General features: G+C 73.8%; 36 protein-coding genes, 1 tRNA gene and 3 pseudogenes. 22 read left to right on the plus strand and 18 right to left on the minus strand.

Going from position 1 to position 48,011, the window contains the following annotated elements; genetic code table 11:
* The 10 genes from J7E94_RS23020 to J7E94_RS23065 form a co-directional block, all read left to right on the plus strand.
* A partial coding sequence (locus tag J7E94_RS23020; protein ID WP_215018427.1) for an SDR family NAD(P)-dependent oxidoreductase occupies positions 1–1,959 on the plus strand: 1,959 nt, incomplete at its 5' end.
* Entirely contained in the window at positions 1,952–6,805 is a 4,854-nt protein-coding gene (locus J7E94_RS23025; RefSeq protein ID WP_215018439.1) for a type I polyketide synthase, read from the plus strand. The genes J7E94_RS23020 and J7E94_RS23025, both read left to right, overlap by 8 nt.
* Entirely contained in the window at positions 6,795–7,139 is a 345-nt protein-coding gene (locus J7E94_RS23030; protein WP_215018441.1) for an acyl carrier protein, read from the plus strand. Before J7E94_RS23025 ends, J7E94_RS23030 begins: the two co-directional genes overlap by 11 nt.
* A gap of 7 nt (positions 7,140–7,146) precedes the next feature.
* On the plus strand, positions 7,147–8,022 hold the full coding sequence (locus J7E94_RS23035; RefSeq protein WP_215018443.1) for an alpha/beta fold hydrolase: 876 nt from the start codon (positions 7,147–7,149) through the stop codon (positions 8,020–8,022).
* Entirely contained in the window at positions 8,019–9,221 is a 1,203-nt protein-coding gene (locus J7E94_RS23040) for a glycosyltransferase (RefSeq protein ID WP_215018445.1), read from the plus strand. The genes J7E94_RS23035 and J7E94_RS23040 overlap by 4 nt, the downstream gene beginning before the upstream one ends.
* Positions 9,218–11,101: a class I SAM-dependent methyltransferase gene (locus J7E94_RS23045; RefSeq protein ID WP_215018448.1), complete on the plus strand. Its 1,884-nt coding sequence runs from the start codon at positions 9,218–9,220 to the stop codon at positions 11,099–11,101. The genes J7E94_RS23040 and J7E94_RS23045 overlap by 4 nt, the downstream gene beginning before the upstream one ends.
* Complete coding sequence (locus tag J7E94_RS34820) at positions 11,098–12,570, plus strand: hypothetical protein (RefSeq protein WP_251057092.1); 1,473 nt, start codon at positions 11,098–11,100, stop codon at positions 12,568–12,570. The genes J7E94_RS23045 and J7E94_RS34820 overlap by 4 nt, the downstream gene beginning before the upstream one ends.
* Positions 12,571–12,633: 63 nt before the next feature.
* Positions 12,634–13,896, plus strand: coding sequence for an alkaline phosphatase family protein (locus J7E94_RS23055; protein ID WP_308345424.1), 1,263 nt, complete (start codon positions 12,634–12,636; stop codon positions 13,894–13,896).
* 15 nt (positions 13,897–13,911) lie between these two features.
* The gene (locus tag J7E94_RS23060; protein WP_215018452.1) at positions 13,912–15,156 is read left to right on the plus strand and encodes an MFS transporter; all 1,245 of its coding nucleotides are present in this window, start codon (positions 13,912–13,914) and stop codon (positions 15,154–15,156) included.
* Positions 15,157–15,206: 50 nt separating this feature from the next.
* On the plus strand, positions 15,207–16,121 hold the full coding sequence (locus tag J7E94_RS23065) for an SDR family oxidoreductase (RefSeq protein ID WP_215018454.1): 915 nt from the start codon (positions 15,207–15,209) through the stop codon (positions 16,119–16,121).
* A gap of 16 nt (positions 16,122–16,137) precedes the next feature.
* Here the strand turns inward: J7E94_RS23065 and J7E94_RS23070 are convergent, their stop codons facing one another.
* Together J7E94_RS23070 and J7E94_RS23075 are read right to left on the minus strand one after the other, a co-directional pair.
* Complete coding sequence (locus J7E94_RS23070) at positions 16,138–16,731, minus strand: RDD family protein (protein ID WP_215018456.1); 594 nt, start codon at positions 16,729–16,731, stop codon at positions 16,138–16,140.
* Positions 16,732–16,981: 250 nt separating this feature from the next.
* Positions 16,982–18,052, minus strand: a complete 1,071-nt coding sequence (locus J7E94_RS23075) for an enoyl-CoA hydratase/isomerase family protein (protein WP_308345425.1) — start codon at positions 18,050–18,052, stop codon at positions 16,982–16,984.
* A 112-nt stretch (positions 18,053–18,164) separates the two neighbouring features.
* On the opposite strand from J7E94_RS23075, the gene J7E94_RS23080 reads away from it, so the two are divergent.
* Positions 18,165–18,740: a dihydrofolate reductase family protein gene (locus J7E94_RS23080; RefSeq protein ID WP_215018459.1), complete on the plus strand. Its 576-nt coding sequence runs from the start codon at positions 18,165–18,167 to the stop codon at positions 18,738–18,740.
* Here the strand turns inward: J7E94_RS23080 and J7E94_RS23085 are convergent.
* Complete coding sequence (locus J7E94_RS23085; RefSeq protein ID WP_215018461.1) at positions 18,725–19,489, minus strand: helix-turn-helix transcriptional regulator; 765 nt, start codon at positions 19,487–19,489, stop codon at positions 18,725–18,727. The genes J7E94_RS23080 and J7E94_RS23085 overlap by 16 nt on opposite strands.
* A gap of 27 nt (positions 19,490–19,516) precedes the next feature.
* Between J7E94_RS23085 and J7E94_RS23090 the strand changes: the two genes are divergently transcribed.
* From J7E94_RS23090 to J7E94_RS23100, 3 genes are all read left to right on the plus strand, one after another.
* Positions 19,517–20,764: an MFS transporter gene (locus J7E94_RS23090; RefSeq protein WP_215018463.1), complete on the plus strand. Its 1,248-nt coding sequence runs from the start codon at positions 19,517–19,519 to the stop codon at positions 20,762–20,764.
* Positions 20,765–20,829: 65 nt separating this feature from the next.
* Positions 20,830–21,234 (plus strand): MarR family transcriptional regulator, encoded by a 405-nt coding sequence (locus J7E94_RS23095; RefSeq protein ID WP_215018465.1) that lies wholly within the window; start codon positions 20,830–20,832, stop codon positions 21,232–21,234.
* A gap of 59 nt (positions 21,235–21,293) precedes the next feature.
* Positions 21,294–21,887 carry a hydrolase gene (locus J7E94_RS23100; RefSeq protein WP_374224485.1) on the plus strand — a complete coding sequence of 198 codons (594 nt, stop codon included), beginning with the start codon at positions 21,294–21,296 and terminating at the stop codon, positions 21,885–21,887.
* Here J7E94_RS23100 and J7E94_RS23105 read toward each other — a convergent pair.
* Together J7E94_RS23105 and J7E94_RS23110 are read right to left on the minus strand one after the other, a co-directional pair.
* On the minus strand, positions 21,865–22,308 hold the full coding sequence (locus J7E94_RS23105; RefSeq protein ID WP_215018467.1) for an ATP-binding protein: 444 nt from the start codon (positions 22,306–22,308) through the stop codon (positions 21,865–21,867). The two genes, J7E94_RS23100 and J7E94_RS23105, sit on opposite strands and share 23 nt — an antisense overlap.
* A 28-nt stretch (positions 22,309–22,336) precedes the next feature.
* Positions 22,337–22,708, minus strand: a complete 372-nt coding sequence (locus J7E94_RS23110; RefSeq protein WP_215018469.1) for an STAS domain-containing protein — start codon at positions 22,706–22,708, stop codon at positions 22,337–22,339.
* A gap of 762 nt (positions 22,709–23,470) precedes the next feature.
* Between J7E94_RS23110 and J7E94_RS36010 the strand changes: the two are divergent.
* Positions 23,471–23,646: pseudogene (locus J7E94_RS36010) on the plus strand (IS5/IS1182 family transposase); the annotation flags it as partial.
* Positions 23,647–23,776: 130 nt separating this feature from the next.
* Here the strand turns inward: J7E94_RS36010 and J7E94_RS23120 are convergent.
* From J7E94_RS23120 to J7E94_RS36015, 6 genes and pseudogenes are all read right to left on the minus strand, one after another.
* Positions 23,777–25,438 carry a hypothetical protein gene (locus J7E94_RS23120; RefSeq protein WP_215018471.1) on the minus strand — a complete coding sequence of 554 codons (1,662 nt, stop codon included), beginning with the start codon at positions 25,436–25,438 and terminating at the stop codon, positions 23,777–23,779.
* Between the two features lie 26 nt (positions 25,439–25,464).
* Positions 25,465–29,073 carry a hypothetical protein gene (locus tag J7E94_RS23125; RefSeq protein WP_215018473.1) on the minus strand — a complete coding sequence of 1,203 codons (3,609 nt, stop codon included), beginning with the start codon at positions 29,071–29,073 and terminating at the stop codon, positions 25,465–25,467.
* The gene (locus J7E94_RS23130) at positions 29,070–30,353 is read right to left on the minus strand and encodes a hypothetical protein (protein ID WP_215018475.1); all 1,284 of its coding nucleotides are present in this window, start codon (positions 30,351–30,353) and stop codon (positions 29,070–29,072) included. The genes J7E94_RS23125 and J7E94_RS23130 overlap by 4 nt, the downstream gene beginning before the upstream one ends.
* A 47-nt stretch (positions 30,354–30,400) precedes the next feature.
* A complete protein-coding gene (locus J7E94_RS23135; RefSeq protein WP_215018477.1) occupies positions 30,401–31,315 on the minus strand; it encodes a hypothetical protein in 915 nt (304 codons plus the stop codon).
* Positions 31,312–32,559: a DUF6603 domain-containing protein gene (locus J7E94_RS23140; RefSeq protein ID WP_215018479.1), complete on the minus strand. Its 1,248-nt coding sequence runs from the start codon at positions 32,557–32,559 to the stop codon at positions 31,312–31,314. The genes J7E94_RS23135 and J7E94_RS23140 overlap by 4 nt, the downstream gene beginning before the upstream one ends.
* Positions 32,560–32,626: 67 nt before the next feature.
* A pseudogene (locus J7E94_RS36015) lies at positions 32,627–33,781 on the minus strand (DUF6603 domain-containing protein); the annotation flags it as partial.
* A 205-nt stretch (positions 33,782–33,986) separates the two neighbouring features.
* Between J7E94_RS36015 and J7E94_RS23150 the strand changes: the two are divergent.
* From J7E94_RS23150 to J7E94_RS23165, 4 genes are all read left to right on the plus strand, one after another.
* Complete coding sequence (locus J7E94_RS23150; protein WP_215018483.1) at positions 33,987–34,487, plus strand: hypothetical protein; 501 nt, start codon at positions 33,987–33,989, stop codon at positions 34,485–34,487.
* A gap of 1,040 nt (positions 34,488–35,527) precedes the next feature.
* Positions 35,528–38,344, plus strand: coding sequence for a DNRLRE domain-containing protein (locus J7E94_RS23155; protein ID WP_215018485.1), 2,817 nt, complete (start codon positions 35,528–35,530; stop codon positions 38,342–38,344).
* A 38-nt stretch (positions 38,345–38,382) separates the two neighbouring features.
* Positions 38,383–38,919, plus strand: coding sequence for a hypothetical protein (locus tag J7E94_RS23160; RefSeq protein ID WP_215018486.1), 537 nt, complete (start codon positions 38,383–38,385; stop codon positions 38,917–38,919).
* A gap of 178 nt (positions 38,920–39,097) precedes the next feature.
* Positions 39,098–39,670 (plus strand): DM13 domain-containing protein, encoded by a 573-nt coding sequence (locus J7E94_RS23165; protein WP_308345427.1) that lies wholly within the window; start codon positions 39,098–39,100, stop codon positions 39,668–39,670.
* Between the two features lie 538 nt (positions 39,671–40,208).
* On the opposite strand, the gene J7E94_RS23170 is transcribed toward J7E94_RS23165, so the two are convergent.
* Positions 40,209–40,282, minus strand: a tRNA-Pro gene (locus tag J7E94_RS23170).
* 108 nt (positions 40,283–40,390) lie between these two features.
* Between J7E94_RS23170 and J7E94_RS23175 the strand changes: the two genes are divergently transcribed.
* Positions 40,391–40,870, plus strand: coding sequence for a DUF309 domain-containing protein (locus tag J7E94_RS23175; protein WP_215018488.1), 480 nt, complete (start codon positions 40,391–40,393; stop codon positions 40,868–40,870).
* Positions 40,871–40,911: 41 nt separating this feature from the next.
* Here the strand turns inward: J7E94_RS23175 and J7E94_RS23180 are convergent.
* The 4 genes and pseudogenes from J7E94_RS23180 to J7E94_RS23195 all read right to left on the minus strand — a co-directional run bounded on the left by J7E94_RS23180 (position 40,912) and on the right by J7E94_RS23195 (position 44,294).
* Positions 40,912–41,330, minus strand: a pseudogene (locus tag J7E94_RS23180) (VOC family protein).
* A 5-nt stretch (positions 41,331–41,335) separates the two neighbouring features.
* Complete coding sequence (locus J7E94_RS23185) at positions 41,336–42,058, minus strand: lactate utilization protein C (protein ID WP_374224486.1); 723 nt, start codon at positions 42,056–42,058, stop codon at positions 41,336–41,338.
* Positions 42,055–43,542, minus strand: a complete 1,488-nt coding sequence (locus J7E94_RS23190; RefSeq protein ID WP_215018489.1) for a lactate utilization protein B — start codon at positions 43,540–43,542, stop codon at positions 42,055–42,057. The genes J7E94_RS23185 and J7E94_RS23190 overlap by 4 nt, the downstream gene beginning before the upstream one ends.
* Positions 43,539–44,294 carry a (Fe-S)-binding protein gene (locus J7E94_RS23195; protein WP_215018490.1) on the minus strand — a complete coding sequence of 252 codons (756 nt, stop codon included), beginning with the start codon at positions 44,292–44,294 and terminating at the stop codon, positions 43,539–43,541. The genes J7E94_RS23190 and J7E94_RS23195 overlap by 4 nt, the downstream gene beginning before the upstream one ends.
* A gap of 18 nt (positions 44,295–44,312) precedes the next feature.
* On the opposite strand from J7E94_RS23195, the gene cobF reads away from it, so the two are divergent.
* Positions 44,313–45,065 carry a precorrin-6A synthase (deacetylating) gene (gene cobF / locus J7E94_RS23200; protein ID WP_215018491.1) on the plus strand — a complete coding sequence of 251 codons (753 nt, stop codon included), beginning with the start codon at positions 44,313–44,315 and terminating at the stop codon, positions 45,063–45,065.
* A gap of 40 nt (positions 45,066–45,105) precedes the next feature.
* Here cobF and J7E94_RS23205 read toward each other — a convergent pair whose 3' ends face one another.
* Both J7E94_RS23205 and J7E94_RS23210 read right to left on the minus strand, forming a co-directional pair.
* Entirely contained in the window at positions 45,106–46,347 is a 1,242-nt protein-coding gene (locus tag J7E94_RS23205) for an aminotransferase class V-fold PLP-dependent enzyme (protein WP_251057093.1), read from the minus strand.
* A complete protein-coding gene (locus J7E94_RS23210) occupies positions 46,344–47,291 on the minus strand; it encodes a LysR family transcriptional regulator (RefSeq protein WP_215018492.1) in 948 nt (315 codons plus the stop codon). Before J7E94_RS23210 ends, J7E94_RS23205 begins: the two co-directional genes overlap by 4 nt.
* 116 nt (positions 47,292–47,407) lie before the next feature.
* On the opposite strand from J7E94_RS23210, the gene J7E94_RS23215 reads away from it, so the two are divergent.
* Positions 47,408–47,797, plus strand: coding sequence for a nuclear transport factor 2 family protein (locus J7E94_RS23215; protein WP_215018493.1), 390 nt, complete (start codon positions 47,408–47,410; stop codon positions 47,795–47,797).
* Positions 47,798–48,011 lie beyond the last annotated feature (214 nt).

Genomic DNA, 48,011 nt, shown 5'->3' on the forward strand with positions numbered 1-48,011 from the left:
GCCGGGGCGTCCCCGCAGGGCGCCGAACACAGTGCCGCACCCCTCTCCGCCCCCTGGCCACGTTCGGTGCCCGAGGAGACGCCCCGGCACGCGCCCGGCCCCGCCCGAACCGGGCCACCGGCCGACCGGTCCGCCGAGTCGGTCATGGAGGCCGTCCTGGAGATCGTCCACACCCGGACCGGCTACCCCCGGGACATGCTCGACCCCGAGCTGGACCTGGAGGCGGACCTGTCCATCGACTCCATCAAGCGGGTCGAGATCATCGGCGCCCTCGCCGACCGGATCGGCCTCCCCCAAGACCCCGGCGGCTCCGCCGAGTCGGCCGTCGAGGAGCTGTCCCGCATCAAGACCCTGCGCGGAATCGTGGACTGGGTGGTGACCCACGCACCGGGCGCCCCCGCCGCAGAACCGGCAGCCGCTTCCGCAGCGGCACCCGCATCCGCATCCGCACCCGCAGCGCTTCCCGGCACAACCCCGATGACCCGCCTCCGCATCGACCTCCTGCCCGCACCGGCCCCGGCCGCCGACGCGGCGGCCGCCCCGACCCTCCTGCGCAACCTCCGGATCGGGATCGTCGAGGATGCCCAGGGCGTGGCATCCACACTGGCCGAAGCCCTGCGGGACCTGGGCTCAGAGGTGCAGCTCCTGCCCGCGGCAGAGCCCGGCTTCGACGGGGTGATCGACCTGTCCGCGCTGCGCCCGGCAGCCGAACCCGTATTGCCCGAAGCCTTCCCAGCCCTGCAACGCGCCCTGACCGCCGGCCTGCCCAGGCTGCTCCTGGTCACCGCACCCGGCACCCCCGGCGCCGGTCTGCACGGCTTCGCCCGCAGCGCCGCCCTCGAATTCCCCGGCACGCTGATCCGCGCGGTGGAGGTCCACCCCAAGGAGGACCCGGAGCGCATCACGACCCAGCTCCTCACCGAACTGAGCTGCGCCGCAGGCGGCGAGGCAGGCGGCGAGGCAGGCGGCGCCGCACGCGCCGACGGCGGCGATGCCACAGGCACCGCCGCCCCGGCCTCCGTCGGCTACGCCCTCGACGGCACCCGGTTCACCCGCCACCCCGTCCCCGCTCCCCTCCGCGCGACCGGCGGCGCCCCGCCCCTCGACCCGGGCTCCGTGATCCTGCTCACCGGCGGCGCCCGCGGGATCACCGCCCGCACCGCCCTCGCACTGGCCCGCGCCACCGGATGCCACGTCGAGCTGATCGGGCGCACGCCCGAACCCGAGGGCGACGCGGATGAGTTCGCACAGGCCCACGACCGGGTCGCGCTCCGCGCCGCGCTGATCGCCGCAGGGCTCCGTACGCCCGCCGAGATCGAGGCGGCGGCCTCGCGGATCCTCGCCGAGCGCGAGGTACGGGCCGCCCTGGCCGCCCTCGCCTCGGTGGCGGCCTCCGTGCGCTACCACTGCGCGGACGTCACGGACGAGCAGGCCGTACGGGCCGTCGTGGCCGACGTCCGGGCGCGCCACGGCCGGCTCGACGGGATCGTGCACGGTGCCGGGATCCTGCGCGACGGACTGCTGCGCGACAAGCAACCAGCGGACTTCGCCGCGGTGTTCACCACCAAGGTGGCCGGTGCCCGCCACCTGGCCGCCGCGGCCGCCGAGCACGGGGCATGCCCCGCTCCGCGCTTCCTGGCCCTGTTCGGCAGTGTCGCCGGGGTGTACGGCAACCGCGGCCAGAGCGACTACGCCGCGGCCAACGACGCCCTCGACGGCCTGGCCCACACCTGGGCGGAGTCCTTCCCCGGCCGGATGCTGGCCGTGGACTGGGGCCCCTGGGCGGCGGAGGCGGGCGGGATGGTGACCCCCGAGCTGGAGCGCGCGTACGCCCGGCGCGAGATCCCGCTGATCGCCCCGGAGGCGGGGACCGCCGCGTTCCTCGACGAACTGGCGTACGGGAGCGACGTACAGGTGGTCCTGATGGCCGCTGCGGAGGAGGGCAGCGGCGATGAGTGAGCGGCAGCGGCGCGGCCCGCGCCCCACCGACGCGGCGATCGTCGGGATGGGCGCGGTGTTCCCGGGCGCCGCCGACCTGGCCTCCTACCGGCGCAACCTCCTCTCCGGTACGGACTCCATCGGCGACGTCCCGCCCGGGCGCTGGGACCCCGAGGTGTACTACGACCCGGACGGCGCCACCGGACCGGCGGCCGGCGACCGGTTCTACTGCCGGCGCGGCGGCTTCGTCGACGGGCTGGCCGCCTTCGACCCGACCCGGTTCGGGATCATGCCGGCCGCCGTGGAGGGCGCCGAGCCGGATCAGATGCTGGCCCTGCACGCGACGGCCGAGGCGATCGCGGACGCGGGCGGCGAGGACCGGCTGCCGGCCGACCGCTCCCGGATCGGGGTGGTGCTGGGGCGCGGCGGGTTCATGGGCGTGGCCACGGCCCGTCTGGACCAACGGGTGCGTACCGCACACCAGTTGGCGCAGACCTTGCGGGAGCTCGCGCCGGAGCTGGGCGAGCGGCGGATCGCGCAGGTGCGGTCGGCCTTCCAGGACGCGCTGGGTCCGGAGCGCCCGGACGCGTCGATCGGACTGGTGCCCAGTTTCACCGCCGCCCGGACCGCAAACCGGCTGGACTTCCGCGGCCCTGCCTACACCCTCGACGCGGCCTGCGCCTCTTCCCTGCTGGCCGTGGACCAGGCGGTGGGGCTGCTGGCGGGCGGGCGCTGCGACGCGGTGGTCGCCGGGGCCGTGCACCACTGCCACATCGCCACGCTGTGGAGCGTGTTCACGCAGCTGCGGGCGCTGAGCCCGAGCGAGCGGATCCGCCCCTTCGACCGCAGGGCCGACGGAACTCTGCTGTCCGAGGGCACGGGAGTGGTGCTGCTGAAGCGGCTGGCGGACGCGGAGCGCGACGGCGACCGCGTCTACGCGGTGATCCGCGGCACCGGGGTGGCCGGGGACGGCCGGGCGGCGAGCCTGATGAGTCCGCTCATCGCGGGCCAGGTACGGGCGCTGGAGCGGGCCTGGCGGGAGGCCGGCCTGGATCCGCGGGCGCCCGGCGCGCTGGGGCTGCTGGAGGCGCACGGTACGGGGACGCCGGTCGGGGACGCGGCCGAACTGGACACCCTGGCAGAGGTGTTCGGCCCGCCGGGGCGGAGCGGAGGCGGTGTCAGCACCGGCAGCGGCCCCGACACCGGCATCGGCTTCGGCTCGGTGAAGTCGATGCTCGGCCACACCATGCAGGCCTCCGGCATGGCCGGGCTGATCAAGGCAGCCCTGGCGGTGCACGAGGGGGTGCTGCCGCCGACGCTGCACCTGGAGGAACCGCACCCGGGCCTGGCCCGGACCCGGATGCGGCCGGTGACGGCCGCCGAGCCGTGGGAGCGCGGGCCGCTGCCCCGCCGGGCGGGGGTCAACGCGTTCGGCTTCGGCGGGATCAACGCGCACGTGGTGCTGGAGGAGGCGCCGGCGGCAGCCGCCCGGCCGGCCGGCCCGGTCCGCAGGTTCCTCCCGCTGGGGGGCTCGGCCGCCCCGGTCGGCGGCGCCGCGCGAGGTGACGTACTGCTGCTGGCGGCGGACAGTACGGCGGAGCTGGCGGCGCGGCTGGCGTCCGCGTCCCTGGCAGCCGGAGCCGCGGATTCCGGCGCCGCGGATCACGCCTCCCCGGCAGCCGGGGCCCCGGCATCCGGCGTCCCGGCGCCCGTGGGCGACGGGTCCTGCCGGGTGGCGGTGCTCGGGCCGACGCCCCAGCGCCTCGCGCTGGCCGCGAAGGTCGTGGCGCGCGGCCGGCCCTGGCGGGGCAGGGGGGACGTGTGGTTCACGCCGGAGCCGCTGGGTGGCCGGGTGGCGTTCCTGTTCCCCGGCCTGGAGCCGGAGTTCGCCCCCGTGCTGGACGATGTGGCGGATCTGCTCCGGCTCCCCCGGCCCCGCCTCACCCGGGGTGAGTCGCTGGTGGAACGGGCCCTGGACGCCCTCGCGACGGGCCGCTTCTTCGCCCGGGTCCTGCCCGGTCTCGGCATCGAAGCCGATGTCCTGGCGGGCCACAGCCTGGGCGAGTGGGCGGCCATGGTGGCCGCCGGCCTGTACCCGCAGGAGGCGGCCGACACGTTCCTCGACTCGCTGCGCCCGGGCTCGCTGAAGGTCCCGGACCTCGTGTACGCGGCGCTGGGCTGCGGTGCGGCGCGGGCGGAGGCGGCGCTCCACGGCCTGGACCGGGTGGCCGTCAGCCACGACAACTGCCCCCACCAGTCGGTGATATGCGGGGACCCGGACCAAGTGGCGGCCGCTGTCGCGCGGTTGCGCGGCGAGGGGGTGATCGGGCAGGAACTGCCGTTCCGCTCGGGGTTCCACACCCCGATGTGGGAGCCGTACCTCGGCCAGGTCCGCGCCGCCTTCGCGCGGCTGCCGCTGCGGCCCGGAGCCCTCCCGGTCTGGTCGGCGACCACGTGCGCACCGTTCCCCGCCGCCCCGCAGGAGGTGCGGGACCTCGTGGTGCGCCACCTGCTGGAGCCGGTCCGCTTCCGCGAGCTGACCCGGAGCCTGTACGAGGAGGAGGGCGTACGGAGCTTCGTCACGCTGGGCCCCGGCAGCCTGCCGGGCTTCGTCGAGGACACCCTGCGCGAGCGGCCCCACCTCTCGGTGTCCACCTCCTCCCCCCGCCTCACCGGCCTGGCGGCCCTGAGCCGCACGTGCGCCGCGCTGTGGGTCGAGGGTCACGCGCCGCGCTGGGAACGGCTGTTCCCCGCCGGGCGGATGACGGACACGGATTCCGGGCCGATGCCTGAGGGCGCTGCGGATCCTGCGGATCCTGCGGGTCCTGCGGGTCCTGCGGGTCCTGCGGGTCCTGCGGGTCCTGCGGGTCCTGCGGGTCCTGCGGGTCCTGCGGGGGCAGTGCGGCGCGCCGAGGCGGGCAGCACGGACACCCGGCCCCTGAAGGCCGCCCCGGCCACACCGGGGCGTGCCGTCCTCTTGGACCTCGGTTCGCCGCTGGTCCGGCTCGGCGAGGCGGCCCGGACCGCGCTCGGGGGCCTCCTGCCGCCGGCGCCGACCGGCCCGGCGGCCGACCCGCCGGCCGTCCCGGCCGCTGCCCAGGCCGGGCCCGCCGGCCCCCGACCGGTCCTGTTGTCCGCCCTCGACGCGGTCCTCGACGACACCCGTTCGGCCGTCCTGAGCGTCAGCGAGGCCTGGTCGGCTTCCGTGCGGCCGCCGGAGTCGGCAGGCCCGGCGGCAGGACCCGGTACAGGGCCCGGCCCCGCAGGTGCGGGAAGGGCCGCGGGGAACCACACCCTCCACCTCTCCCTGGCCGCACTGCCCTGCGTACGGGACCACTGCGTGTACCTCCAGCCCGACGGCTGGGCGGAGGACTCCGACCGGTTCCCCGTCGTGCCCATGACCACCATGCTGGAGCTGGCGGCCGACGCCGCCCGCCGGTACGCCCCGCCCGGCCTCGCCGTCCTCGGCTACGAGGACGTACGGGCCCTGCGCTGGCTCCCCGTGGAACCGGCCGTCGACGTCGAGGTCGCCGTCCGCGGCGACGGGCCCGGCCGGTACCGCGTCGGCCTCGGGGAGTACGCCTCGGTGGTCGTCCTGCTCGGCGAGCGGTACGGGCGGCCCCCCGCGCCCGACACCACACCCCTGCGCGACCCGCAGCCGGCCCCCGTCAGCGCCGGGGCGCTCTACCGGGACCGGTGGATGTTCCACGGCCCCCGCTTCGCCGCCGTGCACGAGGTGCGGACGGTCGGGTCGGACGGCATCCAGGGGGTCCTGCGGGCGCTCCCCGACCCGGGGGCCCTCCTCGACGCCGCCGGCCAGCTGTTCGGACACTGGATGCAGCTGCGGCTCCCGGTGGACCGGCTGGTGTTCCCGGCCACCGTGGACCGCATCCGGTACGCCGGGCCCCAACCCGCCCCGCACGAGCTCGTCTCGGCCACCGCCCGGATCCGCGAGGTGCACGACGTCACCGTGCGCGGCGACGTCGAGCTGTGCCGCGCCGACGGCGGGGTGTGGGCGCGGGTCGAGGGGTGGACGTACCGCCGGTTCGGCGCGGACGAGCGGGTGTGGCCGATGAAGTTCACCCCGGAGGTGTGCGGCATCGGCGAACCCCAGCCCGCCGGCTGGTGCCTGGCCCGGCGCCGCTGGTCCGATCCCGCCTCTCAGGAGCTCGTGATGCGCCGCTACCTGGGCGCCGCCGAACGGGCGGCCTACGAGCGGCTGTCGCCGCGCGCCCGGGCGCCCTGGCTGCTGGGCCGGATCGCGGCCAAGGACGCGCTGCGCCAACTGCTGTGGGACGGCGGCGCCGGACCGGTGTTCCCGGCTGAGGTGCCGATCGGCAACGACCCCGCCGGCCGGCCCCTCGCCGAGGGCCCGCTCGCCCGCGGCCACCGGCTGTCGATCGCCCACAAGGACCGGATCGCAGTGGCTCTCGCCCACCCCGACCGGGCCGTCGGGATCGACGTGGAGCCGGTGACCGCGGACCCGGACGCGCTGATCCGCATCGCGCTCGCGCCGGACGAGCTCCGCGTGGCCGAGATGCTGTCCGCCCGTGAGGGCACCGGCCTGCCGGCCGCGCTCACCGCGCTGTGGTGCGCCAAGGAGGCCGCCGCCAAGGCGGAGGGCAGCGGGCTGGGCGGCCGGCCGCGGGACTGGCGGGTCTCCTGTGACCCGGACTCCGCCGGCCTGCTGGTGCGGTCCCCCGGCGGGGACCCGTACCCCATCGACACCACCCTGCTCGGCTCGACCCTGCTCGGCTCGACCCTGCTCGGCTCCGCGCCGCTCGACCACGTCGTCGCCTGGACCGCCCACGGCACGGCGGCGTCCCCCGTCCCCTTCCACCTCACGGAGACACGTCATGGCACCTGACATCCTCGCCGAGATCACCGGCATGCTGGTGGAGATCGTCGGCGACGAATACCTCCTCGCGGAGGAGGTCACGATGAAGACGACGTTCAACGAGGATCTCGCCCTGGAGAGCATCGAATTCGTCGCCCTCGCCGAGCTGCTCCACCACCGCTACGGCGCCGAGGTGGACCTGATGGGCTTCCTGGCGGAGAAGGACATGGACGCCATCCTCGCCATGTCCGTCGGTGAACTCGTCACCCACATCGGCCGGATCACCCACGCCTCCCTCGCCCGGGCGGCCGCCGGCCCGACCACCGCCACCACCACCGCGGCCACCGCCGCCGCGGCCGGCTGAGCCCGCCATGGCCTTCGTCCTCGCGGAGTCCCTCCGCGTCCACGTCCAGCGGCTCCCGGCCGACGCCGGAACCGGCACCGGCACCGGCACCGGCACCGGCACCGAGCGCCCCGACCGCCCAGTTGTGGTCTTCCTGCACGGACTGGTCGTCGACAACCTGTCCTCCTTCTACTGCCCCCTGGCCGTCCCGGTGGCCCGCGCCGGGCACGAGGTCGTCCTCTACGACCTGCGCGGCCACGGCCGCACCGAGCGCCCCGCCGCCGGCTACGACAGCCGCACCGCCGTACGGGACCTCTTCGCACTGCTCGGCGCGCTGGACCTCGGCCGGCGCCCGGTCCACCTGGTCGGCAACAGCTACGGCGGAACCCTCGCCCTGCACGCCGCCCTGGCCCGGCCCGACGTCGTCGCGGGACTCACCCTGCTCGAACCGCCGCTGGGCGGGGCGTGGGTGGAGAACATGGTGGACACCCTGTCGGCCGCCGCGCTCAGCCTGGAGGACAGCCCCGTACCCGCGGAGCTGCTCACCCTGCGCCTGCGCAAGGCCGCCCATCTCACGGCCATCGCCGACGATCTCCTCAACCGCACCACCCTGATCGACGACATCGCCGGAAGCCGCACCTTCACCCCGGCCGACTACGCCCGGCTCCACTGCCCGGTGCTGGTCGTCTGCGGTGAGCACTCCGAACTGGTGCCGGGCGCCCGGGAACTGGTCCGGCACGCGGCGCTGGTCAGCCTGCGGATCCTGCCGGGGCTGGGGCACGACGTCCTCAAGGAGAGCAGCGGGGCGCTACGGGAAACCGTGCTCTCCCATCTCGACGCGACGGCCGTCCGCGCGGCCCCGGTGGCGGCGGCGCGGCCGCGGGCGGGAGCGCTGGTCCCATGAGGGTGCTCTTCACGGTGCCGCCCCTGGCGGGGCACGTCAATCCGACCGTGGCCGTCGGGGCCGAACTGGCCGCCCGGGGACATGAGATCGCCTGGACCGGGCCCGCTTCGGCGCTGTCCGGGCTGCTGCCCCCCTCGGCCCGGATCCTGCCGGCCGGGGAGGAGGCGGGCTGCGGCTACTCGGCCCTGCACGAACGCTGGCGCGATCTGCGCGGGGTCGGGGCACTGCGGTTCCTGTGGGAGGAGGCGCTGGTACCGCTGGCCCGGGCGATGGTGCCGGGCGTGACGCGGGCGGTCCGCGCCTTCGAGCCGGACGTGATGGTCGCCGACCAGCAGGCCCTTGCCGGGCCGCTGGTCGCCCGGCGGCTCGGCGTCCCGTGGGCGACGTCCGCCAGCACCTCGGCCGAACTCACCCGCCCCTTCGCCGGCTTCCCGAAGGTCGGCCAGTGGGTGACGGACCAGATCGCGGGCCTGCTCCGGGAATTCGGGGCGGACGGTCAGAACGCAGGCGGGAAGGGGGAGGGAGCCGAGGGGTGCCAGGACTGGGATCCGCGCTTCTCCGACCGGCTGGTCCTGGTCTTCTCGACGCCCGAACTCGTGAGCCCCGAGGCCGGGTTCCCGCCCCACTACGCCTTCGTCGGCCCGGCCTTCGGGGCCCGGCCCGCGGCCCACGGCTTTCCCTGGCAGCGGCTGGACCCGGCCCGGCGGCGGGTGCTGGTCTCCCTGGGCACCCTCAACCAGGAAGCGGGCGGCCGCTTCTACGGGGCGGTGCTGGGCGCGGCCGAACGGCTGGCCGCCGAGGTGCAGCTGGTGCTGGCGGCGCCTGCCGCACTGGTGGGGACCGCGCCGCAGCACCTACTGCTCCAGGAGCGCGTCCCGCAGCTGGAGTTGCTGCCGCACCTGGACGCGGTGGTCTGCCACGGCGGCCACAACACCGTCTGCGAGGCCCTCGCGCACGGGCTGCCGCTGGTGGTCGCGCCGATCCGCGACGACCAGCCGATCGTGGCCCAGCAGGTCGTCCGGGCCGGGGCCGGGGTCCGGGTGCGGTTCGGGCGGACTCGGGCCGAGGAACTGCGCGACGCGCTCACGGCCGTGCTGGACGAGCCCGGCCCCCGCCGGTCCGCCCGGCGGATCCAGGCCTCCTTCGCCGCGGCGGGCGGGGCCGCCGCCGCGGCCGACCGGTTGGAGAAGCTGCTATGACGCCACTCCCCTTCCGCCGTGACCGGGGCCGGGCCCCGGTCCGGGTCCGGTGGACCTCCGCGGTGCTGCTGGCCGCGCTCGGCGCGGGCACGTTACGGGCCGGCCGCCGGCTCCGCGCGATCCCGGTGCTGCCGGTCGTCCCGCCCACGGCGGCCGGGGTGCCGCGGGCCGCCGGGTGGCGGCTGCTCACCGCCAGGGGGCTCGAGCCCGACGCGGCCACCTTCCTCGCCGCCTGCGCGTACGCCGAACGGGAGGGCCTGCGGGTGCTCGACCTGCTGCCCGGGGATCTGGCCGCCGAGCGGGCGCTGGGGCTGCTGCGCCTGGTCGATCCCGCCCGGTACCGGCAGGACCGGCTCGGCGAGGGGCGGGGGGCCGGCTTCGCGGTGCTCGTCGCCGACGAGGTGCTCGAACGGGCCGGGGTGGACCCGGGCGGACCACGCCCCGGTCCGGCGGAACTCCTGGCGCTCACCCGCCGTTTGAAGGAGTACGCGGCCGGGGCGGCGGGACTGGTCATCGCGCCGGCGCTGAGCTGCGGGCCGGAGGCGAAGGCCGCCGGGCCCGCGCGCGCCGCGGAGCTGCGGGCCCAGGGGCTGCCCCCGGGCGCGCTGGCCGCCGCGCAGTTGTCCGGGCTGGCGCTGCTCGCGGGGGTCGCCGTACGCCAGGGCCGGTGGGGGGCCGCCGCGGCCGGGCTGTACTGGCTCCAGCCGTACCTCGCCCTCGGCGGGCCCGGCTCCCCGCTGCGCCCCGCCGATCTGGCCCGGGCCACCGCGGCCCGGCCGGTTCGCTCCCTCGGCGCTGCCCTGCGTACGGCCGCGGCCGCCGACCGGACCCGGTCCGGCGGTCCGGAGGCCGGCCGGGCCGCCGCCTACCGGGCCGACCTGGCCGCCGGGACCGACCGGTTCTTCGAACCGCGCCGCCCGGACTGCCCGTGGTGCGGCTCCGACCGGCTGTCCGTCCGGGTCCGGATGCCCGACCAGCTCCAGGGCAAGCCGGGCCGGTTCACGCTGGAGCAGTGCGGGGACTGCGGGCATGTCTTCCAGAACCCCCGACTGACGCTGGACGGGCTGGAGTTCTACTACCGGGACTTCTACGACGGGCGGGGCGGCGAGGGCGCGGGCACGGTCTTCGGCCGGCTCGGCGCCGCCTACCGGGGGCGCGCCGAGATGCTCCTGCCCCACGCCGACCCGGAGTCCTGGCTCGATGTCGGCACCGGGCATGGGCACTTCTGCAACGCGGCACGGGCCGTCTGGCCGCGGACCCGTTTCGACGGGCTCGACATGGGCGACGGGGTCCGCGAGGCGGAACGGCGCGGCTGGGTCGAGACCGGATTCCAGGGCCAGTTCCCGGAATTCGCATCCAAGCTGGCGGGCCGGTACGAGGTGGTCAGCATGTACCACTACCTGGAGCACACCCGGGATCCCTTCGCCGAACTGGACACGGCGGCGGCCGTGCTCGCCCCCGGCGGGCACCTGGCCATCGAACTCCCCGACCCGGAGTCGCGGATGGCCCGGCTCCTCGGGCCGGCGTGGCTGCCGTGGTTCCAGCCGCAGCACCAGCACCTGATCCCGGCCGCGAACCTGCGCGAGGCGTTGGCCGACCGGGGGTTCACCGTCCTCGCGGAGGAGCACGGCCCGGCCCACCAGGGCAACGACTTCTTCGGCGCGGTGGCCCTGACGGCGACCCGCCTGGCCCCGGACCCGGACCGCCCCTGGGGCCCCCCGCCCACCCCCCGCACCCGCGCCCTCACCGCCGCGGTACGCGCATCCACCCTCCCCCTGTTCGCCGGCGCAGCGATCCTGGACGCCCTCCGCACAGCGGCAGCCCACCACACAGACGGCGGCAACGCCTACCGCCTCCTGGCCCGCAAGGCCCCCCGATGACCCCCGCCCCGGACCCGTCCACCCGGGCCCCACACCCACCCGCGCCTCTCCGCGTCGCGGACCCCGTCACCCATGTCGAGCGCGTCGAACCGGGTCCGCGGCCAGAGGGCCCGTACCGCGTTGCAGACACCGCCCACCCCACCGGCCCAGCCAAGCCGGACACCCACCCCGTCAAAGCCGACCCGGCCGACCCCGCCGCAGGCGACCCCGCCGCGAACGCCCCAGCCGCAGACGGACCGGCCGTACGCCTGACCATGACCGAAGCGGCCATCCCCGCCGAAGGCGGACCGGCCCGAGGCAACCCTGCCAGGAACGCCCCCGCCGGAGACGACCCGGCCGCAGGCCGACCGGACCGAAGGGCCACACGCCGAGCGGCCGACCCCGCCACAGGCGGACCGGCGCAGGGCAACGCCGCCAGGAACGCCCCCGCCGGAGACGACCCCGCCGGAGACGCCCCGGCCGGAGGCGGGCCGGCCGGAGGGAGACTGTCCGGAGACGGGCTGTCCGGAGATGGGCTGGCCGGAGGCGGGCCGGGCCGCGGGGCCACCACCGGAACAGCCGACCTCGCCGGAGGCGACCTGGCTCGGAGGGCTACCGCCGATCCCCTCTTCCGGCTCGTCGCCTACGCCCTCGAGGCCGCGCACGGGCGGCCCCCGGCCGCCGTGTGGAGCGCCCCCTACACCTTCCACCTCGGCTCGCCCGGGCTCGTCGCCGCCGCCGGGTGGCCCACGGCCGCCGCCGCGGCACCCCGTGCCGACGGCATGGTGCGGCTCAGCTCCCTGTCCCACCCCGCCGACAGCTGCGATCTACCGCTGACCCTGTCCGGGCCGCCGCCCGCCGCCCCCGCCTGGGCCGCCCGCCCGTACGCCGTGCTGCGCGCCATGGCCCGGGCCGGCTACGGCCGCGGCGGGACCGATCTGCACGTGCAGGGCTCGCTCACGGCCGCCGCCGGGCTGGCCACCGCGGAACCGGCCGACTGCGCGGTGGCGCTGGCCGTGGCCGACGCCCACACACCGCCGGCGGGCGGGCCGCCGGACCGCGCCCACCTGGCCCGGCTGCTCGCCGAAGCCGTGCCGGACGGCGACGACACCCTGCGCCGGGCGGCGCTCTTCGCCCGGCCCGGCACGGCGCTCCTGCTCGCCGCGGAGCCCCCACCGCACCGGTACGTCACCTTCGACCCGGCCGCCTCGGGCGCACGGCTGGTGCTCGTCGCCGTGCGCGGCGAACCGGCCGACCGGCCGGCCGACCTGGCCCGGGCCGTGGCCTGCGCGCGCCGCGCGGGGGCCCTGAGCGCCTGGCCGCCCGGCCCGGCCGCCGCACGGCCGGGGCGGAGCGTGCTGGTGCTGCTGCCCGAGGCCCGACTGGCGGCGGTGCGGGCCGCGGTCGGGGAGGACTTCCGCGGCCGGGCGCGGCCCGTACCGCGGTTCCTGAACATCGCCGTGGCCGGTGCGGCCCGGCGCGAGGAATGACACGAGAAGGAGGAACCACCCATGCCAACCCCCTCACCAACACCCACACCCCCACCAAGGGCGGTGGCACGCACCAGACGCGGCGCCCGCCGGTCCGCCATCGTGGCCGCGCTCGGCGCACTCGGCCTGCTCGGCGCCTTCACCGTCGCCAACTCCCAGGCGGCCGAGAGCGGTTCCACCCCCATGACCCCAGCAGCCGCTGCCGCGCTGCCGACGTACGACCACGTCGTGGTCGTCGTGTACGAGAACAAGCAGTACGGCGAGATCATCGGCAGCGCGAACGCCCCCTACATCAACCAGCTGGCGAACGGCGGCGCCAGCCTGACCGGCATGAAGGCGCTGACCCACCCCAGCCAGCCCAACTACTTCAACCTCTTCTCCGGCGCCACCCAGGGCATCACGGGGGACAGCTGCTACACCCCCCAGTCGATGACCGCGCCGAACCTCGGCCAGGAACTGATCGCGGCCGGCAAGACCTTCGCCACGTACAACGAGGACCTGCCGGCCGAGGGTTCCACGGCCTGCACGAACGGCCAGTACGCCCAGAAGCACAATCCGTGGTTCGCCTTCAAGAACGTGCCCCTGAACACCGGCAAGACCTGGGCGCAGTTCCCGCAGAACAACTTCGCCGCCCTGCCGGACCTGTCCTTCGTCATTCCCAACCAGTGCAACGACATGCACTCGTGCTCGGTGGCCACGGGCGACACCTGGACGAAGAACAACATCGACGCCTACGCGCAGTGGGCGAAGGCCAACAACAGCCTGCTGGTGCTGACATGGGACGAGGACAACTACCTCGGGTCGAACCAGATCGCCACCGTCTTCTACGGAGCGGACGTCAAGGCGGGCAAGTACACCACCGCCTTCAACCACCACCATCTGCTGCGCACCTTCGAGGACCTGTTCGGCACGGCCTCGCACGCGGGCAACGCGGCCAACGTCCAGCCGGTCAGCGAGGTGTTCGCCGACTCCACACCGACGCCGACGCCGACGCCGACGCCGACCCCCACGCCGACACCGACCCCCACGCCGACCCCGACTCCCACCCCCACCGCCACCCCCGGTGACCTGAAACTGGCCAACCCCGGCCCGCAGACCTGCAAGTTCAACCAGTCCTGCACCATCCAGCTCACCGCCACCGGCGGCACGTCCCCCCTCCGCTACGCGGCCACCGGCCTGCCCTGGGGCCTGACCGTCGACGCCGCCACCGGCCGGATCAGCGGAAAGCCGTGGGGCAGCGGCACCATCCAGATCACCGCGACCGTCACCGACTCCACGGGCGCCACCGTCACGGCCGCGTTCCCGCTCACCGTCAACTGGTTCTGAGGGAGGGAGGCATCCGTGTACCTGTCGACCAGCCGGGCCGCCGACACGGCCCGGGGGCAGCGCACCCCGGCCCCGAGAGGCCCGCTGCGGGCCGTCCCCGCCGCCGTGTTCGCGCTCGGCCTGGTCAGTCTGGTCACGGATGTCTCGGCCGAGATGGTCAGCTCCGTCCTGCCTCTGTACCTGATGGCCGGACTCGGCATGTCCCCGCTCGCGTTCGGCGCCCTGGACGGGCTCCACCAGGGCGCCACCGCGCTGCTGCGCCTCGCGGGCGGCCGGATCGCGGACCGCACCCGCCGCCGCAAGCTGGTGGCGGGCGCCGGCTACGCGCTCTCCGCCGCCTGCAAGGCTGCCCTGCTCGCCGCCACCACCCCCTGGTCGGTGGCGGCGGTACTCGCCGCCGACCGGACGGGCAAGGGCCTGCGCACCGCCCCGCGCGACGCGCTGATCTCGCTGTCCTGCCCGCCGGAGGAACAGGGCCGCGCCTTCGGGGTGCACCGCGCCCTGGACACCGCGGGCGCGCTGCTGGGCCCGCTGGCCGCGTTCGGAGTGCTGTGGGTGGCGGTGGACGGATACGAGGCCGTCTTCGCCGTGAGCTGCTGCGTCGCGGTGCTGGGCGTGGTGGTGCTGGCCCTGTTCGTACGGGAGGCCCCCGCGCCCGCCACCCGCACCGCCCTTCCCCCCGTACGCACCCTCGTACGGATCCCCGGCCTGCGCCGCCTCTGCGCGACCGCTGCCGCACTGGGCCTGTTCACCGTCGGCGACGCGTTCCTCTACCTCCTGCTCCAGCGCCGGCTCGACCTGCCGGCCGCGGACTTTCCGCTGCTGCCCGTCGGTACGGCGGCCGTGTTCCTGCCGGCCGCGCTGCCCCTGGGGCGGTTCGCCGACCGGCTGGGCCGGCGCCGGGTGTTCCTCGCCGGGCACGTGCCGCTGCTCGGCGCCTGCCTGCTGCTCCTGGCTCCGGTACCGGCCGGTGCTCCGCTCGTCCTCGGCGTGCTCGCCCTCCTCGGCCTGTTCTACGCGGCCACCGACGGGGTCCTGATGGCCGCCGCCGGACCGCTGCTCCCGGCCGAACTGCGCACCACCGGGCTCGCGGTGCTCCAGACCGCGCAGGCCCTGGCCCGGTTCGCGGGCTCCCTCCTCTTCGGGGCCGCCTGGACCCTGTGGGGGCCGGACACCGCCCTGGGGGCCGCGGCGGGCGCACTGGCCGCCGTCCTGGCCGCCGTCTGCCTGCTCGGGAGAAGGCGGGAGCAGCGGGACTGAAAAAGGCGTCGATCCGGCCGCCCGGGCCCGGCCGGACGTAGGCTCGCCGCATGTCTGGAACTCTTGAGGGCAAGGTCGCCCTGGTCGCGGGCGGCACGCGGGGAGCGGGCCGGGGCATCGCCGTCCAACTGGGCGCGCAGGGCGCGACGGTGTACGTGTCGGGCCGCAGCACGCGGGGCCGGCGTTCGGAGTACGACAGGCCCGAGACGGTCGAGGAGACCACCGAGCTGGTCACGGCGGCGGGCGGCGTGGGGATCCCCGCGGTCGCCGACCACCTGGTGCCGGCCGAGGTCGAGGCGCTGGTGCGGCGGATCGACACGGAGCAGGGGCGCCTGGACGTCCTCGTCAACGACATCTGGGGCGGGGAGCTGCTCTTCGAGTGGGAGAGCACGGTCTGGGAGCACGACCTGGACAAGGGGCTGCGACTGCTGCGCCTGGCGGTGGAGACGCACGCCGTCACCAGCCATTTCGCGGTGCCGCTGCTGCTGCGCGAGCCGGGCGGCCTGGTGGTGGAGATGACGGACGGCACCGCCGAGTACAACGCGACGCGCTACCGGGTGTCGTTCTTCTACGACATCGCCAAGTCCTCGGTCCTGCGGATGGCGTTCGCCCTGGGCCACGAGCTCGGGCCGCGCGGGGCCACGGCGGTGGCGCTGACCCCGGGCTGGCTGCGCTCGGAGATGATGCTCGACGCCTTCGGCGTGACGGAGGCGAACTGGCGCGACGCGCTGGCCAAGGTCCCCCACTTCGGCATCTCCGAGACCCCGTCGTACGTGGGCCGCGCGGTGGCGGCGCTCGCCGCGGACCCGGAGGTGGCGCGCTGGAACGGGCAGTCCCTCTCCAGCGGCCAACTCGCCGGGGTCTACGGCTTCACGGACCTCGACGGCAGCCGACCGGACGCGTGGCGCTACATGGTCGAGGTCCAGGACCCCGGCCTTCCCGCCGACGCGACCGGCTACCGCTGAGCCGTGCCGTCGGTTGTCAGCCCTTGTCGACCGTGATGACGACGGTGCCGCACACCTTGTCGGCGAAGGTCTGCTTCTTCTCGTCCCACAGCGGCCACAGCCAGCCGAGGTAGCAGGCGATGCTGTCGAGGAAGTGGGCCAGCCAGCGGACCAACGCCATGCCGAAGCCGAGCGTGGAGCCGTCGGACTCGCGGCGCACGCTGATACCGACGACCTTCTTGCCGGTCGTCTGGCCGGTCTTGCCTTGCAGGTAGATCTGGAAGAGGCCCATCGCGAAGGCGTACAGCATGCCGATGACGCCGAGGACCCCGGGCTCCTCCGGGTGGTCGCTGTTGGCCAGGTCGATGAAGCCCAGCGCGTACATCGGACCGGCGACGATCAGGCCGTCAAGCAGGAGCGCACCCGCGCGCAGGCCCCAGTGGGCCAGCGGCGCCGGCCCCATGCCCGGCATGCCGGGCATACCCGGCGGGGGGTACGCGCCGTAGGGCGGCGGCGTCTGCTGGGGATGGCCGTACTGCGGGGGCACGCCCTGCGGCGCCTGCTGCGGGTAACCGGGCCGGCCCTGCGGGGGCTGCTGGCTGTACGGGTTGTTCGGGTCGCCGAAGCTCATGGCGAAGTCTCTCCAGGGGAACGACAAAGGGGGACGAAGCGGAGTGGAGGCGCCGGTGTCCGGATCAGCGGTGTGCCGGTATGCCCCCGTGCGGCCGCGATCTTGCAGCCCTCATGGTGTTCGTATCACCGGCTTCTGTCCAATTCCGATTGACCGGGAATCGACGATCCGGGCCAACGAGGCTCCGGGCAAGCGCAATCCCGGCACCGGGAGGGGCGCCGCCGCCGCTCCGCTGTTACCGGTACGTGGCTCAGCCGCGGCCGGAGCCGCCGTCCGGCAGCCGGAGTTCCCGTTCCTCCCCGAGCGGGGTGAAGAACCGCTCCACATCCGCGTCGGACACGTCCGCCAGGGCCGGGGGCGACCAGCGCGGCCTGCGGTCCTTGTCGACGACCTGGGCCCGGATGCCCTCGACCAGATCGGGCGAGCGCAGCGCGTTGCAGGAGACCCGGAACTCCTGGGCCAGCACGCGCTCCAGCGAGCCGAGGCCCTCGGCGCGGCGCAGGGCGGCGAGGGTGACCTTGAGTGCGGTCGGGGACTTGGCCAGGATCGTCTCGGCGGCCTCCTTGGCGGCCGGCTCACCCTCGCCGAGCAGCCGGTCCACGATTTCCTCGACGGTGCCGGCCGCGTAGCAGCGGTCGATCCAGGGCCGCCCGTCCGCGAGTTCACCGGGCGGCGGCGTGGCGGCGTACCGCGGCAGCACCTCGTGGACGGGGGCCGACGCGAATGCGGCGGTCAGCTCCGGGAGCCGGGCGGCGGGGACGAAGTGGTCGGCGAGCCCGCACAGCAGCGCGTCGGCGGCCCCCACGGCGGTCCCGGTCAGGGCGAGATGGGTGCCGAGGCGGCCGGGGGCACGGCCGAGCAGCCAGGTCCCGCCGACGTCCGGGACGAAGCCGATGCCGGTCTCGGGCATGGCCACGCGGGAGCGCTCGGTGACGATGCGGACCCCGCCGTGGGCGGAGAGCCCGACGCCGCCGCCCATGACGATCCCGTCCATGAGGGCGACGTACGGCTTGGGGTAGCGGGCGATGCGGGCGTTGAGCCGGTACTCGTCGCGCCAGAAGCCGGCGGAGGCCGTGGTCCCGGCCTTGGCGTCGTCGTGGATCGCGCGGATGTCCCCGCCCGCGCACAGCCCGCGCTCGCCGGCGCCGCGGATCAGGACCTGCTGGACGGCGGGGTCGGCCTCCCAGGCGGTCAGGGCCCCGTCGATCCGCAGCACCATGGGGTGGGTGAGGGCGTTGAGGGCCTTGGGGCGGTTGAGGGTGACCACCCCGGTCCGGCCTTCGGTGTGGAGCAGGACGGTGTTCTCGTCTTCGGTCTTCACACGCACCAGTATCTCCGCGCCCTGAACCGCCCCGAGCCGCCCCGAGCCGCCCCCCGGACCGCCCCGTGCCGCTCCCGGCGCGGGGCGGTGCGCGGGCGTAGCCTGGGCGACCATGCGGAAGATCATCCTCATGATGTCGGTGTCCCTGGACGGATTCTTCGAAGGCCCGGAGCGGCAGATCGACTGGCACCTCGTCGACGACGAACTGCACCGGCACTTCAACGACGAGATCCGCGCGATGGGCGGTCTCCTGGAAGGCCGCGTGACGTACGAGCTGATGGCGGACTTCTGGCCGACCGCCGACGCCGATCCCGCGAACGCCGGGCCGGTCGCCGAGTTCGCCGGCATCTGGCGCGACATCCCCAAGTACGTGTACTCGCGCACCCTTCAGCGGGCCGGCTGGAACACCACGATCGTCCGTGACGTCGTCCCGGAGGAGGTGGCCGCCCTCAAGGCGGCCCCGGGCGGTGACCTGGTCCTCGGCGGGCCCGATCTCGCTGCCGCCTTCCTGCGCCACGACCTGGTGGACGCCTACCGGATCTATGTGCACCCGGTGCGGATCGGGCGCGGCAGACCGCTCTTCCAGCCCGTCGCCGGCGATCCGGATCCGGTGCCCGTGCCACTGCGCCTGGAGGGCACGCACACCTTCGGCAACGGCGTCGTACAGCTGCGCTACGAGCGTCCGTAGGCCCCCGGGGTGTGCCCGAACGCCCGCCGGAAGACGTCGATGAACGCGCTCGCCGACGACCAGCCGCAGCGGTGCGCGACCGCGGTGACCGGGGTGTCGACCGCCAGCAGCCTGAGCGCCTGGTGCAGCCGCAGCTGGGTGCGCCACTGCGGGAAGGTCATGCCGAGCTCGGCGCGGAACAGCCGGCTCAACGTCCGCTCGCCGGCCCCGGCCCCCGACTCGGCGCCCAGCGCGGCCAGTCCGCGCGGGTCCGCCGGATCGGCGTACAGCAGGGCGCAGACCGCCGCGAGCCGCGGGTCGGCGGGGGCGGGCAGGTGCAGGGGCTGGAGCGGCGAGGCCCGCAGCTGGTCGAGGAGGACCCCGAGCATCCGGCGCCGCGCGGGGCTGCCGTCGTCGGGCGTCCGCGTGTAGGCGAGGATCAGCTCCCGCAGCAGCGGCCCCACCGCGATCACGGCCGGCGCGTCCAGGGACAGCGGGTTCAAGCGGGTCGGCAGGCCGACGCAGTGCAGGTCGGTCCGCCCGAACGCGCGGTGCTCGTGCACCGTCCCGGCCGGGATCCACAGGGCCCGGGTCGCGGGGGCCACCCAGGTGCCGGCGTCGGTGGTGACCGACAGCACCCCGCGGCCGGCGTAGGCGATCTGGTGGTCGTCGTGGCGGTGGGGGTCGATCCCGATGTCGGTGTCGAGCTCGCTGACGTTGGTCGCGGCGCGCGGCGTGTGGCGGATTTTCGTGTGGCGGATTTTCTGCATCACCCGGCAATTTATCGGAAGCGCCGCATGCGCGCCGACGGCGATTCTCGACCGGTGAAGAAGAACAGCATCCGCATCCGCACCGCCGTCTTCGCGGCGGGCCACTCGTGCGTGGACGTCTACCAGGGCGCCGTCGCCGCGCTCGTCCCCTTCCTCGTGGCGGAACGCGCCTACGACTACGCCGCCGCGTCCGGCATCGTGCTCGCCGCCTCGCTGCTCTCCTCCGTGGTCCAGCCGCTGTTCGGGATCCTGACCGACCGGTGGCCGATGCCCTGGCTGATACCGCTGGCCACGGCCGCGGCCGGGCTGGGCATCGCCCTGGTGGGGCTCGACCCGGGCTACCCGGCCACCGTGGCGGCCGTCGCCCTGTCGGGGCTGGGGGTCGCCGCGTACCACCCGGCGGCCGCCCGGCTGGTCCGTACGGCCCTGGGCGGGGCCGGGCACACCGCGATGAGCTGGTTCGCCCTCGGCGGCAATGCCGGCTTCGCCTGCGCGCCCCTGCTGGTCGTGGGCGCCTTGGCGGTGCCCGGGCCGGCCGGCTGGTGGCTGCTGGCGCTCCCGGCGGCGCTCGGCGCCCTGCTCAACCTGCCGCGCTCGGCCGGCGGGCCCGGCGGGGCCGCTTCTGCCGACACGCCCGGCCCCGCTTCGCGCGCCGGCGGCGAGAACTGGCCGGCGTTTCTGCGGCTCTCCCTCGTCGTGGTCGTCCGCTCCGTCGTGTTCATCGGCCTCAGCACCTTCATCGCGCTGTACGTACGCGAGCGCGGCGGCAGCGAAACCGCCGGCGCCGTAGCCCTGTTCGCCCTCTTCGCGGGCAGCGCCGGCGGCACCCTGCTCGGCGGCCGGCTCGCGGACCGCTGGGGCCGGGTCACCACCGTCCACCGGTCGTACGCCGCCGCCGTGCCCGCCATCGCCGGGCTCCTGTTCCTGCCGCTCCCGCTGGTGTACGTGTGCGCGGCGCTGGCGGCCACCGCGCTGTACATGCCCTTCTCCCTCCAGGTCACCCTGGGCCAGGACTACCTCCCGACGCGCATGGGCACGGCGAGCGGCGTCACCCTCGGCCTGACCGTCAGCGTCGGCGGCCTCGCGAGCCCGCTCATCGGCGCGGCCGCGGACGCCGCCTCACTGCGCACCGCCCTGCTCCCGCTGGCCGCGCTGCCGGTACTGGCGTGGGCCCTGTCGCGGCGGCTGCCGGAGCCGTGCCCCGCGCCTGAACCGGCGGTCCCGGAGGCTGCGGCGGCCCTCCCGAAAGCCGGTAGGCCAGACTTGCAAGCCTGACTGCATGTCCCTAGCGTCGCCCTATTCCCGCAGAACACGGCATTGCGCACCATCAGCCCCGAGAGGTGGCCGAAGATCTCCAGCCGGCCCTCGCCGTGCTGGTCCGGCAGGTGCGCGCCTCCTCGGGCAGCGGGGGGAGCCTGTCACAGGTGTCCGTGCGCAAGCAGCTCGACCACCTCGGGCCGTCCACCGCCTCGGAGCCGGCGCGCGCCGAGCAGATCCGTCCGCAGTCGGTGATCGCCACGGTGAACGCCCTCCAGGCAGCGGGGTACGTCACCCGCACCCCGCACCCCACCGACGGCCGCCGGCTGCCCGTCTCCCTCACTCCCGAAGGCCGGTCCCTCCTAGGCGAACGCCGCGGGTCCGGCCACGGGCGGATCGCCGAGCTGATCGCCGAACGGCTGAGCCCTGCCGAGCAGCGCCCGCTCGCCGAGGCGGTCCCCCTGCTGCGCCGCCTCGCCGAACACTGACCCGCACCTACCGGCACGCGCACGCGCCGGCAAGCCACCCAGCCCACCGAAGGAGCGTCATGACCGGCATGACCGCCGCCGACCCCGACCGCCTGACCCTCGGGACGGACACCGCCCTGGTCCTCATCGACCTCCAGACGGGCATCCTGGCCCTGCCCACCGCGAAGCCCTCCGCCGAGATCCTCAAGAAGGGCCTCGCACTGGCGGAGGCGTTCCACGCCCACAAACTGCCCGTGGTCCTGGTCAAGGTCGCCTGGTCCCCCGACGGCGGCGACCTGCCCACCGCGAACGTGGACCGCCCGGGCCCGGCGTCCGCGCCGCCCGCCGCCTTCTCCGAGATCCCGGGCGAGCTCGCCGCGCTCGGCGACGTCGTGGTCACCAAGCGCCACTGGGGCGCCTTCACCGGTACCGAGCTCGACCTCCAGCTGCGGCGCCGCGGTATCCACCGCATCGTGCTGGCCGGCATCTCGACCAGCGTGGGCGTCGAGTCCACCGCCCGCACCGCCTGGGAGCACAGTTACGACCTGGTCTTCGCGGAGGACGCCACCGCCGACACGGACGCCGACTCCCACGCCCACAGCTTCGGCAAGATCTTCCCGCGCATCGGGAGGATCAGCACCACCGACGAGATCATCGCTGCACTTGGGTCCTGACCGGCGTGGGAACGGCGACTTCCAGCCAGACGTACTTCCCGCCGAGCCACGGCCGGTATCCCCACCGGCTGGCCAGCCGTTCCACGATCAGCAGTCCGTGCCCCCCGGGCTGCCCCGCCCGCGCGCGCACGGGCACCGGGGGCTCCGGGCTCCCGTCGGTCACCTCGATCCGCAGCCGCTCCTCGGTGCAGTCCAGCCGCAGGGCACCCGGCCCCCCGCCGTGCAGGCAGGCGTTGGCGACCACCTCGGACACCAGCAGAAGCACGTCCTCCGCGGCCTCCTGCCCGGCCTGGGTCGCGGCCGGCAGCCAGTCCCACGCGAACAGTGCCCGGCGTACGAAGTCACGACTGCGCGTCACGACACCGGTGGCCCCGTCCAGCACCAGGGTCCGGCTCCGGTCCGGTGACCCCCGCTGTTCCATGACGCTCAGACTCCTCCGTGTCGACGCGCTAGCGGGACGGACCGCCGACCTCCCCGAGCGCGTCCGCCACATCGGCATGGACGGGAAACAGCCCGTCCGCGCCGGTGATATGGAACATCCGGGCGACCGGCCCCCGCAGCCCGGCCAGTTCCAGGCTCCCGCCCGCCTCCCGGGCGGCGAGCCGACTGTGCAGCAGCACGTTCAGCCCGGTGGAGTCGCAGAACCCGAGCCGCGCCAGGTCCACCAACACCCGCCCGCCGGGGGCGACCGCCGCATCGAGGGCATCGCGCAGGGGCCGTACCGTGTCGTGGTCCAGCTCCCCGGCCACCTCGAGGACGACGGCACCGTCCACCGCTCGCACCGCGACGGTAAAACGCTCACTGTCCGCTCGCGCGACCATCCGGCACCACCCTTCCGTCCACTCCCTGCCCCTTCCCAGAAGCCACGGGGATACGCCTCCGGCCCGCATGCCGTCCCCCGCCCGGGGCAGGCGCAGTCACGCGAGCCCGCCGGGAATCACCCCCCTGGGAGGCATCGGCATGATCCCGCTGCTGTGCGCCCGCTCCCCCGGCGGCGGCCGCTCCCGCCGGTACCGCGGGTGACGCAACGCCTCTCAGCGGCGCACCCCTTGCCGACAGCCCGAAACCTTGGCGGCCTGCGCCTCCCCGGCGGATCACGTGACGGGGCGTCCACGAATCCGGGTACGGAAAAGGCCGCCCTCTCACGGATGAGAGAACGGCCTCCGATGTGCGTAAAACACAGTCGGGACGACAGGATGTGAACCTGCGACCGCTTGACCCCAGACAGCCAGGTCGGCAACAAGATCGTGACATACGCCACTATTTGAGGGCGCACAGCGTGTACATGCGTACCTGCCGTGCGCCCGTCGACGTGGGCGCTGGTCCCCAACTGGTCCCCAACCCGGCGCTATCGCCGCCGTTGGGGCCCCCTGCCCTCTCATGCACAGGCCGCCTGGGGGTAGCGGGTCAGCGTTGCGGGACCGCATCTCCTCTGCTCCGCGCCGCTGCTCCCGGACCGCCTCCCCCCAGGGCCAGGGCCAGAGGGAGCGGACGTGCTGCGGGCGGGGCTTCGTCAGGGGCGGGGACGGTTCCGCGTTCGGCAACCAGGCAACCGATCGCGCCGGCCGTCGCCGCGTCGCGGCACGGTCGTCCGCGCGCATCAGCACGCCGCCGGGACCCGCCAAAAACGGCCCCGGCCGGCGAGCCGGCCGATCACGCCCTCGGACCGTCCCGCGGCGGACTGACCACCAAAATCCACCTCGCCCCTGACGGCCGCTGCCGCCCGCTCGCGTTCGCCATCACCCCAGGCCAGGCCGGTGGCGCACACGCGTTCGAGCAGGTCACGCGAGACGGTCGACTGTGACATCCCGGTGGCTGCGGCGGTCGAACGAGGCCGCACCCCACACTCAAGGACGGCCCGCTGGGCCAGGTCTCACTGGCCCACCCCTTCACAACACCGTTGCCTCGGCGCTCTCCTCCGGCTTGGCGTCGACCGGGCGCGCGGCGTCCTCCGCGAGCAGCCGGAGGTATTCGGCCATGCCCTCCTCCGAGTCGTCGAGCAGGTAGGGCGCTTCGCCGGAGACGGCCATGAGGTCGGCCTGCTTGCCCGCCGCCGACCAGGCCAGCGCCAGGGCCACATTCGACCAGTAGCAGCTTCCGTCCACCGCGAGCCAGGCCTGGATCTGTTCACCCTTGCGGACCGGAACCGTGAGGTTGTACTCGGATCCGCCCCCGACCTGACGAAGCATGGGGGCCGCGCAATAGTGGTAGCGGGTCCCGATCTTCAGGGTGAGGTTGGCCTTGTACCCGATGTTCTTCTCCATGCTGGTGGCGTCGAACTGCTTGACCGAGCAGGTCAGGATGCCGTCGGTCTGCGCGGTGGAGGTGAACTTGTTGCCGGAGCCCGGGGCCTGTCCCCTGTTCCAGAACCGGATCTGCGCGTTCTTGAAGAGTTCGGTCACCCCGGTGAAGACGGTGGGTCCGGACAAGGTGGTCGCCCCGCTCAGCGTGGTCGCGCCGGTGAGCGAGGCGGTCCCGACCACCGACAGCGCGGCGTCGACCTTGAGCCCGGCGGGCTGGCTCACCCGCAGCGGGTTCGACCCCGAGCCCCGCACCGATCCGAGCACGGTGAGGGTGGTGGTCTGCGATCCGGCGACGGTGACGTTGTCGTTGAACGTACTCGCGCCGCCGACCGAGAAGACACCGACCACCTCGGCTTTCGCGTCAACCTTGAGGCCGGCGTTCTGGCTCACCCGCAGCGGGTTGCTGCCCGCGCCCCGGATGCTGCCGGCGACGGTGAGGTCCTTGGCGGTGTTGCTGAGGCTGACCGTGTCGGAGAAGACCGCGGGCCCCTGGACGGTCAGGTTCCGCACCACCAGGTCGGGGACGCGGACGGTCACCGCGGTGGTCAGGGTGTGCGTCAGCGTGGTGCCGCCCTCCGACACCTCGGCGCGGAGCATGAAGCCGGTGACGGTGGTGAGCCCGGCGGGCGTCGTCCAAGTGCGCTCCTTGTCGAGCGGTACTCCGGCGGGCGCGTCTCCCCAGTACATCGTGTACTTCGCCTCGGAGCCCTCCCAGCGCAGGACGGCGGCCTCACCGTTCTCCACCATGATCTTTTCGGGTGCGAAGTTCCGGAACACGAACCCGGCGGGGAACTTGTCCACCTCCACGGCGGCGGTCTTGTCGGTGAAGTTCCCGTTCGTCGGGGAGGAGCTCTCCACGATCTCGATCGAGACCTGGCCGGGGGCCCGGTTGACCTCGATGTTGGACAGGGTCAGGGACACGATCTGTCCGGTGAACTGGACTGCGCGGGCCGGGGTGAAGGTGATCACGGCGAAGTCGCCGACCACGCTGGGGGCGGACGGGGTCCAGTCGGTGCTGGCCCCGGTCCTGATGGCCGCGCCGTTGTCGGTGAGATGTCCTGCGCCTGAGCCGAGCGGAACCCGCAGGGTGATTTTGTTGCACCAGGCGGGGGTGGTGATGCCGCCGCCTACGTTGATGTTGATGGAGCCGTACTCCGTCTCCTCCGCCGAGCTGACCCGGAGGGGATTGGGGTCGGTGGACGGTTCGTACGGGAGCAGGTTGGTGGAGTTGACCATCAGAACGCTCATGGGCTTTCCCTTCCCGGCAGGGTGTTTCAGGAGGTTTCGGTGGCGTCGAGTACGAGGTATCCGTACCGGGCGTGGGGCGCTGGATCGCCCGGGTGCGCCGACGCGTCGGCCGGCACGATCGCCAGCTCGGCCCACTGCGTTTCCGCGCCCCGGGGTTCGGCCCAGGACCACGCGCCGTGCCACGAGGCGGGCTGGGGCAGGACCACTCCGCCGACCGGGTTCCCGTCGGGGCCGGCGGGGCGCTCGGGGGCGAGCAGCGGGCCCAGGCGGAAGGCGGCGCGGATGCGCCGCACCGCGTCGGAGACGAGGTCGTCGGGGAGTGCGACCCGGGTCACCGGAAGGATGTCCGTGGTCGCGTGCACCGGTGCGTACGGGTCCATCAGCAGCGTCAAGTGGTGTGTCACCGGCTGGTCGGGGGTGCGGGCGGGGAGGGCCAGGCCCTGGCCTTCGGCGATGGGCTCGACGTAGCCGTCTCCTCCCCCCTCCCCCAGGATCGTGTGGAAGATCTCGTACGAGGTGCTCTGGTCGGGTCCGGTGGCTCCGCTGAAGTAGCCGACGAGCCCGTCGCCGAGCAGGTGTTCGCTGCCCAGCCGGACGGCCCAGCGGTACGTGTCGTACTCCTCCGCGGGCTCCTCCAGTACGGCGTCCCAGCCCGGACTGCCGACCAGCGGGCCTTCCAGTTCGATGCCCAGGTCGGCGCGGACGAGGGCGAGCGGGCGCCCCAGCAGCCGCAGGGGCGAGCCGTCGTCCTGGGCGGCCGGATCGGTGATGGTGTCCAGTGCGGCGTCGATGGTGTCGAGCAGCCCGGCGAACGCGGTCGCGGGCTTGCCCAGCAGGGGCCGCAGGAAGCCGGCCAGGTGGGGCAGGGCGGCGGCGAAGGAGTCCGTCTGCGGATCGGGGTGCGGGGAGCCGGGCAGCGGGAGCCAGACGGTGTCGTCCTGGCCGGCCGTGTTCCTGACGGTGCGGACTTCCCCCAGGGCCTGTCCGTCGGGGGCGTGCACGATGAGCGTCTGGTCGAGGTGGTTGAGCAGGAGCCAGCCGGCCAGGGGGTTCTCCGCTGTGTCGGCCCGGGCCATGGGGGACAGGCGGCTCCCGTCGGCCGCGCGCACCGTCTCCAGGCGCAGCCGGGCTCCCTGGAGCAGTCGGGGCCCGAGCTGGACGAACCTGGGACTGCCGATCAGGTCGTCGTCGAGCTTGGCGTCGGGCGTGACGCTGTCGCCGAGCGTGAGCTCCACCCCTTGGTGGTTGTGGTGGTTGACGATGTCGAAGCTCCGGCCGAAGCGGTCGACGATGCGCAGGTCCTGGAAGAAGAACTGGCCGGCCCGTACGGGCTGGTAGGGGCTGCCGGGGTCACCGGTCGGGGGTTCGACCGGGCCGGGGTCGGGTACCCGTTGGACGTCGCCGACGAGGCCGGCGGTGCCGGCGGGGACGTGCACGGTCGTGCGGGCGGCGCCGTCCTGCTGGAGCAGCCAGTCGTGGAAGCCGTCGAGCCGCTGGGAGAGCAGGTCGGGGTCGCCGAGCTCCTCCTTCAGCGCGAGGAGGCCCTCGGCGGGGGCGTCGGAGTAGGTCTCCAGGTAGCGGTCGATCTGGTGGGCCAGTACGTACGGCGCGGTCGGGGTGAGGAAGGCCCGGTTCTTGAAGGTGAGCCAGCGCAGGTCGCCCTCGCCGCCCCCGGGCTGGGCGCCGCTGCCGGACCATTCGTAGCGGTGGCCGTTGAAGGACCAGTGGGTGTCGTCACCGGTCTGGTAGGGGGTGGGGCAGTAGCGGAGCTCGAACTCCATGTGCATCGGCAGCCAGGGCTGGCGCCACGGGGCGGTGTACTCGGGGACGGGACCGGCGGTGTTGTCCGGGTCGGCCAGGGCGGCGGGGAGGTGCCCGGAGCGGGCGACCTGGTCGAGCAGGGCGAACTCGGCCAGCAGGGCGGTGCAGGCCGGGGGAAGGCCGGTGAGGTCGGGCGCGGGCGGGGCGGTGGGGCGGTCGATCCACTGCCCGTCGGCCTTGATCCTGGTGAGCAGTGCGTCGGGGACGCGGCAGGGCAGCGGGGTGTCGCGGGTCAGTGGCTGGGTGGCGCCGGTGTTCCTGATCAGCACCACCGGGTCGGCCGGGCGGTAGTAGGACTCGCGCGCCGTGCGTTCGAGCACGTACTCGGGGGCGAGGCCGTGCGCGGTGGCGTAGGCGTCAATGGCCGCCTGGAGCTCCTCGGGCGTGCTGCCGGTGGGCAGTTCGGCGGCGAGGGCGTCCTGTTCGGCCAGGAGCGCGCGGACGCGGGCGGCGAGACTGCCGGCCCGGTCGGGATCGAGTTCCGCGTCGGCCCGGGTGTCGAAGCCTTCGGGGCGCCCGGGGGTGAAGGGCGGGACGGGCTTGTTGCGCAGCCACCAGATGTTCCACAGGCGCTCGCGCTCCCGCAGCAGGGTGGGGGTGAGGCCGTCGTACTGCTGCTGGGTGCGGTTGAGGGCGGCCAGCCAGTCCGGTTCGGCGGGCCGCGGCGGTGCCTGTGCGTCGCCGTCGACGGGCCGCGGGGAGATCCGCCAGAGGTGTCCGCCGCTCGTACCGGAGAACCAGGAGCGGTGGGTGATGGTGTCGAGGTCCACCTCCCCGTCCCCGGTGTCGAGCGTATCCAGGGTGCCGTGGAAGAGCGAGCGTACGAGGTCCCCGGTGCGCGCGGAGCGGGTTTGGCGGGCCGCCAGCCGGCCCATGGCCTCGGCGGTGCTGCTGCCGAGGGTCAGCATCTCGCTCAGTTCGATGTTGCTGGGCTTGTCCGAGGGCGGGGTGGCGCCCTCGCGCTGCCAGGGGATGCCGAGCGCGGTGCCGTGGTAGAGGGTGGTGTGCAGGCTGGCCTCGGTGCCCTCGGGGGCGGCCCAGCCGAGGGCGGCCAGCAGGTCCGCGACTCCGCCGGCCTCCGGGGGCAGCAGGCCGGGGATGTCCGCGGCGGCCCCGAGGAACTCGGGGTTGTTCCCGTACCAGCCGACGACGAGGTAGCCGAGCGTGGCGTCGGGCGGGTAGTTGTCGAGTTTCCCCTTCAGGTCCTCGAGGGTGTCGTGGAGGGAGAAGACGTCCTTGTTGTACGGCTGGTAGGCCGCGAACCCGGGGAGCCCCGGCCCGGCCGCGGTCAGGTGCGGCGGCTGGGCGGGCGGTTCGCTCCACGGCCCGCCGGACAGGGCGTGACGGCGGCCCAGGAAGGTCATGCCCAGCGGTTCGCCGGGCCGCGACCCGGGGTCCGGGTAGGGGTTGGTGCCGTACAGCGGGTTGCCGTCGGCGTCCTCGACCGGGCGGCTCTCCAGGTAGTCGCTGTGGACGATCCAGCCGGCGACGGAGGGCGCCGCGGCTCCCGGAGCGGTGGCGTAGCGGACCACCAGCCAGCGGTCGGGGGCGTAGGGGAACGCGGTGTCGCCGGTGGCCTGGTCGACGTGGCCGTCGGTCAGCGGTTCGGGCAACTGCCAGTGGACATAGACGCCTTCACTGCCGGGGCCCATCGTTTCGAGGCCGACGCCGGGGGGCGGTTCGGCGCCCGCCCCTTCGTCGGTCATGGCGGTGAAGTTCGGGGTCCAGCGGTTGAAGGTCTCCGCGGTGCGGGTGAGCCGGTTGACGACGAGGGCGTGCACCTGGACGGGGACGACAAGGTCGGTGGTGCTCATCGGAGGGTCTCCGTCCTGGCGGGGTCGGCGGCGGGGCTGGTGATTTCCTGCTCCAGGGGTGCGTTGACGAGCTCGATGGCGAGTTGCCCCGGGTCGAGGTCGGCCAGCCCGAACGTCCGGGCCAGCGGCGCGATCAGTCCGCCGTCGCCGAACAGCCGCAGCACGGCCGGTCCGTCCTCGGGGCCCGGACGGAGGTGGAGTTCGGTGACCGTCCCCTGGCCGTCGGCCGGGTAGAAGGTCTCCAGCGGGGTGCCGAGGCCGGGGCCCGGGGTGAGGTCGCGCAGGCTGATGCGGTCTCCCGCATCGATGCCGTAGTGGATGCCCTGGCCGGGTTCGCGCAGGACGACCGTGTCGGGGACGCCGTCCCAGAGCACCATCATGGTCCCGGGGCCGGGCATGGCCCTGCGCAGTTCGGTCAGTTCGCGTCCGCCCAGGCAGGCCGTGATCACGATGTCCGGCCAGGCGGTGACCAGGGCGGAGCGCAGGAGCATTCCGGCCGCCGCCGCGACGGGGGCGGTGGACTTGCGGCGGGCGGCCCGGTTCAGTTCCGGGGCGAGCTGCGCGTCGATGGAGGTGTGGACCGCCACGTCGGCGGCCCCGGCGACGAGGGCTTCGATCCAGGCCGGGTCGATGCGGAACATGCGCAGGGACTCGGGCGGGAGCATGCGCGGGTCGGGTACGAGGTGGTGGAACGGGAGTCCGTGGAGCAGGCCGAGGCGGGCCTGCCAGGCGGCGATGGCGTCCGCGTTGCGGTCGGCGGTGGCGCGCAGCACCGCCGCATTGCGTTCCTCGCCCAGCAGTGCCCGCATCCCGCTCCTGGTACGCGGCGGGGCGGGGGCACGGCGGCCCTCGGTGTCCGGGAGCTGCGCGCCCTTCAGGCCGTCGGCGAGGGTGCGGCGGAAATCGGCGGAGGCCAGCTCGCGCAGCGGCCCCAGGGCGGCCGGGCCGTCCTGTACGGCCCGCGCGCCGGACATCAGCGCGGCGGCCTGGTTGGCGAGTTCGCGGCGGGCCCGGGTGACCGCGGTGGTGTAGTCGGGGTCGGCCAGGCCGATGGTCCTGCCCAGGGTCCAGGCGGCGGCGTAGCTCACGTCGAAGAGCCCGTGCTCCGGGTCGTAGACGAGGGCGTGGTCGGCGGTGGTGTGCGGACCGTCCGGTCGGCCGTCGGGCAGGGCGGGGGCGGTGACGGGGGTGCCCGGGCCGCGGTACCACGCGTAGGTCAGTTCCCCGGACAGCAGGCGGTGCGGCACCGCGACGTGCCCGAGCCGGAGCCGCTCGTACACGGCGCGCTCGACGGGGTCCGCGCCATGCGGGGGGTGGGCGGGGAGCCTCAGGGCCAGGCGCTCCGGGTCCGGATCGTCCGGGTCGTCCGGCCCGACGAGGTTCTGGAGCAGGGTACCGGGGTCGGAGGCGGGGCCGTCGCTGCTGGTGAAGGTCCAGTGGTGCAGGGAGGCCAGCCGGACCGCGGTGGTGCCGGGCGGCAGGGTGCCCGACAGCCGGCCCTCGAAGCCTTCGAAGGAGACGAGGTGGACGACGTACTCCCCGGGTGTGCGGGGGAACCGGTTGGCGGTGACGACCCCGTACTCGCCGGGGCGAGCACTTCGCCGTCCGCGCGGGCCGCCCCCGCCGCGGCGACCTTGCGGACGTGCGCGAGGTAGTACATCTCGTCGTCGTGCGGGGCGACGGCGGTGAAGAGCTCGGCCGGCACGTCGATGGTGGCGCATTTTCCGGCCGCCTCGGAGTCGGAGACGCTGCCCTCGGGCAGGACGGGCCCGACGACGCCGGATTCGGCCGGGTGGCGGAGCTCGTCCACGGTGCGCAGGACGGTCGCGCCGGTCGCACCGGGGTCGTCGGGCAGCTCGCCGGCACCGAAGACCAGCAGGGCCAGCCACGGCGGCCGGGCCTCGGGGCCGCTCCGGGTGCCCGCCTGGTTGCGTTCCCAGGGCAGGGTGGGCCGGTTGAACGTGATGTGCGGCAGGGTCCGGCCGTACGAGGACCGGCTCGCGGGGGGTGGGTAGAGCGCGTGCACGGTTGCCTGGGCGAGGACGAACCGGGCGGCCCGGATCTCGAAGGTCTCCTCGGTGGTGGGCAGCCGGTCCCCGGCGTCGAGCTCCCCGTCGGTGTCGGTGAGCGTGTTGTGCACCTGGACGCGGTACGTGCCCGGGGTGGCCCGGGGGATCAGGTGGTCGAGGAAGTTGACGCGGAGCGCGGGCTCGCTGGGCAGGGTGGGCACGGTGGCGGTCACCTCGTCGCGGTGGTGGTCAGGGGCGGGGTGGTGAGGCTGCGTCCGGCCAGCCCGGCATAGCCGGTGAGGGGGCTGTCGGCGTCCGCGCCGACGCCCGCGCCGAACCGGGCCAGGGCGTCGAGCACGCTGCCGCGCTGCTCGGCCACGGCCGGGTCCGCGACGGTGCGTTCGATGAGGGCGATGCTGTCGGGATCCAGCGCGGGCTGCGGCCCATCGGGTGCCGGGTCCCGCAGCGGCATGTCCCCGTCCGGAAGGCCTTCGTACGCCAGGGCGTCGGAGGTGACCGTTCCGGTGTCGGTGCCGTAGTCGGGTGCGGGCAGGGTGACCTTGAGGCCGGTGAACCGTCCTTCGAACAGGTGCTCGCCCTTGAGGGCGTCGCCGGGCTTGGCCAGCGGTTCGCCCCACAGGCCGGGGGCGACGGCAGCGGTGACCTCGGCGAGCGTCCAGAAGTGGGCGGCGGGGTCGAAGGGCGTGCCGTCCTTGGTGATGGCGACACGGTGTTCGGAGCGGACACCGGTCCGGCGCATCGGGCGGATGTCGATCAGGCCGTGCTCCGACTCCTTCCACAGGACGTCGTTGACGTAGATGTGGGAAGCGGGGATGCCGGCCTCGGTGGTGAAGCTGAACCCGGCGCAGGAGACGAGCACCGGGTCCTTGGCGGCGGCCCGCACGGCGGCCTCCGCCTCGTCGACGTCGGCGAGCAGCCCCTCGTTGGGGGTGACCCTGACGGGCGCGGGGATCTGGGTGCGGAACTCGGGCCAGTCCACGCTCGGGCTGTGGTCCCGGGACGAGCCGAAGCCGAAGCTGAAGGAGATGAACCAGAGTTTGACCGTGGCCCGGCCGCCGAAGGGCGGCAGCCACAGGTGCAGATCCACGCCGACTTCGACGGAGATGCGCACCTTGATGAACGCCACCTTGACGGTGGCGGCCACGCCGATGCTGATCCCGAGGGAGACATCCATGGAGAAGGGCTTCCACTGGACCAGCACGTCGAGGTGTGCCGTGAACCAGGCCGACAGGATCCCCTTGTCGTAAACGGCGGCCAGCCGGCCGCCGAACATGAGGGCCGCCGGGGTGACGGCCGCGTACGCCTCGGCGCGCACGGTGATGTCGGAGGCCGGGGACCAGACGAACCCGAGGCGCTGCGGACGCGGGTAGTGGACGGGGGCGTTGTAGGCGGGGTGGTAGCCGCCGAGGCTGACGACGAAATCCCCGGCCTTGGCGCCGCCGGTCCACGCGTACACGGCGATGCCGACCGGTCAGCACGATGGACGGGTCGAGCACGTAGCTACCGGGGAGCAGGGCGACGTCCATCGAGAGCCGGTGCTCATCGGAGACGTAGGCCAGGCTCAGCCCGATGTTGACCTTGGCGATGACGCGGGCGGCGGGGTCGACGGTGCGGGGCAGGGTGACCGAGGTGCGGCCCAGCAGCATCACCTTGACCGAGTCGCCGAGCTCGATCACCGCCAGGGCCTTGGTGTCGATGAAGCCGAAACTGGTGAACTTCACTCCGGCGGCGATCCAGTGGTTGCCCAGGTCGGGGCGGACCCAGCCCGTGGGGCCGGTCAGGGCCTTCAGGGCGTCCTCAGGCGTGTAAGGCTCGGGGGCCGGCATGCCGGGCAGTGCCTGCGCCGCGTCCAGCCGTGCCACCAGGGGGAATTCGGCGATCTCGGTGCCGGTGGGGACCTTCTTGAAGGAGCTGTTGACGCCGAATCCGGCGGAGAATCCGGTGACGGTGAACGGCGGCGGGCCGAACAGGGCGGCTCCGCCGGCCAGGGACGCCTCGCCGTAGAGGAACACCGAGTGCCAGCCCTCGATGCTGCGCGCCCAGACGGCCTGGGCGCCGATCTCCACCGCCATCGCCCGGACCAGGAGCAGTCCGGCGAGCTCGAAGTCGAGGGCGGGGTCCTCGGGTTCACGGTTGAGCAGGCCGCCGCTGATGCCGATCAGGCCACTCGCGGCAGTGGCCTCGATGATCATGCCGTGCAGGAAGGGCAGAAGCGGGAACCCCCCGCTCATTCCGACGTAGAAGCCGAGCCCGGCGACGTCCCAGACCAGCGAGCCGACGGTGGCACTGCCTTCGAACGAGACCAGCAGGCCCTTCTTGACGTCGTAGGTGAGGACGATCCGCTGGAGGTGAACCGGCCCCAGGGTCTTGTCGATGTCGAAGGTGTGCTGGAGCTTGCGCTTGCGCTTCTCGCTCTCGTCCGCCGAATCGTCCTTGGGCGGGATGGTGATCACCGCCGCGGGGGCGGGGGTGCCCAGCACCGAGAGGTACACAGCTGCGTTGGGGCCCTTGGTCAGGGGTACCCCTGCCGCCTCGTTGGGCGCCGGAAGCTGCTGGAGGGGACCGAGGCTGTACTCGGTGATGACCTGGTTGATCTTCCGAGCGTCCTCGCCGGACAGGGCGACGGAGACGTAGATGATCTGGAAGGCCGGCAGGGACAGCAGGCCGGAGCCGATCATGGGACCGACCAGCGGCAGCCCGGACGCGTCCCAGTCGGTGCGGACCCGGACCAGGGCGACGGTGGTGGCCTTGGGTTTCCCCTCGGCGTTCAGATGCCCGAGCACGGTGGTGCGCAGCAGCAGCACCTCGACGGGTTCTGGGCCGGTGCCCTGGTCGATGGGGGGCGGCGGCGGTGACCATCATGTTGTCGGTCTTGCCCATGGGGTGCTGGTAGAGCCGGACTTCCTCCAGCCAGTCGACGAGCGGGCCGGGCAGCTCGACGCCGTGCTCGCCGAGTGCTTCCAGGAGCGGGGCCACCAGGGGCCGCTGGCCCTCCACGGCCTGGGCCGCGCCGATGGAGTCCTTGCGGAGCTCCGCGCGGAACTCGACGGACTTCTCGACGGCTCTGCCGAGGTGGAAGGCCGCCCAGGGACCGGGCGACGGGCACTGCCCGGCCTGCGCGCCGTCAGGGCCGGCGGCGAGAAGGACGCGCAGGCCGCGTCCGCGCGGGGCGAGTTCAGTGAGGTCGACCCGCGCCACGGACGTCTGGAGCAGCCACGTGGCGGGGGTGGCCTCGAAGACCAGGCCGGTGACCGTACCGCCGGCGGCGGCGGTGAACCGGGCCGTGGCCGCCATCTCCTCGCCGGCCAGGGTGACGCTGCCGGTAACGGTCAGCGCGGACGGGTCGGCGGTGGCCCCGGTCAGGACCAGCCGGCGTTCGGGTAGGTGCTCGAAGGTGGTCGACTCCTCATGCCAGCCCAGCCTGCTGGTGTCGAGTTCGAAGAGGCCTGACGCCTCGGTGGGGAAGTGTGCGCGCAGTTCGTCAACCGTCAGTGCCATGGGAACAACCCCCGCAGGTGAACACGTCCGTACCGGCTTGTACCGGTGACCCTACGGTGGCACAGAGTGACAACAGCGGACGCGGCAGGCCATTGAGGTGGAAACAGGACTTCTAGGCCTGAAAGGTGCTAGACGGATCGATTTTGCCGGGCCATTTAGGTGGAATGCCGCTTCTATGCAGGTCCTTTCCAGCCGCCCGAGGCCTGTTCGGGGGAGATTGGTACGAGACTGCGTGCCGCACCCCTCCCCCGCGACGGCAGTGGACCGCGCCCCCGAATCGCCCGCCGGTACCGGCCTCGGCCCGGGAGAGCCGAGTCTCACGCGCACGTCCCGCCCACAGCCGCTGCCTCCCTGGAACCGAGTACCGTCCGCCGGAACAACGGCCGAACAGCGTTGCGACATCCGATACGCCTGCCCGAACCACCGCGCAGGCGGACAGCAGCCGTCATACGGGCTGCGGGGCTGCCTCGGCGGCGGCCGGGTCCCGGCCGCCGCGGGGCAGGCGGCTGCCGCCGGGACCTCGGCGGTTCAGCCGGCGGCCGCAACCGGCCCCTGCCGCCCGGCTCCTATGCGTCCGGTTCGAAGCGGCTGGGGAGTTCCTTGAGGGCGCAGCGGCGTTCGAGGTAACCGAACAGACAGATCTGTTCGATTCGACTCCAAGGAGCCGTCGCACCCGCACCCCTCATCGCTTAGCGGCTCGGACGCCCTCTGGGGCGGGGGCCGGCCCGGAGTTCCTCGTTCCGTCATGATCATGCTCACTCACGCACCGTGAGACGACGCCTGGACACCCTCGGTGGACCATTGCGAGCATCCGCATGTCTGTACCAATCCTCTTCTGAGCAGCAGGAGTTGCCAGCGTGCACAGATCAATCAGGGCGTCCGACGGGTCCCGAGGGCGGGCCCGGGCCGCAGGTCGTGGCAGGAGCGTGGCCGTACCGCTCGCCCTCTTACTTCTCGCCGAGTCGGCCCTCCTGGCCGGCGCCGCGGCCCCGGCGGGAGCGGACCCCGCTCCCGCCGGCCCCGCCACCGGGCCGGCGCGAGCGGCCGCGAGCCGCGCCCAGGACCGGGAGGCGTCGGCCGCCCGGCTCACCGCGCAGGCGCAGGGCCGCCGGATCGAGGTGACCGGCGCCCGTACCGAGGCCACCACCCTGTGGGCCAACCCCGATGGGACCATGTCGGTGGAGTCCTTCGCGGGCCCCGTACGGTTCCGCGAGGGCGGCCGCTGGGTCGATGTGGACGTATCCCTCGTGAAGGACCCGGACGGTTCCGTACGGTCCAAGGCGCATCCGCGCGGCCTGAAGCTGGCGGGCCGTACCCCTGCGGCCGGAGGCGACCTGGTCACCTTGGGCAGCGGCGAGCAGACCGTGTCCCTGGGCTGGACGGGCGCCCTGCCGGAACCCCTGCTCGACGGCGCCAAGGCGACGTACGTGAACGTCGCGCCCGCCACGGACCTGGTCGTCGAGGCCACCAGGACCGGTTTCGAGCAGTACCTCGTGGCCAAGGACCCTTCGGCCGCCGAGAGCGCCGCGTCCTTCACCCTGCCGGTCCGGGCCAAGGGCATCAAGGCGGCCCAGCAGGCCGACCGGTCCGTCGCCCTCACCGACGCCAGGACCGGCAACGCCGTCGGCAAGCTGCCGACGCCCTTCATGTGGGACGCCTCGCGCGACGAGTCCGGGCGGGAGGGCGCACGTCGTGCACCCGTCGGAATCGACGTAGTGCAGCGCGGCGACGCGTTCGATCTGAAGGTCTCCGCGGACAAGGGCTTCCTCAAGGACGCGGACACGAAGTTCCCCGTCACCATCGACCCCGCGGTGTACTTCGGCACCAACTTCGACACCATGGTCCGCAACGGTGTCACCGACGATCTGTCGGGCGACATCGGTCTGGAAGTCGGACGCGCGTGGCAGAAGACCGAGGCGCGCTCCTTCATCAACTTCCCGCGGAACGGGTCCGTCACCGGACAGGACGTCCTCAACGCCGAGCTGAACCTGTTCTCCGTGTGGTCGGACTCGTGTGAGGCCCGCTCCTGGGAGATCTGGGACACGGGCACGGTCGACGCCGCCACCCGCTGGAACACGCAGCCCGCCTGGCGCTCGAAGGTGACCTCCTCGACCCAGACGTACGGGCACACGGACTGCGGCGTCCGCTGGCTGTCGGAGGACATCACCCCTCTCGTCAAGCAGTGGTCGGGCACGAACCGGTCCGTGGACACCATCGGGCTGCGCGCCACGGACGAGGCCGACTACAAGTCGTTCAAGATCTTCGCCTCCGCCGACGCGCCCGCGAACCCGCCGTCCATTCTCGTCACCTACGAGGCGCCGGCGGACCCGGTCAAGGACCATGTCGTCTACTGGAACGACGTCCTGCAGGAGACCTACCGCCAGGTCGGCGGAGCGCCCGGCCCGCTGGCCCGGGCGGGTGCCATGATGCACGGCGCGATCTACGACGCGGCCAACTCCGCCCGGTGCGCGGAAGGCGCCGTCAAGTGCCTGGGCGCCCCGTACCTGGTGAAGGCCACGGCTGCCAACGGCGCGCTGCCGGATGTGAACAGCGCCATCGACCACGCGGCCTTCGAGGTGCTGAAGTCGGTCTATCCGGCTTACAACTTCGACGACGAGCTCGTGGCCGCGCGCTCCACGATCCCGGCCGCCGTCACCGCCGAGCAGCGTGCGGCGGGCACCGATGTCGGCCAGCAGGCGGCCGCCGCCATGATCGCGGCGCGGCAGAACGACGGCTCCGCCCCGGCGGCGCCCTATACGGGCAGCCAGACCCCCGGCTACTGGCGCCCGACCGGTACCGGCAACGGCGCCACCCCCGAGTGGGGCAAGGTCAAGCCCTTCGGCATGACCACAGGGTCGCAGTTCCGCCCCACGGGCCCGGTCCCCGGCACCACCACCATGGACGGCCTGCTCAAGACCCAGGCGTACGCCGACCAGGTCACGGAGGTCAAGAACCTCGGCGGCGCCGACTCCACGGCCCGCACCGCCGACCAGACCAAGGCCGCCCTCTTCTGGGCCAACGACCTCGACACCACCTACAAGCCGCCGGGCCAGCTCTTCGAGCTGACCCAGATCCTCTCCCGGCAGCAGGGCCTGACGGTCGTCGCCAACGCGAAGCTGTTCGCGCTCACCGCGTTCGCGATGGCCGACGCCGGTGTCACCGCCTGGGACGCCAAGTACCAGACGGAGATCGACCTGTGGCGCCCCGAGAGCGCCATCCGCCTCGACGGGGACGGCAACCCGAACACCGTCGGCGACCCGAACTGGCAGCCGCTCTCCCAGGACAAGAACGGCAAGCACTTCAGCCCGCCCTTCCCCGCCTACGTCTCCGGTCACGCCACCTTCGGCGGGGCCTGGGCCAAGGTCATGCAGAACTGGTTCGGCACCGACCAGATGACTTTCACCGGCACCACGGAGGACCCCAACGCCCTCGGCGTGACGCGGACGTTCACCAGCTTCTCCGCCGCCGCCCAGGAGAACGCCATCGGCCGGGTCTGGCTCGGCGTCCACTACAAGTGGGACGGCACCGACGGCGTCAGCTCCGGCAGCCAGGCCGCCGCGTACACCACGGCCAACAGGCTGCAGCCGAACACCGCCGCCGACTGGGTCGCGTACGAGAACCTGAGCAACCTCGGAGGCTGCGAGGCCCAGGGCAAGCGCCTCGTGGCGGAGCACCGGTGGACCGCGTACAAGTGCACCCAGATCGCCCCGCCCGAGCCCGGCCACCGGCTCTCCGTCAAGTGACCCGGCCCCGAGAGAGGAAGACAGACACAGTCATGCGCATGTGGAACAAGCCCTTCCGAGGTCGCCCCGGGCGCGCGGCCCTCGCCCTCGCGGCGGCCCTCGCCCTCGCCGGCGCGGCGGCGCCGCTGTCCGCCGCCCTCTCCACCAGTGCGGCGGACGCCGCGGAGGCGCAGGGCGGTGGACGGGACCGGTTGCTGCCCACCCCCGGGGTGCCACGGATATCCGACGGCCCTTACGCGGGATTCCAGCTCTGCGGATCGGCGGCCGGCAAACCCGTCGTAACCAGCGGGTCGCCCACCCTCGCGGCCACCCTGGAATCGGTGGCCCCGCCCGGCACCGTGGAGACGCCGAACGCGGACGGCAACCGCCACAAGGTCGTCTTCGAAGTCGACGCGGCGGACGGCAAGCAGATCGTACGCAAGCAGCTGACCAGCGACACAAGCCACGATGCCGCGTATCAGCTCCCCGAAGGCAAGCTCACCAACGGCGAGTACCGCTGGCGCGCCCGCGTCACGGACGCGGACGCGGTCTCCGAGTGGACCGCATGGTGCGACTTCACGGTCAAGCGCTCCTGAGAACCGTCGGCCCCTAGGCCGGCGACCGGCCCGTCGGCTTCCCGCCGACGGGCCGGTCGCCGCCTTACGGCCCGGTCGCCCGTAAGGAAACCGTCATACGGCGGGCATGGCGCCGCCGGCGCCGAGGCCGTTGACTGTGGGTTACACATCCGACGAGAGAAATGACGAGGGAGTCGACGTGGGATTCGGGAACAGGCGCGGACGGCTGATCGTTGGCGCGCTGATCACCGCCGTGGTGGTGCTGGGCGTCGGCTTGTACCTGTTCCAGCCGTGGAAGCTCTGGCAGAACGAGACGGTCAGCGAGGCACTTCCGACGGTGCCCGCCGCCCCGCCGCCCGGTTCCTCGCCGACGGCGGCCCCCACGAACTCCGGTCCCGCCCCTGCCGCCGATCCCGGTCCGCAGACCCTCCTTCAGGGAACCCTGGTCAGCCACGAGCACACCACCACGGGCACGGCCAAGCTCATCCGGCTCTCCGACGGCACGCGCACGCTGCGCCTGGAGAACCTGGACACCAGCAACGGGCCGGATCTGCGCGTCTGGCTGACCGATGCCCCGGTCAAGGAGGGCAAGGACGGCTGGGAGGTCTTCGACGACGGCAAGCACGTCAGTCTGGGCAAGCTCAAGGGAAACAAGGGCGACCAGAACTACGAGATCCCGGCCGACGTGAACCTCGCCGACTACTCCAGCGTCACCATCTGGTGCGACCGTTTCAACGTGTCCTTCGGCGCGGCAGCACTCCGGTCCGCGTGACGCTGCGGCGGCCTCACCTGGCGCCTTCACCAGCGCTTCCTGCAGGCCCTACTGCGACGCCGGCGGGCGCATCGAAGGTGCGCCGAGCACCGAACTCCTACGCGAGGCCCTGGGCTGCTTCAGCACGGGCACCCATCACGCATAACTCTCCTCGTGGCCAGCGAGGTGTGTGACGTGCGCACGCAAGTGGCAAGGGCCCCGATGCGGCAGGAGCAAGGGCCGGCCTGCGCGCAGCACGGCGTCAGGAATCGGCGAAGAGGTCCGGAACGGTCCGGACAGCTCGCTCGAACGGCTCCGTGCTGCCGCCCGCCCGGGAGGGACCTTGGGCACTTTCGAGAAAGCTGACCAACAGGGCGGCCTTTGCTCGGTGTTGCCGCGCTGGTGTCCCAACTGGCGATGACGACCGCCGGGCTCCGCTCACCATTGCAATGGCCCTGCGACCCACTGGGACGCGGTGGTCACCAAGTGGTCCCCAAAAATGATCGAGGGGCCGTTTCAGATTGCTCTGAAACGGCCCCTGACCTGCGACTCTTTCGAGTCGGGACGACAGGATTTGAACCTGCGACCCCTTGACCCCCAGTCAAGTGCGCTACCAAGCTGCGCCACGTCCCGTTGTGCTGTTGATCTGGGGTTTCCCCCGTCCCGGCGGCACATGCAGAACATTACCCCACGTAGAGGGGTGCGCATGCACTGGTTTCCGCCGGGAGGGAGGATGGCCGGGTGAACGCACGGGATCGGGATGTTGAGGGGCGGGCGCGCAGTGCGCGGCCGAGGGACGGGCTGGGGCGGCCGTTGCCGTACGGGGTGCCGGGGGTGGAGCGGCAGCCCGAAGGGGTGGTGCGGTCGGGGGCCGAGACCGTGCGGGAGGCGCAGCGGCTGTTGGACGCCGGGATGCCGTTCCACGCGCACGAGGTGTTCGAGGACGCCTGGAAGTCCGGGCCGCAGGGCGAGGTCCCGCTCTGGCGGGGGCTGGCGCAGCTCGCCGTCGGGCTGACGCACGCCGCGCGCGGGAACACCGTCGGCGGGGCGCGGCTGCTGCGGCGGGGGGCCGGCGGGATCGAGGGGCTGCGGGGGGAGGCGTACGGGATCGATGTGCCGGGCCTGGTGCGGTGGGCCCGGGAGCTGGCCGGGCGGGTGGAGGCCGGCGGTACGGCCGTCGATGCCGTGCGGGAGGCGCCGAGGCTCGGCGGGGCCGGGTAGGTCCGGGCGGCGGGGCCTGTGCCGGCTGCGCCCGGACCGGCTCAGGCGGCGGGCTGGAGCAGGTCCCAGCGGTTTCCGTACAGGTCCTCGAAGACCGCTACGGAACCGTACGCCTCGTGGCGCGGCTCCTCCAGGAAGCGGACGCCCTCGGCGGTCATGCGGGCGTGGTCGCGGGCGAAGTCGTCGGTGTACAGGAAGAAGCCGACGCGGCCGCCCGTCTGGTCGCCGACGCGGGCGCGCTGGGCCTCGTCCTTCGCCCGGGCCAGGAGGAGTGCGGACTCCTTGGCGCCGGGCGGGCGGACCACGACCCAGCGGGAGCCTCCCCCAGCTACCGCTGGGAGGTGCCCCCAGGCCGGGCGGTGTCCTCGGCCAGGTCGAAGCCGAGGGCGCGCGTGTAGAAGTCGATGGCCTCGTCGTAGTCGTGGACCACGAGGGCGGTGAGGGCGATGTGCGAGGGCATGCCCCCTATTGTGCGCCGACGAGGATCACTTCCAGGGTGCGGGGCCCGTGGACGCCTTCCACCCGGTCGAGTTCGATGTCGCTGGTGGCGGAGGGGCCGGAGATCCACGTCAGGGGGCGGGCGGGGTCGAGGCGTTCGAGTGCCTGCGGGACCGAGTCGACCACCTGGTCGGGGACGCGGACCACGCAGATGTGGTGGTCGGGGATGAGGGTGATGCGGCGGCGGCCCTGGTCCGGGGCGCCGTCGAGGATGATCGTGCCGGTCTCGGCGATGGCCAGGGCGCAGCCGGTGACCACGCTGTCGACGCCGTTCAGCTGGTGCGGGGTCGAGGCCGCCTCGTCGTGGACGCGGGCCGGGCCGGCGGCGGAGAGCCAGTGCGGGGGCAGGCCGGGCGGGACGAGGACCGTCGCGGAGGCGGCGAGCAGCCGCGCCAGGAGCCCGGGGAGGCCGTCCTCGGTGGTGCGGTGGACCTTCGCCCGGTATTCCGCGAGGTTGGCCGCGAGCAGGTCCGCCCGCTCCTGCGCGGTACGGGCGCCGTGGACCCGGAGGTAGTCCCGGGGGATCTCCCCGTCGGGACCCGGGAGAGAGCCCGCGTCCGGGCCCGGGAGGAAGCCCCCGTCCGGGCCCGGGAGGAAGCCCCCGTCGGGACCCGGGAGCGAACCCCCGTCGGGGCCCGCGTCCGGCACGGCGCGGCGGATGCGTGCCAGGATGCGGTCCTTGCTGCTCACTGCGGGGTCTCCCGTTCGCGCGTGGTCCACCAGTCGCGGAAGGACTGCGCCGGGACGGGTGGCAGTTCGCGGGCGTCGGTCCAGGCCCGGCCCGGGCCGGGCAGCCTGCGGGGCGCCAGCCTGCGGGCCCGGGCCAGCAGCCGCTCCCCCGCGCGCAGCGCGGCGGGCCAGTCGGCGTGGTTGAGGAGCAGCCGGGCGGCGCGCATCGCGGCCCGTTCGGCGGTGTGTCCGTGCGCCGGGCGGATGCGTACGCGGATGCCGTCGCGCGTCACCGGGCCGCCTTGGACCACCCGTTCGCGCAGGTGGACGAGGGCCTCGGGGATGTCGATGGCGACCGGGCAGACCTCGTAGCAGGCCCCGCACAGCGTGGAGGCGTAGGGCAGCGAGGCGTCGATCTCGCTGCCGGTGCCGCGCAGTTGGGGGCTGAGGATGGCGCCGATGGGGCCCGGGTAGACGGATCCGTAGGCGTGGCCGCCGGCGCGCTCGTAGACCGGGCAGACGTTGAGGCAGGCGGAGCAGCGGATGCAGCGCAGGGCCTGGCGGCCCACCTCGTCGGCGAGGGTGTCGGTGCGGCCGTTGTCGAGGAGGACGAGGTGGAAGGCGGACGGGCCGTCGCCGTCCGTGGTGCCCGTCCACATGGTCGTGTACGGGTTCATCCGCTCGGCCGTCGAGGAGCGCGGCAGCGTCTGGAGGAAGATCTCCAGGTCCCGGAAGGTCGGCACGACCTTTTCGATGCCCACCACCGAGATCAGGGTCTCGGGCAGGGTCAGGCACATGCGGCCGTTGCCCTCGGACTCGAAGACAACCATCGTGCCCGTCTCGGCGACCATGAAGTTGGCCCCGGACACGGCGACTTTGGCGCGCAGGAACTTCTCGCGCAGGTGCAGGCGGGCGGCTTCGGCCAGTTCGCGGGGGTCGTCGCCCAGCCCGTCCGGCGCCGGGCGGCCCCAGCTGCCCATCTCCGTGCGGAAGATGTCGCGGATCTCGCCCCGGTTGCGGTGGATGGCCGGGACCAGGATGTGGGAGGGCCGGTCGCGGCCGAGCTGCACGATGAGCTCGGCGAGGTCGGTCTCGTAGGCGGCGATCCCGGCTGCCTCCAGCGCCTCGTTGAGGCCGATCTCCTGGGTGGCCATGGACTTGACCTTGACGACCTCCCGCTCGCCGGTGGCGCGCACCAGGTCCGTCACGATGCGGTTGGCCTCGTCGGCGTCGGCCGCCCAGTGGACGGTGCCGCCGGCCGCCGTGACCGAGGCCTCCAGCTCCAGCAGGTAGCGGTCGAGATGGCGCAGGGTGTGGTCCTTGACCGCCTTGCCGGCGGCGCGCAGCCGGTCCCAGTCCTCCAGTTCGGCGACCGCGCGGGCCCGCTTGTCGCGGATGGTGCGGGTGGCGTGCCGGAGGTTGGCGCGCAGCACGTCGTCCCGTACGGCCTCCCGCGCGGCGGAGGGGAAGGCGGGCATGCCGAGATGCGTACCGGTACCCGTCATCGCAAGGGCTCCTTCTCGGTCGCGGCCAGGATCTCGGCGAGGTGCAGGGTCCGCAGCGGGGATCCGGCCCGGCGCAGCAGGCCGTCGAGGTGGGCGAGGCAGGAGTTGTCGGCGCCGCACAGCACCCGCGCACCCGTCGCGGCCGCGCCGGCGATCTTGTCGGTACCCATCGCGGCCGATACGTCGGGGTTCTTGACGGCGAAGGTGCCGCCGAAGCCGCAGCACTCCTCGGCTCCGGGCAGTTCGACCAGGTCCAGGCCCTTGACGGCGGCCAGCAGCCGCCGCGGCCGGTCCCCCAGCCCGAGGCTCCGCAGACCGTGGCAGGAGGGGTGGTAGGTCACGGTGTGCGGGAAGTACGCGCCCACGTCCGTCACGCCGAGCACATCGACCAGGAACTCGGTCAGCTCGTACACCCGCGGGGCCAGCGAGCGGGCGGCGTCCGCGAGCTCCTCGCCCCGGCCCTCCGCGGCGGCCTTGCGGCCGATGCGCGGGTAGTGCTCGCGAATCATGGCGGCGCAGGACCCGGAGGGGGTGACCACGTACGCGTGGCCGGCGAAGGCCTCCGCCGTGCGCCGCACCAGCGGTTCCGCCTCGCGCCGGTAGCCCGTGTTGTACTGCGGCTGCCCGCAGCAGCTCTGGGCCGCCGGAAAGTCCACGGTGACGCCGAGGCGCTCCAGGAGGCGTACGACGGCGATGCCCGTTTGCGGGTACAGCGCGTCGTTGACGCAGGTGACGAACAGGGCGACGCGCATGACGGGCAGAATAGCCGGGTGAAGAAGTTCTCAGTGATCGGCATAGGCGCGGGCGACCCGGACCACCTGACCCTCCAGGCGGTCAAGGCGATCGGCGCGGCGGACGCATTCCTCATCCTGGAGAAGGGGGAGGAGAAGGCGGACCTGACCGGGCTGCGGCGCGCGATGCTCGACGAACACGCCCGCCCCGGCCACCGGCTGGTGGAGGGCCGCGACCCGGACCGGGACCGGACCCCCGCCGATTACACCCCCACGGTGGACGGCTGGCGCAGTGCGCGGGCCGAGCTCTTCGAGCGGTTCATCGCGGAGGATCTGGCGGAGGACGAGACCGGGGCGTTCCTGGTGTGGGGCGATCCCTCGCTGTACGACTCCACCCTCGCGATCCTCGACGAGGTGCTGGAGCGCGGCCGGGTGGCCTTCGAGCACGAGGTCGTCCCCGGCATCAGCAGCGTCTCGGCGCTGCTGGCGCGGCACCGGACCAACCTGAACCGGGTCGGGCGGCCGGTCCAGATCACCACCGGGCGGCGGCTGGCCGGGGGCTGGCCGGACGACGTGGACGACGTGGTGGTGATGCTGGACGCGCGGCACGCCTTCACCGCCCACCTTGACCAGGACCTCTTCATCTACTGGGGGGCCTACGTCGGCACCCCGGACGAGATCCTGGTCTCGGGCAGGCTCGCGGAGGTCTCCGGGCGGATCGAGGAGCTGCGGACCGAGGCACGGGCCCGCAAGGGCTGGATCATGGACACGTACCTGCTCCGGCGCGGCTGACCAGGGTCACCTCCTGACCCCCGCCACCCGTCGGCCCGCGTCACGTCAGGAAGCGCGGCAGGGCGGCGGCGAGGCGCTCGTACTCCTCGGGCCGGTTGTAGATCTGCCCGCAGATCCGGATCCCGCCGCCGCCCGGCCAGGGCCAGATCAGCACCCGGACGCGCTGCCGCGCCGCGATCTCCTCGCGCAGCGCGCGGGCACTTTCCATGGTCTCGGCCACGCCGGGCGGCAGGCGCAGGGTGCGCATGGCGAGGCCGGCGGTGTGCGGGAGCACGGTCAGGCCCGGGATCCGGGCGAGCAGCGCGGCGCCGTACGCGGCGAGGGCGCTGTTGTGGGCCCGTATCCGGTCCGCGCCGAGGCGGTCCTGGAGGTCCAGGCCCTCGGGGGCGGCGAGCCAGCCGGTGTAGTCGGCGGTGGCGCGGTACTCGACGGAGCGGGGGAATCCGTGCTCGTCCTCCCAGGACGGTACGAGGGCCCGGATCCGGTGCCGGTGCTGCGGGGCGACGGCGAGGATCGCGGTGCCGGGCGGGGCGTAGCCCCATTTGTGGAGGTTTCCGAACCAGAAGTCGGCGCCGCCGGCGAGGGGGTCGGCGAGCATGCCGGGGGCGTGCGCGCCGTCGATGACGGTGATGACGCCGCGTTCCCTCAGGTCGGCGAGGAGCCGGGGGCTCGCGATCAGCCGGGCGGTGGGCGAGCTGATGTGGTCGAGTACGGCCACGCGCGTACGGGGCGTCAGCGCGGCCAGCACGGTCTCCCGTACGGCGTCCTCGTCGGGCAGGTGGGGGTCCAGGGCGATGGTGGTGACCGGGGCGCGGCGGGCGGCGGCCGCGACGACGGTGCCGTAGCCGTGGTCGGTGACCAGGATCTCGTCGCCGTCGGCGAAGGGGACGGCGTCGAGGGCGAGGTTGGCGCCCTCGGTGGCGTTGGAGATGAAGGCGAGGCCGTCGGGGTCGGCGCCGAGGTGCGCGGCGATCCGGGCGCGGGCCCGGGCGAGCCGGTCGGAGACGGCGAGGAAGAAGGCGTCGGGGTCGGCGTGCGCCTCGGCGCGCAGCGCGGCCTGGGCCTCCTCGACGGGTACGGGTACCGCGCCGAAGGAGCCGTGGTTGAGATGGGCGACGGCGGGGTCGAGGCGGAAGAGCTCCGGCCCGCCGGGGAACTCGGCCGGGTGCTCCCCGGCGTACGCGCCCGGCGTTCCGGCGGGCGAAGCGGCGGGCGGTCCGCCGGGGTTCGCGCCCGGCGCATCGCCCGGTGAACCCGCCGGGCGTATCGGCTGTGTCGTCAAGGGTCCTCCGTGGTTGCGGCACGGCTGTCGCCAGGATCATCTCCCGGCGCGGCCGGCGCCGGTAGCCCGCCCGCGAAGGCCCGGCGCCCGTGGGCGACGAGCGCGCGTACGGCGGGGCCGTGCGCGACGCGCCATACCAGGGAGAGCAGGGCCGGGGTGTCGACGTCGTCGATGACGCGGGCGATGAGCCGGTCGCGGTAACCGGCGGCCATCGACTCGCTGAGGACGGCGACGCCGAGCCCGCGGGCCGCGAGGCCGGCGATGGCGTCCGCGGCTCCGGCCTGCAGCGCAATCACCGGTTCGATCCCCTGCGCGGCGCAGGCCCGGTCGAACACCGTACGCAGTCCCGTGCCGGGGGGCATGCACACGAGCGGATGGGCGGCCAGGTCGCGGAGCGCGAGCCGGCGTCGGAGGGCCAGGGGGTGCCCGGGCGGGACCGCGACGACCAGCCGCTCGCTGATGATGGTCAGTGCTTCCAGTCCGGCGGGGTTGGCGGTGGCGGCCCCGATGAGGGCCAGGTCGACCGTACCGGCGTGCACGGCCTGGACGAGCCGGTCGGAGCTGTCCTCCAACAGGGCGATCTGCACGCCGGGATGGGCCCGGTGGAAGGCGGCGAGGGCATCGAAGAGCGGAGTGACGGTGCAGCCGACGACCATGCCGACCGTGATCCGGCCCCGGAGCAGGCCGGTCACCTCGCCGACCGCCTGGCCGACCGCCTCGGCGGCGGCGAGGGCCGCCCGGGCGGGCGCGAGCGCGGCCTCCCCGGCGGCGGTGAGGGTCACGGTGCGGGCCGACCGGTCGAACAGCTCGGCGCCGAGCTCCCGTTCGAGCCGGCGGATCTGGGCGCTGACGCCGGACTGGCTGATGTGCACCCGCTCGGCCGCGCGGGTGAAGTTCCGCTCGTCGGCGACGGCGACGAAGTAGGCGAGTTGCCTCAGTTCCATGACTGCTCCATGACTGCGGATTCTAGTTCCCAGAAGATCCATCTGTTGGACTTCTGATCGGCGGGCGACCACCCTGGAAGCACGAAGCCCCCACCGGAACAGCAGCAGGAGGAACCGTGCCGGAGTACGACAAGGCCATGCGGCCCGAGGACATCACCCGCCTGTTCGTCGAGCGCTCCAACGCCGGGGACGCGGCCGGGGTGGCCGCGCTCTACGCGCAGGACGCGGTGCTGGCGTACCCGCCCGGCGAGACCACCGTGGGCCGGGAGGCGATCCGCGCCCTGTGGGAGAAGGTGCTGGCCCATCGCCCCCGCTTCGAGCAGGAGACACCGCTGCCGACCCTGGTCAACGGCGACATCGCCCTCACCTCGACCCCGCCGAAGGACGGCTCCGGCGCCCGCGCCCAGGTGGTCCGGCGCCAGCCCGACGGCAGCTGGCTGCGCGTGCTCGACCAGCCGGAGTTCGTACGGCCCGACGACCGGCCCGAGCCCGTTCGGCCCGGCTAGTGCTGTGGCCGGAAGGGTTTGCCGGGGCGCGGCGTCCGGTGCGGTGCATCGCAAGGCGGAGGGCCGCGGCTCGTACTGGACGTACTTGCGCGGTCCGACAACGCGGCGAGGTGCCGTGCCTGGGGGCACCTCCGTGGGGGTCCCCCCGGACGGAGTCCGGGGGAGGTAGCCGGGGGAGCGTCGCGACCCGGTGAACCTTTCCGGTCACAGCACT

Source organism: Streptomyces sp. ISL-94 (assembly GCF_018614075.1).
Classification (GTDB): Bacteria; Actinomycetota; Actinomycetes; order Streptomycetales; family Streptomycetaceae; genus Streptomyces.

What these genes read in the sequence shown, in the direction of transcription:
- J7E94_RS23025 (WP_215018439.1), top strand. Translation starts at nt 1,952, where the DNA reads ATGAGTGAGCGGCAGCGGCGCGGCCCGCGCCCCACCGACGCGGCGATC.
- J7E94_RS23030 (WP_215018441.1), top strand. Translation starts at nt 6,795, where the DNA reads ATGGCACCTGACATCCTCGCCGAGATCACCGGCATGCTGGTGGAGATC.
- J7E94_RS23035 (WP_215018443.1), top strand. Translation starts at nt 7,147, where the DNA reads ATGGCCTTCGTCCTCGCGGAGTCCCTCCGCGTCCACGTCCAGCGGCTC.
- J7E94_RS23040 (WP_215018445.1), top strand. Translation starts at nt 8,019, where the DNA reads ATGAGGGTGCTCTTCACGGTGCCGCCCCTGGCGGGGCACGTCAATCCG.
- J7E94_RS23045 (WP_215018448.1), top strand. Translation starts at nt 9,218, where the DNA reads ATGACGCCACTCCCCTTCCGCCGTGACCGGGGCCGGGCCCCGGTCCGG.
- J7E94_RS34820 (WP_251057092.1), top strand. Translation starts at nt 11,098, where the DNA reads ATGACCCCCGCCCCGGACCCGTCCACCCGGGCCCCACACCCACCCGCG.
- J7E94_RS23065 (WP_215018454.1), top strand. Translation starts at nt 15,207, where the DNA reads ATGTCTGGAACTCTTGAGGGCAAGGTCGCCCTGGTCGCGGGCGGCACG.
- J7E94_RS23070 (WP_215018456.1), bottom strand. Translation starts at nt 16,731, where the DNA reads ATGAGCTTCGGCGACCCGAACAACCCGTACAGCCAGCAGCCCCCGCAG.
- J7E94_RS23080 (WP_215018459.1), top strand. Translation starts at nt 18,165, where the DNA reads ATGCGGAAGATCATCCTCATGATGTCGGTGTCCCTGGACGGATTCTTC.
- J7E94_RS23085 (WP_215018461.1), bottom strand. Translation starts at nt 19,489, where the DNA reads ATGCAGAAAATCCGCCACACGAAAATCCGCCACACGCCGCGCGCCGCG.
- J7E94_RS23090 (WP_215018463.1), top strand. Translation starts at nt 19,517, where the DNA reads ATGCGCGCCGACGGCGATTCTCGACCGGTGAAGAAGAACAGCATCCGC.
- J7E94_RS23100 (WP_374224485.1), top strand. Translation starts at nt 21,294, where the DNA reads ATGACCGGCATGACCGCCGCCGACCCCGACCGCCTGACCCTCGGGACG.
- J7E94_RS23105 (WP_215018467.1), bottom strand. Translation starts at nt 22,308, where the DNA reads ATGGAACAGCGGGGGTCACCGGACCGGAGCCGGACCCTGGTGCTGGAC.
- J7E94_RS23110 (WP_215018469.1), bottom strand. Translation starts at nt 22,708, where the DNA reads ATGGTCGCGCGAGCGGACAGTGAGCGTTTTACCGTCGCGGTGCGAGCG.
- J7E94_RS23120 (WP_215018471.1), bottom strand. Translation starts at nt 25,438, where the DNA reads ATGAGCGTTCTGATGGTCAACTCCACCAACCTGCTCCCGTACGAACCG.
- J7E94_RS23125 (WP_215018473.1), bottom strand. Translation starts at nt 29,073, where the DNA reads ATGAGCACCACCGACCTTGTCGTCCCCGTCCAGGTGCACGCCCTCGTC.
- J7E94_RS23160 (WP_215018486.1), top strand. Translation starts at nt 38,383, where the DNA reads ATGTGGAACAAGCCCTTCCGAGGTCGCCCCGGGCGCGCGGCCCTCGCC.
- J7E94_RS23190 (WP_215018489.1), bottom strand. Translation starts at nt 43,542, where the DNA reads ATGACGGGTACCGGTACGCATCTCGGCATGCCCGCCTTCCCCTCCGCC.
- J7E94_RS23195 (WP_215018490.1), bottom strand. Translation starts at nt 44,294, where the DNA reads ATGCGCGTCGCCCTGTTCGTCACCTGCGTCAACGACGCGCTGTACCCG.
- J7E94_RS23210 (WP_215018492.1), bottom strand. Translation starts at nt 47,291, where the DNA reads ATGGAACTGAGGCAACTCGCCTACTTCGTCGCCGTCGCCGACGAGCGG.